Here is a 53772-nt window from a genome sequence, read left to right as displayed (position 1 = left end):
GGCAGGTCCTGGTCACCCCCCCAGCCGTGCTCCAGGCAGCGGCCGAGCATGTTGCGCGCCATGGCGTGGCCTTGTTCGGCGGCGATGCCGAACCAGGTGCGCGCCAATGCTGGGTCGCGCTCTATGCCCTGGCCGTCGAGGAGGATCTGCCCCAGCAGCGCCTGGGCTTCCGGCGCCCCCTGGCGGGCGGCGGCGAGCAGGCTGCGGGCGACGTCACGGGGTTCGCCGGCCAGGCGCTCGCGCAGGGCCTGGGCGTCCAGGGTCTCCTGGCGGCGCAGGACGAAGGCCATGCTCAGAGCTCCGCCCAGCGGCGCAGCAGGTTGTGGTAGTTACCGGTCAGCTGCACCAGTGCGGGGTGGTCCGGTACGTCGCGGGTCAGGCTCTGGATGGCCTGGTCCATCTCGTAGAGCAGGGTGCGCTGGCCGTCGTCGCGGACCATGCTCTGGGTCCAGAAGAACGAGGCGATGCGCGCGCCACGGTTCACCGGCTCGACCTTGTGCAGGCTGTGGGATGGGTAGATGACCAGGTCGCCGGCGGCGAACTTCACCCGTTGGGTGCCGTAGGTGTCCTGGATCACCAGTTCGCCGCCGTCGTAGCTGTCCGGCTCGCTGAAGAACAGCGTCGCTGAGACGTCGGTGCGCACCTGCTCCGGGCTGCCCTGGATGCGGCGGATGGCATTGTCGATGTGGTAGTCGAAGGTGCCGCCACCCGAGTAGCGGTTGAACAGCGGCGGGTAGACCTTCAGCGGCAGCACGGCGGAGACGAACAGCGGGTGGCTCCACAGGCGCTGCAGCATGGCCGCGCTGATCTCCTTGGCCAGGGGGTGGCCTTCCACCAGTTGCTCGTTGTGCTTGGCCCTCGCCGACTGATGCCCGGCGGTGATGCGGCCGTCCATCCAATCAGCCTGTTCCAGCGCCTCGCGGATACGGGCGGCCTCGTCGGGGGTGAATACGCCGGGTATGCGCAGGAGCATGGTCATCGGCCTCCGGATGGGAAAATGGCGCGGATAGTAGTGATTTTCATTTGATACTTACAAGCGGATTCGCGAGGGTTGCCGACGACCCGTCATGACAAGTGTAAATATTGTAAAAAAGACGCAAATGAGAATTCCTGGCAATTGCTACTGTAAATATTTTGAAATAGATTCCGCGACCTCTGAAATCCCTGGGGAGGGAAAACGATGTCGCGTCAGCTGCTCGAGTCCACTGTTTCTGCCCAGCGCCTGCTGGCTTCCGCCATCGGCGTCGCCCTGTCGGCCGCCTCCATGGCGCCGGTCGTCCATGCCGCACAGCCGGAAAAGAAGGACGGCGAGAAGGATGGCGTGATTTCCCTCGATGCCACCTCGGTGGTGGGCGAGCAGATCGAGAGCGAGGACTACCAGGTCCAGCGTTCCGCCTCGCAGAAATACACCGCGCCGCTGGTGGACACCCCGCGCTCGGTCACCGTGATTCCGCAGCAGGTGATCAAGGACACCGGCGCGCTGTCCCTGCAGGATGCCCTGCGCACCGTTCCCGGCATCACCATGGGCGCGGGCGAGGGTGGCAATCCCCAGGGCGACCGCCCCTTCATCCGGGGCTTCGATGCCCAGTCCGATACCTATCTGGACGGCGTGCGTGACACCGGCGCACAGACCCGCGAGATCTTCGCCATCGAGTCAGTGGAAGTGAGCAAGGGCCCGAACTCTTCCTTCGGTGGCCGCGGCTCGGCCGGCGGCAGCCTCAATCTGGTGACCAAGAAGGCGCACCTGGGCGACTCCATCGACGGCGGCTTCACCTGGGGCTCCGACCAGACCCAGCGCTACACCGCCGACATCAACCAGCAGTTCCTCGACACTGCGGCGTTCCGCCTCAACCTGATGAGCCACGAAAGCAACGTCGCCGGCCGTGACAAGGTCAACTACGACCGTTGGGGCGTCGCGCCCTCGCTGGCCTTCGGCCTGGGCACCGACACCCGGCTGAACCTCGATTTCTACCACATGGAAAGCAACGACCTGCCGGACTCGGGCATTCCCTATGGCTACTCGGTGGGTACCACCCACACTGCGGCCAGCCCCGACAAGCCGGTCGACGGCGGCGACAGCAGCAACTTCTATGGCCTGACCAACCGTGACTTCCGCAAGACCCGGGCGGACATCGCCACCATCGCCATCGAGCACGACCTGACCGACTCGCTGACCATCAAGAACACCCTGCGCCATGGCAACAGCATGCAGGACTACATCCTGACTCAGCCGGACGACAGCAAAGGCAACGTGCGCAATGGCAACGTATGGCGCCGCGCCAACACCCGTGTGGGCAACACCGCCACCACCACCAACCAGACCGACCTGTTCGGTGACTTCCAACTGGCGGGCTTCAAGAACAGCTTCTCCACGGGCATCGAACTGTCCCGCGAGGAGTCCGATCGTTCCACCTACACAGTGGCCAACTCGGTAGGCACCGGTAACCTCAACTGCCCGACCACTGGCGCGAGCACCGGTTACAACTGCACCTCCCTGGGCAACCCCAATCCGGATGACCCCTGGGCCGGAAGCGTGGCGCGCGACTATTCGGGAACTGTCACAACGGGTGACACCCGCGCGATCTACGCGTTCGACAGCATCGAGCTGGACCCGCAGTGGATCCTCAACCTGGGCCTGCGCTACGACAGCTTCGAGACCGATGCCAAGACCAAGGCGGCCTCGGGTGCCACCACCTTCAAGGCGTCCGACACGTCCGAGTTCGTCAACTACCAGGTGGGCCTGGTGTGGAAGCCGGCCAGCAACGGCAGCATCTACGCCTCCTACGCCACCTCCGCGACCCCGCCGGGCGCCATGCTCGGCGAGGGCACCGAGGGCAACGGCCTGCCGACGTCCGTGGGCACTCCGACCAGCATCGTCAGCGACCTGGAGCCGGAAGAGACCGTCAACTACGAGCTGGGCACCAAGTGGGACTTGCTGGATGAGCGCCTGTCGCTGACCGCTGCGATCTTCCGTACGGAGAAAGAGAACACCCGCATCCTGGTGAGCAACTACACCTACGAGAACGCCGGCAAGACCCGTGTCGACGGTTTCGAGCTGAGCGCCAGCGGCAAGATCACCGACAAGTGGCAGGTGTTCGCCGGCTACAGCTACCTGGACAGCGAGCTGGTCGACCCGGGCGCGGTGGGCAACCGTACCGGTGTGGTCACCAGCATCACCAACGCGGCCAAGGGCAACGAGATGCCCAACACGCCGAAGAACAGCTTCAGCCTGTGGACCACTTACCAGGTCCTGCCGCAGCTGACCGTCGGTGGTGGCGCCTTCTACGTGGACGATGTGTTCGGCGACAACAACAACTCTGTTTACGTCCCGTCCTACTGGCGCTACGACGCGATGGTCGCCTACAAGCTGACGAAGAACGTCGACCTGCAGCTGAACGTGCAGAACCTCACCGACGAGACCTACTACGACAAGGCCTACTCCACCCACTTCGCCAACCAGGCGGCGGGTCGCACGGCACTGCTGAGCACCAACTTCCACTTCTGACCGGTGCGGCCCTGGCCGCTCCTTCAGCCAACGAAGCCCCGGCCGCACCCGCTGCCGGGGCTTCGTCGTTCAGCGGCCTCTATATAGAAGAGGGCAAGCGATGCGTCGGCCATAGCCGCTGGTTCCATGCTTATAGCCTCATGGCATAACGCGATACGTTCCTGCGATATGGCCTCCGCCGGTTTGCCGGTATCATGTGCACCCCCTGCGTCTGGATTGCGAACCTCGCCATGACCCTGCAGTACCCAACCATCGCCGACTGCATCGGCAACACTCCGCTGGTGCGCCTGCAGCGCCTGGGCGGAGACACCAGCAATACCCTCCTGGTCAAGCTCGAAGGCAACAACCCCGCGGGTTCCGTGAAGGACCGCCCGGCCCTGTCGATGATCACCCGCGCCGAACTGCGCGGCGCCATCCAGCCCGGCGACACCCTGATCGAGGCGACCTCGGGCAACACCGGCATCGCGCTGGCCATGGCAGCGGCGATCAAGGGCTACAAGATGGTCCTGATCATGCCGGACAACATGAGTGCCGAGCGCAAGGCCGCCATGACCGCCTACGGCGCCGAGCTGATCATCGTCACCAAGGAAGAGGGCATGGAAGGCGCCCGCGACCTGGCCGAGCGCATGCAGGCCGAAGGCCGCGGCAAGGTGCTGGACCAGTTTGCCAACGGCGACAACCCCGAGGCCCATTACGTGGGCACCGGCCCCGAGATCTGGCGCCAGACCCAGGGCAGCATCACCCACTTCATCAGTTCCATGGGCACCACCGGCACCATCATGGGCACCTCGCGCTACCTCAAGGAGCAGAACCCCGAGATCCAGATCGTCGGCCTGCAACCCCAGGAAGGCTCGGCCATTCCCGGCATCCGCCGCTGGCCCGAGGAATACCTGCCGAAGATCTACCAGGCCGATCGCGTCGACCGCGTCGTCGACATGGCCCAGGTCGAAGCGGAGCAGACCATGCGCCGCCTGGCCCGCGAGGAAGGCATCTTCTGCGGCGTCTCCTCCGGCGGTTCGGTGGCGGCCATGCTGCGCCTCTCCCGCGAAGTGGAGAACGCGGTGATGGTGGCGATCATCTGCGATCGCGGCGACCGCTACCTGTCCACCGGCGTGTACGACCCGATCCCGTGAAACTCGTCATTCCCCGTCCCGATGGCTGCGCAGGCCGTTACTCGCTGCGCGCCTATCGCATTCACCTGCACCCCGTGAGCGGCAATGGCCGGGGCATCGCCCTGGGCGCCGCTCCGGCCGTTTCCCGTTATGCGCCGTCGGTTTTGCTGCAGCGCCCCTGGTTCCTGCCCAAGAGTGTGAAAGATGGCCAAGCGTAGTGGTGGCCTGCGGTTCCAGCCCAGTGGCGGCTCGCGCCCGGCGCAGCAGGTGCCCACCGGCAAGAAGCAGCGCCTGGCCATCGAGCGCCTGGCCAACGATGGCCGCGGCATCGCCTTTGTCGACGGACGCACCTGGTTCGTTTCCGGCGCGCTGCCGGGCGAAGAGGTGGAGAGCCGTGTGCTCGGTGCCCGCGCCCAGATAGTCGAAGCCCGAGCGGAGAAGGTGCTGGTCGCCAGCCCGCTGCGCCGCGTCGAGCCTTGTGCCCACGCCGGCCAGTGCGGCGGTTGCACCCTGCAGCACCTGCCCCATGCCGAGCAGCTTGCCCTGAAACAGCGCACGCTGGCCGAACAGCTGGCGCGCTTCGCCGGGCTCGAGCCCGAAGCCTGGGCCGCGCCGCTGGTGGGGCCCGAGTTGGGCTACCGCCGCCGCGCGCGCATTGCCGTGCGCTGGGACGCTAAGGCCGCGCGCCTGGATGTGGGCTTCCGCGCCGCCGCCAGCCAGTTGATCGTCGGCATCGACGATTGCGCCGTGCTGGTACAGCCCTTGCAGTCCATCGTCCGTGCGTTACCGCAACTGCTGCGCAGCCTGGAAAGGCCGCAAGCCCTCGGTCATGTCGAGCTCTTTCACGGCAATGCCTCGTCGCTGCTGCTGCGCCATACCCAGTCACTGGGTGAGGCGGACCTGCAGCGCCTGCGTCATTTCTGCGCCGAACACCAGGCCCAGCTGTGGCTCCACGGTGCGGGCGAACCGCAGCCGGACGATGCCGCCGCGCGCCTGGGTTACCGTTTGGAACAATGGGGCCTGGAGCTGGAATACCGACCAGGGGATTTCGTCCAGGTCAACGCCGTGGTCAACGAAGCGATGGTCGCCCAGGCGCTAGACTGGTTGGCACCACAGGCTTCCGAGCGGGTGCTGGACCTGTTCTGCGGGCTCGGCAATTTCGCCCTGCCACTGGCGCGCCAGGCGCGCGAAGTGGTGGCGGTGGAAGGTGTGGACGTCATGGTCCAACGCGCCCGCGGCAATGCTGTAACCAATGGTTTGGAGAATGCGCACTTTTTCCAGGCCGACTTGTCGAAGCCGCTGGCCGAGGCCCGTTGGGCTGCCCAGGGCTTCGATGCGGTACTGCTGGACCCGCCGCGCGATGGCGCGTTTGAGATCGCCCGTCACCTTGGCGAGCTCGGCGCGAAACGCGTGGTGTATGTGTCCTGCAACCCGGCGACGCTGGCACGTGACAGTGCCGAGCTGGTCCGACAGGGTTATCGGCTCAGGAGAGCCGGCATCCTCGACATGTTTCCGCAGACGGCCCATGTCGAGGCCATGGCGTTATTCGAGGCGGGCTAGGATGCTCGCGTAATCCGACTGGCCCAGAGAGGCTGGCGAACATTCGGCGTGACGGGCGTACGTCGTAGGGAAGGTAAGGCAAGATGGTACAGGTCAGAGCGCAACAGCCGGTCAATACCGACGGCAGTATCAACCTCGAGGCGTGGCTGGACCATGTCCTCAGTCTCGATCCGGTGCTGGACCGCGAGGTGCTGAAAAAGGCCTGCGAATTCGCCCGGGACTCCGAGCAGCAGGCCAATGCCGCACAGAACCTCTGGGCCGAAGGCACCTCGAGTTTCCAGACCGGCCTGGAGATCGCCGAGATCCTCGCTGATCTCAAGCTGGACCAGGAATCCCTGGTGGCTGCGGTCATCTACCGTGGCGTGCGCGAGGGCAAGATCCCGCTCCCCGAGGTCAACCAGCGCTTCGGCCCGGTGGTGGCCAAGCTGATCGAGGGCGTGCTGCGCATGGCCGCCATCAGCGCCAGCCTCAGCCCGCGCCAGTCCCTGGTGCTGGGCACCCAGGCCCAGGTGGAGAACCTGCGCAAAATGCTGGTGGCCATGGTCGACGACGTGCGCGTCGCCCTGATCAAGCTGGCCGAGCGGACCTGCGCCATCCGCGAGGTGAAGAACGCCGACGACGAGAAGCGCCACCGCGTCGCCCGCGAAGTCTTCGACATCTACGCGCCCCTGGCCCATCGGCTGGGCATCGGCCATATCAAGTGGGAGCTGGAAGACCTGTCCTTCCGCTACCTGGAGCCGGACCAGTACAAGCAGATCGCCAAGCTGCTGCATGAGCGCCGCCTGGATCGCGAGCAGTACATCGCCGATGTGATGAACCAGCTGCGCGAGGAGCTGGCCGCGACCGGCATCCGCTCCGATATCAGCGGGCGTGCCAAACACATCTATTCCATCTGGCGGAAGATGCAGCGCAAGGGCCTGCAGTTCAGCCAGATCTATGACGTGCGTGCCGTGCGCGTGCTGGTGCCGGAGGTGCGTGATTGCTACACCGCGCTCGGCATCGTGCACACCCTGTGGCGCCACATTCCCAAGGAATTCGACGACTACATCGCCAACCCCAAGGAGAACGGCTACCGCTCCCTGCATACGGCGGTGATCGGCCCGGACGGCAAGGTGCTGGAGGTGCAGATCCGGACCCACGCCATGCACGAGGAAGCCGAGCTCGGGGTCTGCGCCCACTGGCGCTACAAGGGCACCGACGTCAAATCCAGCTCCAACCATTACGAAGAGAAGATTTCCTGGCTGCGCCAGGTGCTGGAATGGCACGAGGAACTGGGTGATATCGGCGGCCTGGCCGAGCAGCTGCGGGTGGACATCGAGCCCGACCGGGTCTACGTCTTCACCCCCGACGGCCATGCCATCGACCTGCCCAAGGGCGCGACACCGCTGGACTTCGCCTACCGCGTGCACACCGAGATCGGCCACAACTGCCGGGGCGCGAAGATCAACGGCCGCATCGTGCCGCTGAACTACAGCCTGCAGACCGGCGAGCAGGTGGAGATCATCACCGGCAAGCAGGGTTCGCCCAGCCGCGACTGGCTCAACCCCAACCTCGGCTACATCACCACCTCCCGTGCACGGGCGAAGATCGTCCACTGGTTCAAGCTGCAGGCCCGCGACCAGAACGTCGCTGCGGGCAAGGCCATGCTCGAACGCGAGCTGGCCCGCCTGGCCCTGCCGCCGGTGGACTTCGAGAAGCTCGCCGAGAAGTGCAACCTGCGCACCGCCGAAGACATGCATGCGGCGCTGGGTGCCGGCGACCTGCGCCTGGCCCATGTGGTCAATTGCGCGCAGCAGTTGGTGGAGCCGGAGCGCGGCGCCAGCGAGCAGCTGGAGCTGATTCCCCGCCGCGCGACCGGCCAGTACAAGCCGGGCAAGCGTGGCGACATCCAGATCCAGGGCGTGGGCAACCTGATGACCCAGATGGCGGGCTGCTGCCAGCCGCTGCCGGGCGACCCCATCGTCGGCTACATCACCCTCGGGCGTGGCGTCAGCATCCACCGCCAGGATTGCGCCTCGGCCTTGCAACTGGCCGGCCGCGAGCCGGAGCGGATGATCCAGGTCAGCTGGGGGCCGGTGCCGGTGCAGACCTACCCGGTGGACATCGTCATTCGTGCCTATGACCGTTCCGGCCTGCTGCGCGATGTCTCCCAGGTGCTGCTCAACGAGCGCATCAACGTGCTGGCGGTGAACACCCGCTCGAACAAGGAAGACAACACTGCATCCATGCTGCTGACCATCGAGATTCCCGGGCTGGATGCGCTGGGGCGCCTGCTGGCCAGGATCTCGCAGCTGCCCAATATCATCGAAGCCCGCCGTAACCGCGCTGCCTGAACTACTGCGCTCGGTCTGGCGTTGTTGGGCCGGCCCTTCGCTCGTGACGTTCAGGTCGTGCCGGGCATAAATCACTGGACCTGCCATGTATCAACTCGACGACCTGCTGCACCTGATGGCCCGGCTGCGTGACCCGCAGTACGGTTGCCCCTGGGACCTGAAGCAGGACTACGCGACCATCGTTCCGCACACCATCGAGGAAGCCTACGAGGTGGCCGATGCCATCGAGCGCAGCGACTTCGAGCAGTTGCCAGGCGAGCTGGGTGACCTGCTGTTCCAGGTCGTCTACTACAGCCAGCTGGCGCGGGAGGAGGGGCGTTTCGAGTTCGCCACCGTGGTCGATGCGATCACCCGCAAGCTGGTGCGCCGCCATCCCCATGTGTTCCCCGATGGCGACCTGTACGGCGCGCCGGACATGGCGCGCCTGGAAGAGGCCGCCATCAAGCAGCGCTGGGAGGAGATCAAGGCCGAGGAGCGCGCCGAGAAGGCCGCCGCGCCGGAGCAACTGTCCCTGCTGGATGACGTGCCCGCCGTGCTACCCGCCCTGAGCCGTGCGGCCAAGCTGCAGAAGCGTGCGGCCCAGGTCGGCTTCGACTGGCCCGAGGCGCTGCCGGTGGTGGACAAGGTGCGCGAGGAGCTGGACGAGGTGCTGGAGGCGATGGCCGACAACGACCCCGCCGCCATCGCCGATGAGATCGGCGACCTGCTGTTCGTGGTGGTGAACCTGGCGCGCCATCTCAAGGTGGACCCGGAAACCGCCTTGCGTGGAGCCAACGGTAAATTCGAGCGGCGCTTCCGATTCATCGAACAGGCATTGCGTGAAGCGGGTCGTCCCATTGAAGATTGCACCCTGGACGAACTGGATGCCCTGTGGGGCGAAGCCAAGAAACAGGAAAAAGCCGCCCTTGGCTGCTAAGCAGAGAGACTGAATTACCCATGAGCCTTTCCCTCCGTGACCAACTGCTGAAAGCCGGGCTGGTCAATGAAAAGCAGGTCAAGCAGGCCGGCAAGCAACAGCAGAAGCAACAGCGCCTGGAGAAGAAAAACCAGGTCGAGAAGGATGACAGCCAGCGCCAGGCCGCTCTTCAGGCACAGGCCGAGAAGGTCGCCCGTGACCAGGAACTGAACCGTCAGCAGCAGGAAAAGGCCGAGCAGAAGGCCCGCTCGGCGCAGATCAAGCAGCTCATCGACAGCTCGCGCCTGCCCAAGCTGACCACCGAGGACTACTACAACTTCGTCGACGACAAGAAGGTCAAGCGCATCGCCGTCAACGACATGGTCCGCGACAAGCTGAGCCGTGGTTCCCTGGCCATCGTCCAGCACGGTGGTGGCTACGAGATCATCCCCCGCGATGCTGCGCTGCGTATCCAGGAGCGCGACCCGCGCCGCATCCTGCTGCTCAACACCCCCACCGAAGAAGCCGATGCGGACGATCCCTACGCCGCCTACAAGGTGCCGGACGACCTGATGTGGTGAGTGCGGTGCAGGCATGAAGAGAGCCGGGCGATGCCCGGCTTTTTCATGGGCGCCTGGCGGTGGCGGTAGGGCGGGTGAAGCCCGCGTAACCAGGTGCCCGCTGCTTGTCGGGTTGCACCCGACCTACAAGGCGTTGGTGGCGGTCCAGCCTGTAGCCCGGGCTTCAGCCCGGGGCGTGGAGGCGTCAGCAGATCTGGTTGCCCAGCAGCACCCGGCCGAAGCTGGCGCCTTCGGTCAGCGGGGTGATGGCGGTGATGTGGTCCAGGCGCAGGCGCTCGGGGCCGGCCTCGCCCTGGACGAGGAAGAATTCCTCCTTCGCCGGCGTGGTCTCGGTATTCACCGCGCGGGCTTCCAGGCTGGCGCCGTCGTCCAGCTCGATCAGCAACTGGTAGCGGTGCAGGCAGGCGATCTCGATGAAGTCATAGAGTTCGCAGGAAAGGGGCAGGTAGTGGCTCATCTCGGTCTCCTCGGGGCGGGAGTCTCGACTCAGGATGCCGATCATCCTATACCCGTGGAGGCGCGCCGCCAGCCCACCTTTGTAAGGGCATGAAAAAGCCGGGCATGGGCCCGGCTTCTCGGCAACGCTGGCGCCTTACTGGGCGCCTTCGACCTTGCGGCCGTCGACCGTGCCGTCCTTGAGCATGATCTGGTATTCCTTGCCGTCCTTCTCCACCTGGTTCAGGCGCACCAGCAGGTAGCCCCAGTCCTTGGCGAACCAGAGGGTGGTCTTGCGGTTGCTCTGGGTGGGATCGCGCACGCGCTCGACCTTGATGGCATCGACCGTGCCGGCCTTGGTCTCGACCTTTTCCTCGCCGAGGACGCGGAAGTCATAGGTCTCGACCTCGTCGCCGTCGATCACCTGGTAGCTCATGCTTTTCTTGCCGGCGGCGACGTCATGCTGCAGCACCAGCTGGTAGGTGGACTTGTCCACCAGGCCACGGTTCAGGGGCACGCGCACCTGGTTGCCGCGATCGCTGCCGATCACCTGCTTCTGGCTCCAGTCGAAGTCCAGCTCGATCTGCTTGCTCTTGCCCAGGCCGCTGCGGTTGAAGCGGTAGGTCTGGGGCAGGAAGGCGTTGTTTTCCAGGCGGAATACGCTCGTTTCGGTCAGGCTGGCCACCAGCATGGAGGCCTCGAAATCCAGCTGCCAGCGGCCATCGTCCAGTTTCTTCAGGCTGCGGCCGGCGGTGCCGCTGATGGGCATCGTCTTCCAGTCGGCGGTGTAGCTGGCCTCGAAGGGTTTCAGCTCGGCCGCGGTGACCGGCAGGGTGAACAGGGCGAGGAGCAACAACAGGGCACGACGCATCGGCAAAATCTCCTAGTTACGCAGTTGCTGCCCGCAGGGGGGCAGCGCTTGGCCATCCAGTAGCGCGCCTTGCTCGCCCAGGCTCAGGCGACCTTCGGCGAACCAGCGCATGGCCAGCGGGTAGATACGGTGTTCCTGCACATGCACCCGTCTGGCCAGGCTTTCCGGTGTGTCATCAGACTCTACCGGGATTACCGCCTGTACGACCAGAGGGCCCCCATCGAGTTCCTCGGTGACGAAGTGCACGCTGCAGCCATGCTCGGCATCACCGGCTTCCAGCGCGCGCTGGTGGGTGTGCAGGCCCTTGTGCAGGGGCAGCAGGGACGGGTGGATATTGAGCAGGCGGCCCTGGTAGTGACGCACGAAACCAGGGGTGAGGATGCGCATGAAACCGGCCAGCAGCACCAGGCGCGGGGCATGGGCGTCGATGGCTGCAACCAGCGCCGCATCGAAGGCCTCGCGGCCTTCGTACTGCGTGTGGTCGAGCACCTGGGTGGCGATCCCCGCCTGGCGGGCGCGCTCCAGCCCGTAGGCATCGGCGCGGTTGGAAATCACCGCGCGGATGCGTGCCGGGCTGTCGGCTGTGGAGCTGCTGTCGATCAGGGCCTGGAGGTTGCTGCCGGAACCGGAGATCAGCACCACCACATCACAGCGGTCGGACATCAGTGGCTTTTCAGGTTGTTCAGGACGACGCGTTCGCTGCCTTCGACGCCAGCGGCGATCTGGCCGATGACCCAGGGTTGCTCGCCAGCGGCGCGCAGGGTTTCCAGGGCCACGTCGACCTGCTCGGGGGCGATGCAGATGACCATGCCGACGCCGCAGTTGAGTACGCGGTGCATCTCGTGCTCATCGACGTTGCCTTTTTCCTGCAGCCAGTCGAACACGGCCGGACGCTGCCAGCTGGCGACGTCGATCACCGCCTGGGCGCCTTCGGGCAGCACGCGCGGGATGTTCTCGGTGAGGCCACCGCCGGTGATGTGGGCCATGGCCTTCACCGCGCCGGTGTCCTTGATCAGCTTGAGCAGCGGCTTGACGTAAATGCGGGTCGGCGCCATCAGCAGGTCGGCCAGGGGCTTGCCATCGAGCTGCACGCTCTCGATGTCGGCGCCGCTGACTTCGATGATCTTGCGGATCAGCGAGTAGCCGTTGGAGTGCGGGCCGGAGGAGGGCAGGGCGATCAGGGTGTCACCGGTGGCGACCTTGGAGCCGTCGATGATTTCGGCCTTTTCCACGACGCCGACGCAGAAGCCGGCCAGGTCGTAGTCTTCGCCTTCGTACATGCCGGGCATCTCGGCGGTCTCGCCGCCCACCAAGGAGCAGCCGGCCAGTTCGCAACCGGCACCGATGCCGGTGACCACGGTGGCGGCCACGTCGACGTTGAGCTTGCCGGTGGCGTAGTAGTCGAGGAAGAACAGCGGCTCGGCGCCGCAGACCACCAGGTCGTTCACGCACATGGCGACCAGGTCCTGGCCGATGCTGTCGTGCTTGTTCAGGTTCAGTGCCAGGCGCAGCTTGGTGCCGACGCCGTCGGTGCCGGAGACCAGCACGGGCTGCTTGTAGCCAGCCGGGATTTCGCAGAGGGCGCCGAAGCCACCCAGGCCGCCCATCACTTCAGGGCGCGCGGTGCGCTTGGCCACGCCTTTGATGCGTTCGACCAGGGCTTCGCCTGCGTCGATGTCCACACCGGCGTCCTTGTAGCTCAGGGAGGGTTGCTTGCTCATAAATCCAGGCCTATAGGGGAAATTCGAGGATCAACCGGCAAGTCTGGCTGCCGGTTTGCGAAGGCGCGCGATTTTATCAGGCTTGGCCAACAGCAGCCATCGGCAGCGGTCGGCGTTGGCGAAAAGCGTTCAAATAAGTGCTCACCCGGCCCCGGCCCGTTGCCCGTGAGGTTGGGCCTGTTTAAGGTATAGCCCTTCGCTCGCGGCCAGCCGCCGCCCAACAGAATGTCGAGAGTCTTCAATGCGCCTGATCGCCCGCCTGCTCATGGTCTGCCTGCCGTTGTCCAGCCTGCCGGCCCTCGCCGAAACGGTCAGCGGCCTCTACCAGGTGCGCGAGCCCGTGGCTTCCCAGCAGCCGGCGGACCGTGACCAGGCCCTGAACCGCGCTCTGGAGGCCCTGGTGATCCGCCTGGCCGGCGATGCCAAGGCGCTGGATAACCCGGCCCTGGCCGAGGCGCGCAAGAACCCGCAGCAACTGATCAGCCAGTTCGGCTACGAGGGCCAGTCCCTGCTGGTGGATTTCGACCCCGTGACCACCGAACGCACCCTGCGTCAGGCCGGTGTACCGCTGTGGGGCGCCAACCGCCCAGTGATCCTCGGCTGGTGGCTGAACCAGAGCAGCGAGGGGGCCAGCCTGGTGGGCGATGCCCAGGAAGCGGCCAAGCCGCTGCGTGATGCCGCCCAGCACCGCGGCCTGCCCCTGCGCCTGCCGCTGGCCGACCTCAGCGAGCAGCTGGTGGCCACCCCGGAAGCGCTCGTGGCGACCGACCCCGAGGCGCTGCGCCCGGCCTCCGAACGTTATTCCGCCGATGCCTTGCTCGCCGTGCTGGCCAGCGAAGCCGATGGCAAGTGGAAGGCGCAATGGCACCTGTGGCTGGGTGACAACCGCGACCAGGGCACCCTGGAAGCTGCCGACCAGGGCGCGCTGGCCGATGCCGTGCTGCTCGCCGTAAGCCAGCGCCTGGCACCGCGTTTCGTGGTGGCGGCGGGTGTCGGCCAGAGCCAGATCCTGGAAGTGAAGGGCGCTGACCTTGCGCGCTACGCCGAACTGTCCCGCGCGCTGGAGCCGTTCGGCGCCCGCCTGGTGCAGGTCGAAGGCGATCTGTTGCGCTACCAGGTCAACGCCAGCAGCGAACAACTGCGTGCCCAGCTGGCACTGAACGGTTTGCAGGAGTCGCCCGGCGAGGCCGCTCCGGTGGATGCCGGTCAGGCTCCGGCCACCCCGGGCGCCGCCCCTGCGCCGCAGGTGCAGCCGCGTGACCCGGTATTGCGATTCCACTGGTGAGGGCCCGGACGGCCACTCCCGCAACTCAAGGCTGAGGATTTCCCATGACCGATTCGCGTCGCTGGCTCTGGCTGGGGGGCGTCCTGCTTCTTGGCTGGCTGCTGTATCAGCTGCACCCCATTCTTTCCCCGTTCCTGGTGGGAATGCTGCTGGCCTACCTGGGCGATCCGCTGGTGGACCGGCTGGAACGCCTGGGCCTGTCGCGCACCTGGGGCGTGGTGGCGGTGTTCACCCTGTTCAGCCTGATCCTCCTGGCGTTGCTGCTGGTCCTCGTGCCCATGCTGGGTCGCCAGTTAGTGCGCCTCTATGAACTGGCGCCGCAGATGCTCGACTGGCTGCAGAACAGCGCGCTGCCCTGGGTCCAGGCCAAGCTGGGGCTGCCCCAGGGCTTCTGGCGTTTCGACAAGCTCAAGGAAGTGATCAGCGGCCACCTCGGCCAGACCACCGATGTGGTCGGCGTGCTGCTGGCCAGCGCCACCGCCTCCGGGCTGGCGCTGGTGGGCTGGATCGGCAACCTGCTGCTGATCCCGGTGGTCGGTTTCTACCTGCTGCGTGACTGGGACCTGATGATGGCCAAGCTGCGCGGCCTGTTGCCACGTAACCGCGAGGGGCTGGTGCTGAAGCTGACGGGCGAATGCCATGAAGTGCTGGGTGCCTTCATTCGCGGCCAGCTGCTGGTGATGTTGGCGCTGGGCGTCATCTACTCCGTCGGGCTCATGGCCATCGGGCTGGACCTCGGCCTGCTGATCGGCCTGCTCGCCGGGCTGGCCAGCATCGTTCCCTACATGGGCTTCGTGGTCGGTTTCGGCTCTGCCGTGGCGGCCGCGCTGTTCCAGTTCGGCGGCTTCGAGCTGTACCCGCTGATCGGCGTCGCGGTGGTGTTCGGCATCGGCCAACTGCTCGAAGGCATGCTGCTGACGCCGCTGCTGGTGGGCGATCGCATCGGCCTACATCCGGTGGCGGTGATCTTCGCCATACTCGCTGGTGGCCAGTTGTTTGGCTTCACCGGCGTGCTACTGGCGCTGCCTGTTGCAGCGGTGATCATGGTTTTGCTGCGTCATGCTCATGATTTATATAAACTTTCCCAACTTTACGGAGAGACCGGCAGCGGTTCCGACGAACCCAGCGATTCGGCATGAAACCCATTCAGCTTCCCCTCGGCATTCGCCTGCGTGACGACGCGACCTTTGCCAACTACTACCCCGGCGCCAACGCCGCGGCGCTCGGCTATGTCGAGCGTCTCTGCGAGGCCGATGCCGGCTGGACCGAAAGCCTGATCTACCTGTGGGGCGGGGAGGGTGTTGGGCGCAGCCACTTGCAGCAGGCAGCGTGCCTGCGCTTCGAGCAGCGTGGCGAGCAGGCGGTCTATCTGCCCCTGGCGGAGCTGGCGCAATACGGGACAGCAATCCTCGACAACCTGGAGCAGTGCGAGCTGGTCTGCCTCGATGACCTCGACGCGGTCGTCGGTCGCGCGGATTGGGAAGAGGCGCTGTTCCACCTGTTCAACCGCCTGCGCGATTCCGGTCGCAAGCTGCTGCTGGCGGCCAACACCGCGCCGCGCGGGTTGCCGGTGAAGCTGCCGGATTTGAAATCACGCCTGACCCTGGCGCTGATCTTCCAGCTGCAGTCGCTGTCCGACGAGGACAAGCTGCGCGCCCTGCAACTGCGCGCCTCGCGCCGTGGCCTGCACCTGACCGACGAGGTCGGGCGTTTCATCCTCACCCGCGGGTCACGCAGCATGAGCGCCCTGTTCGAATTGCTCGAACGTCTCGATCAGGCCTCCCTGCAGGCCCAGCGCAAGCTCACCATTCCCTTCCTCAAGGAAACCCTGGGCTGGTGAGCCCGGCGCGGCCCAAGGCCGCGCCGTTTCGCATCCCCCTTCAGCTTTCCCCGGCCAGCTTGCGGTTGTACTGGAAGCGCCAGCGCGTGTAGAGCAGTGCGGCGCAGAACAGCAGCAGGCTGAGCCCGCCCATCAGCCAGCCAAACAGTGCGCGGTTTGGGTCGGTGGCCGCCAGCACGCCCTGGATGAAGTACAGGTTGATCACGAAGCAGGCCCAGGCATGGGCGCGGGCGTTGCCGAGGACCATGCCCGGCGCCAGCAGCGCCAGCGGCAGCAGCTCGATGCTCAGCACCACCCAGGGGCGGGCGCCGTTGAGCTCGGCGTAGACCAGGGTCCAGACCACCAGCAGCAGGGCCAGGCCGAAGAAGGCGAACAGGCTCAGGGCGCGGCTGATGGCCAGGCGCGGGGCGAGCCAGCTCAGCTCGGGAAGGATCTTGGGTTGCTTAGCCACGGGGTTTCTCCAGGCGGATCGCAGTCGTCGCCAGGCGTTGGCCCAGGGCGCGGCAAAGGGTGATTTCCTGTTCGTCGAGGGCACGTTTGCCGTCGGCACCGGCGTAGTGGCTGGGGCCGTAGGGCGTGCCGCCACCGCTGGTGGAAAGCAGGGCCGGCTCACTGTAGGGCAGGCCAGTGACCAGCATGCCGTGGTGCAGCAGCGGCAGCAGCATGGACAGCAGGGTGCTTTCCTGGCCGCCGTGCAGGCTGGCGGTGGAGGTGAAGACGCCGGCGGGCTTGCCCACCAGGTCACCGCTGAGCCAGAGGCTGCTGGTGCCGTCGAGGAAGTACTTGAGGGCGGCGGCCATGTTGCCGAAGCGGGTCGGGCTGCCGAGGGCCAGGCCGGCGCAATTCTTCATGTCGTCGAGGCTGGCGTAGAGCGGGCCGTCGGCGGGAATGTCGCTGGCGACCGCCTCGCATTCGGTGGAGACGGCGGGCACGGTGCGCAGGCGCGCCTCCATGCCACCCAGTTCCACGCCCCGGGCGATCTGCCGGGCCATCTGCTCGGTGGCGCCATGGCGGCTGTAGTAGAGGACCAGGATGTAGGGCGCGCTCAAGGCAGGATCTCCAGGATCTTCTCCGGCGGGCGGCCGATCACGGCTTTGTCGCCCACCACCAGGATCGGGCGCTCGATCAGCTTGGGGTGAGCGCTCATGGCGGCGACCAGTGCGGCGTCATCGAGGCCGGCGTCGTCCAGGCCGAGGCTCTTGTATTCGTCCTCGCCAGTGCGCAGCAGTTGGCGCGCGCCAATGCCGAGGCGGCTGAGCAGGGTTTCGATTTCGGCGACGCTGGGTGGGGTTTCCAGGTAGCGCACGACATGCGGTACGAGGCCGCGTGCTTCGAGCAGTTCCAGGGCGCCGCGTGATTTCGAGCAGCGGGGATTGTGATACAGCGTCATTTCGGTCATGGCGGGGGTCGCAAGGCCTTGTGGGAGGCGGCTATTCTAACCGCGTCCGGGCGCAGGTCTGAACCTTGCGTGTCGAGTCGGCCAGCGGACAGGGCACCCAGCAACTAAGGAGATGGAATGCGCCAACGCATCAAAGACGTGGAAGAGTTCTGGCGCTTCCTGTTGCATCGCTTTCTCAGTGATCACGGCATGAACAGCGCAGCCGCGCTGACCTACACCAGCCTGTTCGCGGTGGTGCCCATCATGACCGTGACCTTCACCATGCTCTCGGCCATTCCGGCCTTCCAGGGCATGGGCGAGCAGATCCAGCGTTTCATCTTCCATAACTTCGTGCCGTCGAGCGGCGAGGCGGTGCAGGAGTACCTGCAAGGCTTCACCCTGCAGGCCCGGCACCTGACCTGGGTGGGCGTGGCGCTGCTGGCGGTGACCGCCTTCACCATGCTGGTGACCATCGAGAAGGCGTTCAACACCATCTGGCGGGTGCGCCAGCCGCGCCGGGGCGTTTCCAGCTTCCTGCTGTACTGGGCGATCCTCAGCCTGGGGCCGCTGCTGCTGGGCACGGGCTTCGCGGTGAGCACCTACATCACCTCGCTGTCGCTGCTTTCCAGCCTCAACGAGATTGCCGGTACCCGCATCCTGCTGGGCTTCACGCCGCTGCTGTTCAACGTGGCGGCCTTCACCTTGCTGTATGCGGCGGTGCCCAATGCCCGGGTGCCGATCCGCCATGCGCTGATCGGTGGCGCCTTCACGGCCCTGCTGTTCGAGTCCGCCAAGGCGCTGTTCGGGCTCTACGTGAGCTTCTTCCCGGGCTACCAACTGATCTACGGCGCCTTCGCCACCGTGCCGTTGTTCCTGCTGTGGGTCTATGTGTCCTGGGTGATCGTGCTCTTCGGTGCGGAACTGGTGTGCAACCTGTCCGGTTCGCGTCACTGGCGGCGCCGGCAGATGCCGCGCCTGCTGTCCCTGATGGGCATCCTGCGGGTGATGCATGACCGCCAGATCCGCGGCCTGCCGGCACGGCACCTGGATGTGCAGCGTGCCGGTTGGCTGCTGCCGGAGGACGAGTGGCTGGAGTTCATGGAACTGCTCGAAGGTCAGCACCTGGCCTGCCGGGTGGGTGGGGGCTCCTGGGTGCTTTCCCGTGACCTGAACAACTACAGCCTGCATCAGTTGCTCAGCCACTGTCCCTGGCCGTTGCCGCGCCCGGCGCAACTGCCGGAGCACCTCGACGAAGCCTGGTACCCGCCGCTGAAGGCTGCCCTGGAGGCCTTGCAGCAGGAGCAGCAGGCGCTGTTCGACGGCAGCCTGGCGGGCTGGTTGCGGCCTGCATCGGAGTGACAAAAAAGGGCAGTTTGCGGCATATTGCCAGCTGCCATTTCCGCCTCCACCTGGCGCCAGAGCCAGAAAGCGCGGGGAGGTGGAAAATGGCACGTTTCTGGCAATCTCAGGGAGAGTTTGCTGTCACTCTGCCATTAGGCAGGGATAAGCCAAGGAAAGAAGTGTTCTATGAGTAAGGCCAAGGGCAAAGTTGTCCATCTCCATGAGCGTGATCCGCAGGAGGCGCTTGAGCGCCTGAACCGGATCACAGGCCTGCAGTTCTCGCAATGGCCCGAATCCCTGGTTCCCCCCGCGCCCGTACCCGAAGCCCGTCGGGAAGAGGACCAGGAGCCGCCAACCCCCAGCAATGGCGCTGCTCGCGCCTGAGTGAAAATGAAAAACCCCGCGACAGGCGCGGGGTTTTCGTTTTCAGCCCTTGTGGCCGATCAGGCGAGCGCCTGGCGGCTGTCCGCTCCGGCCTGCTCGACGGCCTGGACGAAGAGTTCTTCCACCAGCAGGCCTTGCACGGTGACCGCCGATTTGAGGCGCACCTGCATGTCTTCGATCTTGTGCTTCACGGGCATGCGGGCGATGCCCGAGAGCAGGATCTTGCCGTGGGCGTTGACCTTGCCGTGGTCCACCGCGACTTCGCGACGGATTTCGCCATCGCGGTAGCTGACCAGCAGCGATACCGGCAGGGTGGCTAGGCCAGGCAACTGCAGCCAGGCGGCGATATTGAATTCGGCGACCCGGCCCTCGTAGGGGGTCACGATCGGGCGTGCCGCCTCGACGATGCGGGACGGCACGGGGCCGATCAGCTTGTCTTGATTCTGGGACATTAGGGGGGTTTCCAGGCTGATAGCGGAACGTTCGTACGGTTAGTGCGGGGAATTATAGGGAGGGTGCCCGGATGAAACTGTGCGCTTCGCCGATGAGCGGCGTGACCCGTCTCGCACTTTCGCCGATCAGGCCATTTTCAGCGGATAGCGCGCGACCATGGCGGTGCTGAGGTTGGGCTCGGGCAGCGGCAGGATGGCCTGGTTGTGCACGCTGGCGAGCTGCAGCCATAGGTGTTCGCCCCCCACGAACTGATCCTTGGGCAGCCACAGGCCGTGATGCCAGCCATTGCCGGGGGCCGGGGTGCTTTGCAGCACGCCGGGGTGGGTCTGCGAGTTGGGGGCCCGGCGCAGCCAGACCGGCCGTGGCAGGCCCTTGAGGTAGCGCAGGCCGAGATGCAGGCCTTCCTGGTTGGTGTGCCGCCAGCGCACCAGTGCCAGGGTCGGCGTGCCACTGTTGAGCAGCAGGGTCAGTTGGCCTACCGGCAGTTGCGCGCCCTGGTCGGCGTGGCACAGCAGCCGGGCGCCACCGGCACTGGAGTCGAGCATCTGCGCATCCAGGCTGGCCGGGCGTTGCGCCAGCAACTGGGCGTGGATGGCGGGCAGGCCCACCACCATGCTGCAGGAGCCTTCGTATTCGGTACGCGGATGACGTCGCTGCTGGCGGCCCAGCCAGTTCTGCCGCACACGCTCGAGCAGTTCGTGCTCGGCGCTGCTTTGCAGGGGCGCGGGTTCATGCAGGGCGATCAGCAGGGGGCCCAGTTCCAGGCGACGCAGGTAGGGGCCGGCGATGATGCTGTCGAGGCGGTCCTGGGGCACATAGGGTTGCGCCTCGGTGAGGTCGATCGTCGCACCGTCGCTATCGTCTTCCTGATCCCAGGGCAGCAGGTGCGCCAGGCCGGCCAGGGGCGCAAGGGCGCCGAACAGCAGCGTGCATTCGCCTTCGGTGAGGTGGAAGGGGTTGCTCAGGGCCAGCAGCAGCACCTGCTGGTAGAGGCCGCGCAGGGTGCTGGCGGGCACCGGGCGGAAGGCCGCGGCGACCGGCTCGTCCAGGCACTCCTGGTGCTCGCCGATCCAGTACAGCAGGTGGCTGTCGCGCCACAGCGAGCCGGGCGGCTCCTGGTAGTGCTGGTAGTGGCGCATCAGCGTCTGCGCGATGAAATGCTGGGCCATGTACAGGCACCATGCCAGGTGCGGTCGGGAAGGCTGGCGACCCTGGAGTATCTGCAGCAGCAGCCGCTTGAAGCCGGCGGCCAGTTCGCTGCACAGGCGCAGGAACAGCATCGGCGGCAGGGCGCCCTGTTCATAGGCCGTGGCGTAGTGGCGGTATTCCTCGCTGAAGCTTTGCAGCGCCCGTTGCCTTTCGAGTAAGGTCACCGCACTCCGGTTCAGTCGGAACAATCGCCCGAGCACCTCCTGCAGCGCGCCATCCTGGGGCTGCAGGCGCGCTTCGGCGAGGAACTGGTTCAGGCCCGCCAGGATAGGGGTGTCCTCTTCGAGGATGTCCGGCACTTCCAGGCACAGGGCATCCAGCGTCATATCAACCCTGCGTACACGAGGATCGATTGCATGGGATCACGACTCCAGGCTGTTTTCGGGGCGCTCATTCTCATGGGTGCCGGGCTGTTGCTGGGAGGTTGTTCGGATGACGTCGGCCTCGATCAGCATGGACAGAAGGTAGCGACTGACGGCCTCGAAAACCAGTGGTTGGTGATTAATTACTGGGCGGAGTGGTGCGGGCCCTGTCGTACCGAGATTCCCGAGCTCAACGCCCTGGCCGGGCAGCTCAAGGGCGGCGGCGTGCGCGTGCTGGGCGTCAACTTCGACGGCCTGCAGGGGGCCGAGCTGGAAAAAGCTGCCCAGCAGATGGGCATCGACTTCACCGTGCTCGCCCAGGACCCGGCCGAGCGCTACAAATTGCCACGCAGCGAAGCGCTGCCGGTGACCTATATCATCGACCCCCAGGGCCAGGTGCGTGAGCGCCTGATGGGCGAACAGACCGCTGCCGGGCTTTCCGGGCACCTGACCAGACTGAAGGAAGGAAAGTAAGCATGGCGCGCATCTGCCTGCACGGTTATGTCAGCGGCAAGGTCCAGGGCGTGTGTTTCCGCCAGTCGACCCAGGAGGAGGCGGACCGCCTCGATCTGGACGGTTGGGTGCGTAACCTTGCGGATGGTCGCGTCGAGGTGCTGTTCGAAGGCGAGGAGGGCGCGGTTCGCGAGCTCGCCGACTGGCTCGAGCAAGGCCCGAGCGTGGCGAAGGTCGACACGGTGGAGCTGACGGAGCAGCCCTTGCAGGGCATCGCCGGGTTTATCGTGCGGCGCTAGGTCAGGGGCGCACGTACCAGATGTCCTGCCAGAGCCCGACCACCTTGGCCGGGTACCAGTTCTCGCCGAGGCTGCCGTTGTAGCGGGCCAGAGCCCGGTTGATATCGCCCCGTTCCTTCTTCAGGTAGTAGCTGAGAATGGTGCAGCCGTAGCGCAGGTTGGTGGCGTTGTCGGTGAGGTTGTCCTGAGGGCGGCCCAGTTCGGCTTTCCAGAAGGGCATCACCTGCATCATTCCCTGCGCGCCTACGGATGAGATGGCGAAGCGATCGAAGCGGCTTTCAGCATGGATCAGCGCCAGCACCAGGTCAGGCCTGAGCCCGGCCTTGCTGGCTTCGTGGTGCACCAGCCTGAGCAGGTCGAGGCGCTGCGCCGGGTCGGGCACATAGCGTTTCAGGCGGGTGGACATGTCGAGCAGCCAGACTTCGGCGTCGAAGCGGTCGCCGAAGCTATCGGCCTCGGCCACCGTGTGCTGCAGCAGTTCCCGCAGCTCGGGTTCCGGCGCCTGGCGCAGATTGCCGGAGGCGGGCAGGGCCAGCGCCAGCAGGCCGCTCAGGAGCAGGGTTCGCCAGGGCGCGGGCACGGAGTGGCTCAGTCGCTTTCGCCAGGATCGGCTGCCAGGCGGCCGGCGTCCTTCATCAGCGCCTTGAGGAATTCCTGCTGCAGCTCGGGATCATTGCGGGTCAGTTCGATCAGGCTTTGTTCGAGCTCGCTGGCTTCCTCTTCCAGGCCCAGCTCGGACAGGCGTTTGACCCGGTGCACCCATTGCGGCACCTCGTCGTCTTCCAGGTCTTCGAAGATTAGCGCATGGGCTTCCTGCAGCTTGCTGCGCAGGCTGCGGCTGACCATCAGCGTGGCTTCGGCGCGGGTGGTGTCCAGCGGGTCTTCGACGCTGAGCAGGAGCTTGCCGATGCGGCTGGTGTCCTGTTCGGCGAAGGGGCCGTCGAGCAGGTTCAGGCGCAGCACGCCGTGGCGGTCGGTGAGCAGTTCATTGCTCTGCTTACCGGCGGTCACCAGTACCGGGCGCTCGGCCCAGGGCAGGCTGGAGTATTCGACGCGCTTGTCGCGCTGCTGCTCGTCGAGGCTGGCCAGGTTCTGCTCGGAGCGGCCATTGGACTCGACGTTCATGAAGGGGTTGAGCCCGGCAAAGCCGTAGCTGATCCAGTCCTTGGTAGCGGTATCGGGCAGGCTGCCGAGAAGCACCACGTTGAGTACGTTGGCGCCGACGCCGGCCACTACCGCTACTGCGCCCAGCGGCACTTCATAGAGTTCGCGCCAGGGTTGGTAGGGCGTGTAGCGGTCGTAGCGGCGGGTGACCTCGAACTCGGTCACCTCGAAGGTCTTCTGCTCGTTCACGCGCACGCGGCGCTGTGGCAGTTCCAGCACGCGGGGCTCGCCGACGTCGATCTGCAGCTCATGGTTGAGCAGCTTGCGCTCGACGCGCTCCTCGTGTTCCGCCCGCTGGGGCAGGTGGTTGGCGCAGCCGCTGAGGAAGAGGGCGCCGCCAAGGGCGGCGCTGGTGAGGCGGATGGAACTACGCTTGAACATTTCTTCTCGATCAGCGACGGACGCGGGCTGTGATATAGGACAGAACCTCGTCGACGGCGACAGCCTGGCTGTCGGTCTCGCGGCGGTTCTTGTATTCCAGGTTGCCTTCGGCCAGGCCGCGCTCGCTCACCACGATGCGGTGGGGGATGCCGATCAGTTCCATGTCGGCGAACTTCACGCCGGGGCTGGTCTTCTTGTCACGGTCGTCCAGCAGCACCTCGATACCGGCGGCAGTGAGCTCGGCGTAGAGCTTGTCGGTGGCTTCCTTGACGGCGGGCGTTTCGTACTTGAGCGGTACCAGGGCGACCTGGAAGGGCGCCAGGGCGTCCGGCCAGAGGATGCCGCGCTCGTCGTAGCTCTGCTCGATGGCGGCGGCGACCACGCGGGATACGCCGATGCCGTAGCAGCCCATGATCAGGGTGACGGGTTTGCCGTTCTCGCCCAGTACGCTGAGGTTCATCGCTTCGCTGTACTTGGTGCCGAGCTGGAAGATATGACCCACTTCTATGCCGCGCTTGATCACCAGGGTGCCTTTGCCGTCGGGGCTCGGGTCGCCGGCGACGACGTTGCGCAGGTCGGCGATTTCCGGCAGGGCCAGGTCGCGTTCCCAGTTGACGCCGAAGTAGTGCTTGTCATCGATGTTGGCGCCGATGGCGAAGTCGCTCATCAAGGCCACGGAACGGTCGATGATGCAGGGCATGGGCAGGTTCAGCGGGCCCAGGGAGCCGGCGCCGGCACCGATGGCGGCACGCAGTTCCTCTTCGCTGGCGAAAACCAGGGGGCTGGCGACCAGGGCCTGGTTGGCAGCCTTGATCTCGTTCAGCTCGTGGTCGCCACGGACGATCAGGGCGACCAGGGTGCCTTCTTCGGCGCCGTGCACGACCAGGGTCTTGATGGTCTTCTCGATGGCCAGGCCGAAGTTCTCGACCAGGGCGGCGATGGTCTTGGTGTCGGGGGTGTCCACCAGGCGCAGTTCCTCGGTGGCGGCGCCACGGGAGGTTTCGCGCGGTACGGCTTCGGCCTTCTCGATGTTGGCCGCGTAGTCGGAGCTGTCGCTGAAGACGATGTCGTCCTCGCCCGAGTCGGCGAGCACGTGGAATTCATGGGAGCCGCTGCCACCGATGGAGCCGTTGTCGGCCTGCACGGGGCGGAAGTTCAGGCCCAGGCGGGTGAACACCTTGCAGTAGGCGCCGTACATGACGTCGTAGGTGTCCTGCAGGGATTCCTGGGAGGCGTGGAAGGAGTAGGCGTCCTTCATGATGAATTCGCGGCCGCGCATCAGGCCGAAGCGCGGACGGATCTCGTCGCGGAACTTGGTCTGCACCTGATACATGTTGATGGGCAGCTGGCGGTAGCTGTTCAGCTCGTTGCGCGCGAGGTCGGTGATGACCTCCTCGTGGGTCGGGCCGACGCAGAATTCGCGACCATGGCGGTCCTTCAGGCGCAGCAACTCGGGGCCGTACTGTTCCCAGCGGCCGGATTCCTGCCAGAGTTCGGCGGGCTGGATGGCCGGCATCAGCACTTCGAGGGCGCCTGCGGCGTTCATCTCCTCGCGCACCACGGCTTCGGCCTTGCGCAGCGCGCGCAGCCCCATCGGCAACCAGGTGTAGAGACCGGAAGCCAGCTTGCGGATCATGCCCGCGCGCAGCAGCAGCTGATGACTGATCACCACCGCGTCGGTGGGGGTTTCCTTCAGGGTGGAGAGCAGGTACTGACTGGTACGCATGTTTGGCCGTTTCGTCGGTTGCGATGGGTTTTATAGGCTCGGCATTGTACGGCGCTCGTTGGGGCGCGTACAGGTTGCGGCCCGGTAATCGGCAAGGGGAGAGGTGATGGGCGGTTTGAGTGCAAAACAGGTGGAGGCGCTGATCCGCCAGGGCGTACCCATGGCCGAGGACATCGACCTGCGCGTCGAGCGCCTCGACGAAGCGGGTGCACTGGCGCGGGTCCCCTTCCAGCCCAAATTGGTGCGGCCGGGCGGCACCCTGTCCGGCCCGACCATCATGGCGCTGGCTGATGCGGCGATGTATGCAGTCGTGCTCGGCCGGTTGGGGCGGGTGGAGATGGCGGTGACCAGTAACCTCAACATCAACTTCCTGGCGCGACCACAGGCTGTGGATCTGCTCGCCGATGCGCGGATACTCAGGTTGAGCAGAAGGCAGGCGGTGTGCGAAGTGTCGTTGTATTCACAAGGCGGGGAAGATGAGCTGGTGGCACATGTAACGGGGACTTATGCATTGCCAATCTGACTGAGGCGACAACTTTTATTTGGTAATAACAATCAACTCCGTATGTATAGGCATCTATATAAAGAAAGAGCCCGGCATAAGCCGGGCTCTTTTGTATCGAAGTAACAGCTGGGCCTGTGTTACAGGATGTCCAGCGGGTACTCGGTGATGACGCGAACTTCGTCCACAGCGCTGCTGCCGCTAGAGTAGAAGCCGCCCATGTCGTTGTTGGCTCGCCAGGTGGAGTGACGGATGCGGACAGAAAGATCCTTGGCCGGGCCGTCCTGGACTACGTACTTGGCTTCCAAGTTGCGTTCCCACTCTTTGCCGTCTTCACCGAACGCACCAGCGTAGGCGCCATTCGGATCGGCTTTGGTGCCGTCTGCATCGGAACCGGTGATGTAGCGAGCCATGAAGCTCAGGCCCGGAACGCCAAGGGTGGCCATGTTCAGGTCATAGCGCAGTTGCCAGGACTTCTCGCCCGGGGCGTTGAAGTCGGAGTACTGCACGGAGTTGGCCAGGAAGATGGAGTCGCCAGAGTTGCCGCCATCCATGCCGATGTAATCGAACGGCTCGTCGCCATTAACGCGCTGGTGAGCAAGGGTCAGCTTGTGAGCGCCGATCGAGTAAGAGGCTGCGAGGGAGAATGCAGTGTTCTCGATCTCGCCAGCTTTCGACTGGCCTTCGTCGAGGGTGCGGTAGATGTTGAAGTCGAAGCCCAGAGCCTGGTCATCAGACAGGGGGATGCTGTAGTTGGCGTTGGCGTAGTACTGGCGATAGATATCTTCCAGCTCTGCACCGTAAAGGCTAACGGACAGCTGATCAGAGATTGCGTAAGTGCCACCTACGTAATCCGCGCTCTTAGCGTCGATTGCGCCACCATAAGCCAGGGTGATGTCGCCGTCTTTGTTGGTAGACAGGCTGCCGTCACGAATCGAGGTGAAGTGGCCGGCGTCGAGGGTCAGGCCTTCGAGCTCGCTGCTGAGGATCTGGAAGCCTTCAGCGGAGCCGGGGAACAGGCGAGCCGTGCCAGTAGCAAAAACTGGAGCAGTCGGAATCAGGTTGCCGTATTTCAGTTCGGTGTTGGATACGCGAACTTTTACAGCACCGCCAGCGTAGGAGTAATCGTCTTGAGCCTTGCCGTCGCTGCCGATCGGCATCAGGCCGGTACCGGAGGTGCCACCCCCGCTGTTGAGCTTGATGCCCAGCGCGCCGTGAGCATCGACGCCGAAGCCGACGGTACCTTGGGTATAACCCGACTGGTAGTTGGCGAGGATGCCGTGGGCCCACTCGTTACGGTAGTTCTGATTGGTAGCACTGCCGCCGTTGTTTACGCCATTGTTGCGGAAGTCGCGGTAGAAGGCGTAGTTCTTGTTCAGAACGGACAGCTTGCTGTCTTCAACGAAGCCCTTGGATTCGTCCTGGGCGCTGGCGAATGCCAGTTGGGTGGTACCGGCGGTCACGGCCAGGGCCAGTGCGCTCCACTTCATCACTTGCATTGTGATTGCTCCTTTGGTTTTTGAAGATTCTCGCCGCTTTCTTATATGTTGAAGGCGGTTCTTTCTTTTTGTGTCGGCGCTAACTTATAGCACGACGTCTATGTTGGCGATAGTTCAACTCTATTCCTTACGAATTCTTCACGGCCATGTCGCAAATTCAGTGTGAGCATGTCGCATATTCGTAGTTTTCGCCTTGCAATCCCTTCGTTTCGTATTTTTATGCGGTCTGGGCGGGCACTTAGCACAACTAAGCCTGCACTTCCGTCCTACATTCACTGCACGCTGCTGATGGCTGTTTGACAGCCTGTTGCCGGCACTTCGAAGGCGGGGTACGGGCACTTGCGGGTGCCTGCTACGACCTTGTTCCCTCTAAAGCAACAAGCGTGCTCAAAGTGGGTCCTCTGCCTGGAAATTTTGCCGCAGTGTGGCGGATGGCTCGTTCGGGGCGGGCCGGTGTTGCCCGGCGGCTCTGCCGTGCAGCCTGTCAGCCTGGGGGATGGCGGGTGTTCTCATGCTTTCCGGGGGTTGCGGTGTGGCGTTGGCTTCGCTAGGGCCATGCCCCGTGATGGGGCGAGTGTGGCGTGGGGTAACGGTCTTTGACTCTGTGTGCGATTTTGGTGCGTTGCGGTAACCGCTGCGCACTTTCAGGACGCAGGGCGCCAGCATGCGTGCGCCTCCTTATATAGAAGGGCTTACGGTTCCGCCGGAATCTTTCCTTGGGTATCCTGCGCGCCGTTTCCTGTCTCGCGCTGTTTTGTCTGTCGCCGGGGCGGGATTAAGCTTGGGTTACACCCGGAAGAACAGGAGAGGTCGTTATGTTCGCCCTGGATCAGAGACTGCAGCAGGATTGCCTGCAGGTCGGAGATTTCCCACTGTGCCGTCTGCTACTGATGAATGACGTGCACTACCCCTGGTTCATTCTCGTGCCCCGTCGTGAGGACGTCAGCGAGCTGTTCCAGCTCGATGCTGATGACCAACTGCGCCTGTGGAGCGAAACCACTCGCTTGGCGGAGGTGCTCAAGGACAACTTCGGCGCCGACAAGATGAACGTCGCCACCCTGGGCAACGTGGTCAGCCAACTGCATATGCATGTGATCGCGCGTCGTCGTGAAGATGCTGCCTGGCCCGCTCCGGTGTGGGGGCGGCATCCAGCGCAGCCCTATACGGCGGAGCAAGTCGACGAGGTGATGGCCAAGCTGCGCCTGGTGCTTACCGATGATTTCCGTTTCGCTGAGGTTCAGCCATGAGCCTTGAGGAGCGCATCAACGAACTGGAAACCCGCCTGGCGTTCCAGGACGACACCATCCAGGCGCTCAACGATGTGCTGGTCATGCAGCAGCGGGTCGTGGAGCGTTTGCAGCTGCAACTGGCTGCCTTGGCCAAGCGCCAGGAGGAACTGATCGGGCAGTTTGGTGGCGGTGGTGATGACGACGTGCCGCCCCCCCACTATTGAATCGAGTGAATGAAAAAGCCCGCCATCTGGCGGGCTTTTCTTTGGTGGCTGGCTTAGCGGCGGCCAGGCAGTGCGGCGATAACGTCTTCGGCTTGCAGGCCCTTGTCGCGTTGCATGACGGAGAACTCGACGCGCTGCCCTTCGATCAGGACGCGGTGGCCTTCGCCGCGGATGGCGCGGAAGTGCACGAAGATGTCATCGCCCGAGTCGCGGGAGATGAAGCCGAAGCCCTTGGAGGTGTTGAACCACTTGACCGTGCCGGTCTCGCGGTTGGACATGTCCTGGGGCAGGGGGACGGCCTGGGTGACCTTGCGCAGGTTGATCGCCAGGTGAAGCAGCACGGCGGCGATGGCGGTCAGCAGGCTGAGGAGGATGGCCGGCTGGTTGCCGATGGTGGACAGCGGCGCGAGCAGGTTCAGGGTCTGCAGGACCACGGCCAGGACCAGCAGGGCGGAGACGACGCCTTGCAATTGGTTGCGCAGGCCCTTGGCCCAGGCCGGTACGACGGGCGCGAGCAGCAGGTTGAGCAGGCCGAGCAGTGCCAGATAAAGGGCATCGGGTTGTTGCAGGTAGGGCAGGGCGTCGGTGCGCAGGCTAGGGACGAAGGACAACAGGAGCGCAGCAGCGCCCGTCAGCAGATGGACGATCTTCAACATATTCAATGGACTCACCTTGATAACGCTCGCGTCGGAAGGACCATCCGGGCAGCGGTTCCGGTTTACGGAAGGCTGATCTGGGGGTCGTTTCCGGGCCTCGGCAACTTGAGGCCGGGAGCACCGGGCCGTATTTAACAGCAAAGAGGAGGGCTACTCAAATCAAGCGGTTAGCGCCGCTTCCGGGGCCTGGGGGTGGACCTGATTGCGGCCGTTGCGCTTGGCCTGGTAGAGGGCGTCGTCCGCCCGGGTGAGCAGGCTTTCCAGGTTGTCGCCGGGCTCTGCCAGGGCCAGGCCGAAGCTGGCGGTGATGGTGTCGAGGACCTGGTCGGTACGGCGCACCTTGACCCGTAGCGACTGGAACTTCAGGCGCAGGTTTTCGGCGAATTGGTGAGCGGTGGCCAGGTCGTAGCAGTCCCGCAGTACTACGCAGAACTCTTCGCCGCCATAGCGGGCCGCCATGGCACGGGGGGGAGCAGTTCGCGGAGCAACTGGCCGACGTGCTGCAGCACCCGGTCACCCAGGGGGTGGCCGAAGTGATCGTTGAACTGCTTGAAGTGGTCGATATCCAGCATCACCAGGGCCAGCCCGTCGTGGCTGTTGGCCAGTGCCTGTTCCAGCAGGCGGGTGAAGGCGTGGCGGTTGAACACCTGGGTGAGGCTGTCCAGGGTGGCGGCCATCTGGGCTTTTTCCAGTTGGTTGCGCAGGTTCTGGATCTCCGATTGGGCGGCGCGCAGTCGATAGAGGAACTGTTCCTGCTGCTCTTGCATCAATTGGGTGCTCTGTTGCAGCTCGCCAAGGACACCGGGCAGGTCGTCGATGATCGGGTCGTGCAGGGCGGCGAGGCCGAGGGTCAGGCTGTGCTGGTAGGCGGTGCTGCCGACAACGCTGCGGGTAACGCCGGATTCGATGTCATCCACCAGTTCGATGACCTGCTGTTGCCCGGCGCGGGCGGCGTCCAGCTCGCCACGGATGATGTAGTCGCGGTACAGCTTGATCGCGGATTCCGGGGGAAAACTGTCGAAGTCCTTGACGATCTTGTCGAGGCGCCGGTTGAGGTCGGGCTCCAGGCCTTTGCTATAGGTGTACCAGAGGGCGTAGTGCACCGGATTCGGCGGAATGTCGTGGCGCACCATGAGGGGTACCGCCTGCTTGAGCAACTCGGCTGCTTCGCGGGTTTCTTCGGGGAACAGCTCGATGAGCAGGGGTGTTTTCGGCGGCTGACTCATTCGCGTCACTGTGTCGGGAGCGGATTGCCAGAGCATAGTTCAGGCAGGCTTTTGCGCATAGCTAAAGGCCCGGAGAACCGGGCCTTTGCTGGAGATTTTCCGTGATCAGATGGCGAGCAGGCTGCGCAGCATCCAGGCGGTCTTTTCATGGACCTGCATGCGCTGGGTCAGCAGGTCGGCGGTCGGCTCGTCGCTGACCTTGTCCAGCAGCGGGAAGATGCCGCGGGCGGTGCGTACAACGGCTTCCTGGCCCTGCACCAGTTGGCGGATCATGTCTTCGGAAGCGGGTACGCCTTCTTCTTCCTTGATCGACGACAGGCGCGCATAAGAGGCGTAGGTGCCTGGTGCCGGGAAGCCCAGGGCGCGAATGCGCTCGGCGATGGAGTCCACGGCCAGTGCCAGTTCGGTGTACTGCCCTTCGAACATCAGGTGCAGGGTGTTGAACATCGGCCCGGTGACGTTCCAGTGGAAGTTGTGGGTCTTGAGGTAGAGGGTGTAGGTGTCCGCCAGCAAGCGGGACAGGCCCTCGGCGATAGCTGCGCGATCCTGTTCGGCGATTCCGATATTGATTTCCATGCCTTTACTCCTCTCAGTGGCCAGGGCCTGGCTAGGGCCCGTGATGCGGCAGAGCCTAGCATAGAGCGCCCCATGGTCTGCCTTGGCTTATATCAATCGTTGCGATGCGTAGAGGCTATCGGCCGTCGATAACGTCAGCGACGACCGAGCAGTTTCGCCAGGATTCGCGGGTAGCTGGCCGGCAGCAGCCGCTGGATGCGGTCGAGCAGGCGGGCGTCGGCGCCGATCAGGATGCGCGGGTGCTGCCGACGAATGCCGTCGAGTATCACCCGGGCGGCTTCGTCGGGTGTGGTGCGGGCCACCTTGTCGAACTGCGCTGCTGCACGGGCGGCGTCCTGGCGGCCGTCGGGCCCCTGGTAGAAGCGTGCGGCCTTGGCGATATTGGTGCGGATGCCGCCGGGGTGCACGCAGGCGGCTTTCACTCCCGTGTGCGCCAGCTCCTGGCGCAGGGCCTCGGTGAAGCCGCGGACGGCGAACTTGCTGGCGTTGTAGGCGCCCTGGGTGGGCAGGCTGATGATGCCGAAAATGCTGGAGACGTTGACGATCTGCCCTTCGTTGTTCTTCAGCAGGTGCGGCAGGAAGGCCTTGGTGCCGTGTACCACGCCCCAGAAGTTGATGTTCATGATCCATTCGAAGTCGTCGTAGCGCAGCTCCGCGATCGTTTGCGAAAGGGCGACGCCGGCATTGTTGATCACCAGTTGCACGCTGCCGTGGGCGGCCAGCACCTCGTCGGCGAAGGCGTAGACAGCCGCGCGTTCGGCGACATCCAGCGGGTGGGTGGTGATCTTCAGCCCGTCGCGTTGCAGTTCACTGGCCACCTGGCTGAGGTTTTCCCGGTCGAGGTCGGCCAGCGCCAGGTGGCAGCCTTCGGCGGCCAGTTGGTGAGCCAGTGCGCGGCCGATGCCTGATCCTGCTCCCGTCACCACTGCGACTTTCCCTGCTAGCGCCTGCATCTGGACTCCTTGTTGGTTCTGCCCCGTCACGGGTGGCCGGGCTGCGTGGGCAGCTTAGTCAGGGGGCGAGGGGGCGACAACCGAATCAAAGGTGGGCGAGGGCGGGGTCTTCCTGCAGGCAGAGGTTGAACATATTGACCCAGTAGGCGCTGAACTGGCTGCCGCCGAGGCCGTTGATCTCCAGGATGGCGCGCAGCAGTGGGCGTTTGCTCAGTGTCTGGTGGGCACGCTCATGGGTGCGGGCGTCGAAGGTGTCGACGATGTCGAGGATCAGTGCGCCGGGGCTGATCTCCGTTTCATGCAGGCCCTTGGGGTAGCCGCTGCCGTCGGCGTGCTCCTGGTGCTGCAGGATGATCTCGGCGGCGTCTTCCCATTGCGGCATGCGCTTGAGCAGTTCCGCCCCCATGCGCGGGTGGGATTGCATGCGCCGGCGCTCGTCATGGTTGAGTGGCTCCTGCTTGTGCAGCAGCTCCAGCGGTAGCAGCGCCATGCCCAGGTCGTGCAGGCACACGGCTGCGGCCAACTGGCGGGGCGATACGGGGCGCCCGGCGCGCTCGTTCATCGCCAGGGCGAGTTCCAGCTGGCGCTGGCCACGGCCCAGCCAGAAGCGCGAGCGGTTCTCCGCCGCCAGCATCAGCTCGGCGAAGAACCGCAGGTCGGGTTCGTCTTCCAGGCCGTGGCGGGCCAGGGGGCCAGTGTTCTTCGCTTCGGGTTCGGGGGGCAGCAGGCGCGTGCTCGGGTCCAGGCGATGCAGCAGCGCGCTGCGCAGTTCCGCCTGGCGCTGTTCGGGGGCATTGGCCAGTGCCTTGAGGGCTTTGCTCAGTGAGCGGATGTCCGCCGGTTCGCGGGTGTCGCCCTTCAGCGCCTGTTCGATCTGCAGGCGCAGGCGGTCCTGCAGCAGCAGGAGGATGTCGCCCAGCAGGCTGTCGAACACCAGGGTGCCTTCGCGCAATTGGGCGAGCACATCCTCCAGGGCCTGGGGCAGGGTGTTCAGTCGGTCCAGCCCGACGTAGCCGAGGTTGCCCTTGAGCGTGTGCACCAGGCGGAACAGCTCGCGCAGGCGCTCGTCGTCATCGGGATGGCGCTCGAGTTCGATCAGCAGGTGCTCGCAGCGGGAGAACTGCTCACGTGTCTCCTGGCGGAAGTCGTCCAGCAGGTCCGTGGTGATGTCGACGGGGCGAGGCGTGGCCATGGATGGTCCTCCACCGGCTTGGGCCCTTCAGTATAGAAAGGCTTCCGGCGGGCGGCTGCGCGGTGTCGATTAACCATATATAATCCGCCCCTTTGCCACCGGTCCCTGGCCAGCGGCAGTGTGGTCCCGATGCCCGGCGGCGATTCGCAGCCCGTTCGCGGTCATCGACGGCACGCACACTGGCGGCCCGACGAATTCAAGACTCAAGAGAAGCGAAACACGACCATGATGCGCAGCCACTATTGCGGCCAACTGAACGAGAGCCTGGACGGCCAGGAAATCACCCTTTGCGGCTGGGTCCACCGTCGCCGTGACCATGGCGGGGTCATCTTCCTCGATATCCGTGATCGTGAAGGCCTGGCCCAGGTGGTGTTCGACCCGGATCGCGCCGAGACCTTCGCCAAGGCTGACCGCGTGCGCAGCGAGTACGTCGTCAAGGTGACCGGCAAGGTGCGTCCGCGCCCGGCCGGTGCGGTCAACGCCAACATGGCGTCCGGCGGTATCGAAGTGCTGGGCTATGAGCTCGAAGTCCTCAACCAGGCCGAGACCCCGCCTTTCCCGCTGGACGAATACTCCGACGTGGGCGAAGAGACCCGTCTGCGCTACCGCTTCATCGACCTGCGTCGCCCGGAAATGGCCGCCAAGCTGAAGCTGCGCGCGCGCATCACCAGCAGCATTCGCCGCTATCTGGACGAGAACGGCTTCCTCGACGTCGAGACGCCGATCCTCGGTCGCCCGACTCCGGAAGGCGCGCGTGACTACCTGGTGCCGAGCCGCACCTACCCGGGCAACTTCTTCGCCCTGCCGCAATCGCCCCAGCTGTTCAAGCAACTGCTGATGGTTGCCGGCTTCGATCGCTACTACCAGATCGCCAAATGCTTCCGCGACGAAGACCTGCGTGCCGACCGTCAGCCGGAATTCACCCAGATCGACATCGAAACCAGCTTCCTCGACGAGAGCGATATCATCGCCATCACCGAGAAGATGGTTCGCCAGCTGTTCAAGGAAGTCCTCGACGTCGAGTTCGACGAGTTCCCGCACATGCCCTTCGAAGAAGCCATGCGCCGCTACGGCTCGGACAAGCCCGACCTGCGCATCCCGCTGGAACTGGTGGACGTTGCCGACCAGTTGAAAGACGTTGAATTCAAGGTCTTCTCCGGCCCGGCCAACGATCCGAAAGGCCGCGTTGCCGCACTGCGCGTTCCGGGCGGGGCGAGCATGCCGCGCAAGCAGATCGACGACTACACCAAGTTCGTCGGCATCTACGGTGCCAAGGGCCTGGCCTACATCAAGGTCAACGAGCGCGCCAACGGTATCGACGGCCTGCAGTCGCCGATCGTCAAGAACATCGCCGAGCCGAACCTCAACGTGATCCTCGATCGCGTCGGTGCGGTCGATGGCGACATCGTGTTCTTCGGTGCCGACAAGGCCAAGGTCGTCTGCGACGCCCTGGGTGCCCTGCGCATCAAGGTCGGCCATGACCTCAACCTGCTCACCAAGGAATGGGCGCCGATGTGGGTCGTCGACTTCCCGATGTTCGAAGAGAACGACGACGGCAGCCTCACCTCCCTGCACCACCCGTTCACTGCGCCCAAGTGCAGCCCGGAAGAGCTGGAGGCCAACCCGGCCGGCAAGCTGTCCCGTGCCTATGACATGGTGCTCAACGGCACCGAACTGGGCGGCGGCTCCATCCGTATCCACGACAAGGCCATGCAGCAGGCCGTGTTCCGCGTGCTGGGCATCGACGATGCCGAGCAGGAAGAGAAGTTCGGCTTCCTCCTCGATGCGCTGAAGTACGGTGCTCCGCCGCACGGTGGCCTGGCCTTCGGCCTGGATCGCCTGGTCATGCTGATGACCGGTGCTGCGTCGATCCGCGAAGTGATCGCCTTCCCGAAAACCCAGAGCGCCGGCGACGTCATGACCCAGGCTCCGGGCAGCGTGGATGGCAAGGCACTGCGCGAACTGCACATCCGCCTGCGCGAACAGCCCAAGGCCGAGTAAACCGTTCCATCCCGACGGTGGCGCCCGGTGCGCCGCCGCCACCTAGCAAGCACGGAGTCAGATATGGCTGGTCATTCCAAATGGGCCAACATCAAGCACCGCAAGGAGCGCCAGGACGCCAAGCGCGGCAAGATCTTCACCAAGCTCATCCGTGAGCTGACCGTTGCCGCCAAGCATGGCGGTGGCAACCCGGCGGACAACCCGCGTCTGCGCCTGGCCGTGGACAAGGCGCTCACCGCCAACATGACCCGCGACACCATCGATCGCGCGATCGCCCGTGGCGCCGGCTCCAACGAAGCCGACAACATGGTCGAGCTGAGCTACGAGGGTTATGCGCCGAGCGGCGTGGCGATCATCGTCGAAGCCATGACCGACAACCGCAACCGCACCGCCGCTGAAGTGCGTCACGCCTTCAGCAAGTGTGGCGGCAACCTCGGAACCGACGGTTCGGTGGCCTACATGTTCGACCGCAAGGGCCAGATCAGCTACGCCCCTGGCGTGAATGAAGACGCCCTGATGGAAGCCGCGCTGGAAGCGGGTGCCGATGACGTGGTTGCCGCTGAAGACGGCTCGGTCGAGGTGTACACCTCCTTCGCCGACTTCCTCAGCGTCAACGAAGCGCTCACCGCCGCCGGTTTCAAGGGCGACGAGGCAGAAGTGGCGATGATCCCCTCGATCAGCGCGCCGATCACCGATGTGGAAACCGCACAGAAGGTGTTGAAGCTCATCGACATGCTCGAAGACCTCGACGACGTGCAGAACGTCTACAGCAACGTGGACATCCCCGACGATGTGATGGCCCAGTTGGGCTGACACGAAAAAGCCGGAGCCGACGCTTCGGCTTTTTTACTTGGGCACCTGATATAGAGCGCCAATGACCCTGATCCTCGGTATCGACCCTGGTTCGCGCATCACCGGTTACGGCGTGGTTCGCGATACCGGGCGCGGCTGTGAATACATCGCTTCCGGCTGCATCCGCACCGGCAGCGGCGAACTGCAGGAGCGCCTGCTGATCGTCTTCCGTGGCGTGCGGGAGGTCATCCAGACCTACGGGCCGGTGACCATGGGCATCGAAAAGGTGTTCATGGCGCGCAACGCCGACTCCGCCCTCAAGCTGGGCCAGGCTCGTGGTGCCGCCATAGTCGCGGCCAGCGAGGAAGGGCTGGAGGTGGCCGAGTACAGCGCCAGCCAGGTCAAGCAGGCCATCGCCGGCACCGGCGGCGCTGACAAGCAACAGGTGCAGATGATGGTCATGCACCTGCTCAAGCTGGTGCAGAAGCCACAGATCGACGCCTCCGACGCCCTGGCCATCGCCCTGTGCCATGCGCACCACCGGCAGAGCCTGATTCCCCATGGCCTGGCAACCGCCAAGCGCCGTGGCGGGCGGCTCCGTTTGTAACCCCATATAAGGACGCACTTCGTGATTGGACGTTTGCGTGGCACCCTGGCGGAAAAACAGCCGCCGCACCTGATTCTCGATGTCAACGGCGTCGGCTACGAGCTGGAAGTGCCCATGACCACCCTCTACCGCCTGCCCTCGACCGGCGAGCCCGTGACCCTGCACACCCATCTGGTGGTGCGTGAGGATGCGCACCTGCTCTACGGCTTCTTCGAGAAGCGCGAGCGTGAGCTGTTCCGTGAGCTGATCCGTCTCAACGGCGTTGGCCCGAAGCTGGCCCTGGCGCTGATGTCCGGGCTGGAAGTGGATGAGCTGGTGCGTTGCGTGCAGGCCCAGGACACCTCGACCCTGGTGAAGATCCCCGGGGTCGGCAAGAAGACCGCCGAGCGCCTGCTGGTGGAGCTGAAGGACCGTTTCAAGGCCTGGGAAACCATGCCGAGCATTTCCACCCTGGTGGTGGAGCCGCTCAAGGCTGCCGCCTCTAGCGCCGAAAACGATGCGCTCAGCGCCCTGATCTCCCTGGGCTTCAAGCCCCAGGAAGCCAGCCGTGCCGTTGCAGCCATCAAGGAAGAAGGGCTTTCCAGCGAAGAACTGATCCGCCGTGCCCTGAAAGGAATGGTGTAACACCGCATGATCGAAGCAGACCGCCTGATAACCGCCAGCAGCCGCGACCGCGACGAGCAGCTGGACCGGGCCATCCGCCCGCTGAGCCTCGCCGACTATGTCGGCCAGCCGACCGTGCGTGAGCAGATGGAACTGTTCATCCAGGCGGCCCGCGGGCGCAGCGAGGCGCTCGATCACACGCTGATCTTCGGCCCGCCGGGCCTGGGCAAGACCACCCTGGCCAACATCATCGCCCAGGAAATGGGCGTCTCGATCAAGAGCACGTCCGGCCCCGTGCTGGAGCGCCCGGGTGACCTGGCGGCGCTGCTGACCAACCTCGAGTCCGGCGATGTGCTCTTCGTCGACGAAATCCACCGCCTGTCGCCCATCGTCGAAGAAGTACTGTACCCGGCGATGGAGGACTTCCAGCTCGACATCATGATCGGCGAGGGCCCGGCGGCTCGCTCGATCAAGCTCGACCTGCCGCCCTTCACCCTGGTCGGCGCCACCACGCGCGCCGGCATGCTGACCAACCCGCTGCGCGACCGCTTCGGCATCGTCCAGCGCCTGGAGTTCTACAGCACTGCGGACCTGACCAGCATCGTCACCCGCTCTGCCGGCATCCTCGGCTTGCACATCGAGCCGGAGGGCGCCTTCGAGATCGCCCGCCGCGCCCGTGGTACACCGCGCATCGCCAACCGCCTGCTTCGCCGCGTGCGTGACTTCGCTGAAGTCCGTGGCCAGGGGCAGATCACCCGGGTCATTGCCGACCAGGCGCTCAACCTGCTGGATGTCGACGAACGTGGCTTCGACCACCAGGACCGGCGTCTGCTGTTGGCGATGATCGACAAGTTCGACGGTGGCCCGGTAGGCGTCGACAACCTGGCGGCGGCGATCAGTGAGGAACGTCACACCATCGAGGATGTTCTCGAGCCCTATCTGATCCAGCAGGGCTACATCATGCGCACGCCGCGTGGGCGTGTGGTCACCCGCCATGCCTACCTGCATTTCGGGTTGAACCTGCCCAGGCGCATGGTCGAGCCGCCCGCTGATGATTTCTCCGGGGCGGGGGACGAATAAGGGAAATCGCTGTCGAAGCGAGCGGCGGGGGCCGGGGATGAAAAAAACAGTTACCCGGCCTGATTGGCAACCTTTGGAGTAAGCACTAGAGTATGCGCGCGCAAAATGGGGCCCAGCCTTTCGTGCATCGGAGCCGCGTCTATTACGAAGACACCGATGCCGGTGGCATCGTCTATTACGTCAACTACCTCAAGTTCATGGAACGGGCTCGAACCGAATGCCTGCGGAGCCTGGGCTTTGCCCAGTCCGAGCTGGTCGGGGAGAACCTGTTGTTCGTCGTGCATTCGGCCGAGGCGCGTTATCACGCCCCCGCCAGGCTCGACGACGAGCTGACCATCAGCGCCGAAGTGATCGAATTGAACCGTGCCAGCCTGCGCTTTCGTCAACAGGTGAGGCGGGCTACGGATGATGCGCTGCTCTGTGAAGGGCAGTTCCTGGTGGCCTGTGTGCGCGCCGACAGTTTGAAACCCCGGGCGATCCCCGAAGCGCTGCGTTCAGCCTTCGCCGCCGTACCGGGCCAATCCCCTGCAGGAGACTAAGCGTGGAAGCCAACGTCGTCGACCATACCTCCATGTGGAGCCTGATCAGCAACGCCAGCATCGTGGTGCAACTGGTCATGCTCACTCTGGTGGCCGCCTCGGTCACCTCGTGGATCATGATTTTCCAGCGCAGCAACCTGCTGCGCGCGGCCAAGAAATCCCTCGTGTCCTTCGAGGAGCGTTTCTGGTCGGGCATCGACCTGTCCAAGCTGTATCGCCAGGCCGGCAGCAACCCGGACCCGGATTCCGGCGTCGAGCAGATCTTCCGTGCCGGCTTCAAGGAGTTCTCCCGCCTGCGCCAGCAGCCCGGCGTCGACCCGGACGCGGTGATGGAAGGCGTGGCCCGCGCCATGCGTGTGGCCATCTCCCGTGAGGAAGAGAAGCTCGAGCAGAGCCTGCCGTTCCTCGCCACCGTCGGCTCCACCAGCCCCTACATCGGCCTGTTCGGCACCGTCTGGGGGATCATGAATTCCTTCCGCGGCCTGGCTCAGGTGCAGCAGGCGACCCTGGCCACCGTGGCCCCCGGCATTGCCGAGGCGCTGATCGCTACAGCCATCGGCCTGTTCGCGGCGATCCCGGCGGTCATCGCGTACAACCGCTTCGCCGCGCGTGGTGAGACCCTGATCAGTCGCTACTACACCTTCGCCGACGAGTTCCAGGCCATCCTGCACCGCAAAGTGCACACCAGCGACGAATAAGACGCAGGTTCAATAGAGGACAGGTTTCACGCCATGGCCAGAATTCGCCACAAACGCAAGCCGGTCGCCGAGATGAACGTGGTGCCCTACATCGACGTGATGTTGGTGCTGCTGGTCATCTTCATGGTGACCGCGCCCATGCTCAACCAGGGCGTCAAGGTCGACTTGCCGAAGGTCTCCAGCGAGGCGCTGCCCCAGGACAACGACTCCCGGGTGCTGACCATCTCCATCAAGGCCGACAAAAGCTACTACTGGAACATGGGCGAGGAAGTGGACCCGGATCAGGGCAAGGCCAGCGAGACGTCCAGTACGCTGCCGCAGCTGGTCCAGGCGGTCACGGCGATCATGAGTCAGAACACCAGCCAGGGTAAGAAGGTCCAGGTCTTCGTGCGTGGCGACAAGGCCGTCGACTACGGCTCCGTGATGGCCGTCATGGGCGGCCTGCAGCAGGCCGGCGTGGGTAATGTCGGGCTGATCACCGAGGCGCCCTGATGCAGCAGCAGAGCGAACGCTCCCCATCGGAAAGCTATTTCTGGCCCGCGGTCTGGGCCATAGGCCTGCACGTGCTGATCTTCGGCACGCTGTTCGTCAGTTTCGCCTTCACCCCTGAACTGCCGCCGGCGCGCCCCATCGTGCAGGCTACGCTGTATCAGCTGAAATCGCAGAGCCAGGCGACCACCCAGACCAACCAGAAGATCGCCGGCGAAGCCAAGAAAGCCGCTGCTCCGCAGTACGAAACCGAGCAGATGGAGCAGAAGAAGGCCGAGCAGCAGAAGCTGGAGCAGCAGAAGGTCGCTGCCGCCAAGGCTGCGGAACAAAAGAAAGCCGACGAAGCTCGAAAAGCGGAAGAGGCGGCTGAAGCCAAGAAGGCCGACGACGCCAAGAAAGCTGAGGAGGCCAAGAAGCAGCAGGCCGACATCGCCAAGAAAAAGTCCGAAGAGGAAGCCAAGAAAAAGGCTGCCGACGAGGCCAAGAAGAAAGCCGCTGAAGAAGCGAAGAAGAAAGCTGCAGCCGAGGCCGCCAAGAAGAAGGCTGCCGAGGATGCGAAGAAGAAGGCCGCCGCCGAAGCCGCGAAGAAAAAGGCAGCGGAGGAGGCCAAGCGCAAGTCGACCGAGGACAAGAAGGCCGCGGCACTCGCCGACCTGCTGTCCGACACCGTCGAGCGTGAGCAGACCCTGGCTGACGAGGTGGGCGACCAGGTTGCCGGCAGCCTCGATGACTTGATCATCAAGCTGATCAGCGAGAACTGGCAGAAGCCGTTGTCGACCCGCCCGGGCATGAGCGTCGAGTTGCTGATTCAGATGTTGCCCGACGGCACCATCACCAACGCCAGCGTCACCCGTTCAAGTGGCGATGGGCCCTTCGACAGCTCCGCGGTGGCCGCGGTACGCAGCGTCGGGCGCATCCCTGAAATGCAACAATTGGATCGCGCTACCTTTGACAGGATGTACAGGCAGCGTCGCGTCGTCTTCAAACCGGAGGATTTAGGTCTGTGAACACTCTGATACGTATCGTCCTGCTCGGCCTGACCATGCTGGTCGGTACCGTGCAGGCCGCTGATCCGCTCGTGATTACCGGCGGGCGGGACAGCGCAACACCCATCGCCGTCGTGCCTTTCGGCTGGCAAGGCGGTAACGTCCTGCCCGAGGACATGTCCGAGATCATCGGCAATGACCTGCGCAACTCCGGCTTCTTCGAGCCCATCCCTCGGCAGAACATGATCAGCCTGCCGACCCAGGCCAGCGAAGTGATCTACCGCGACTGGAAGGCCCTCGGCGCCCAGTACGTGCTGGTGGGCAGCATCGCCCCCGCCGGCGGTCGTCTGCAGGTGCAGTTCGCCCTGTTCAACGTCGCCACCGAGCAACAGGTGTTCGCCGGCAGCGTCAGCGGCTCCACCGATCAGTTGCGCGACATGGCGCACTACGTGGCCGACCAGTCCTTCGAGAAGCTCACCGGCGTGAAGGGGGCGTTCTCCACACGCATGCTCTACGTGACCGCAGAGCGCTTCTCGGTGAACAACACCCGCTACACCCTGCAACGCTCGGACTATGACGGCCAGCGCGCCGTGACCCTGCTGCAGTCGCGTGAGCCGATCCTCTCGCCGCGCTACGCGCCGGATGGCCGCCGCATCGCCTATGTCTCCTTCGAGCAGAAGCGTCCACGCATCTTCATCCAGCACGTCGACACCGGTCGTCGCGAGCAGATCACCAACTTCGAAGGCCTGAACGGCGCGCCGGCCTGGTCGCCGGAAGGCAATCGCCTGGCGTTCGTGCTGTCCAAGGACGGCAACCCGGAGATCTACGTGATGGACCTGGGCAGCCGCCAGCTGCGCCGCGTCACCAATCACATGGCGATCGACACCGAACCCTTCTGGGGCGCCGATGGCCAGACCATCTACTTCACCTCGGATCGCGCCGGCAAGCCGCAGATCTACAAGACCAACATCAACGGCGGCGAGCCGCAGCGCGTTACCTTCGTGGGCAACTACAACGCCAACCCGAAGCTCTCGGCTGATGAAAAGACCCTGGTGATGATCCACCGCCAGGACGGCTTCACCAACTTCAAGGTGGCGGCCATGGACCTGGTGCGTGGCGGTGCTCCGCGCATCCTTTCCGGCACCACTCTGGATGACTCGCCCACTGTTGCGCCAAACGGCACCATGCTAATCTACGCCACCCGCCAGCAGGGCCGGGGAGTCCTGATGCTCGTGTCCACAAACGGGCACGTGCGACTCCCGATTCCAACCGTTCAAGGCGATATCCGCGAACCGTCCTGGTCGCCGTACCTGAACTGACGCGGTATCCACTATTGTTTTGCTAAACACACTGGGGCTCATTAGGAGTTACATGATGGAAATGATTAAATTCGGTAAGTTCGCTGCTCTGGCTCTGGCCATGGCTGTTGCAGTTGGTTGCTCCTCCAAGGGCGGCGACGATTCCGGCCAGGGCGCTGTAGACCCGAACGCTGGCTACAACAGCGGCAACAGCGGTGTTGACGGCAGCCTGAGCGAAGAAGCTGCTCTGCGCGCCATCACCACCTTCTACTTCGAGTACGACAGCTCCGACCTGAAGCCGGAAGCCATGCGCGCTCTGGACGTACACGCCAAGGACCTGAAAGGCAACGGCGCTCGCGTCGTTCTGGAAGGCCACACCGACGAGCGCGGCACCCGCGAGTACAACATGGCTCTGGGCGAGCGTCGTGCCAAGGCCGTTCAGCGCTACCTGGTTCTGCAGGGCGTTTCCCCGGCTCAGCTGGAACTGGTTTCCTACGGCGAAGAGCGTCCGGTTGCCACTGGCAACGACGAGCAGTCCTGGGCTCAGAACCGTCGCGTCGAACTGCGTAAGTAATTCGATATGCGTAAGTGCCGTCGTGCTTTGACTGTATTGGCCCTCAGCAGCCTGCCCCTGGCCGCCTTTGCTGAGGTTCCCGTGGTGGACGGAAACGATGCCGGTTACGGCAACAGTTACCCGCCCGCTGGTTATGGCACGACTGGCGCCTATGCCGGATCCGGGGCTTCGGCCCCGGTGTCCGCGCAAGGCGAGCTGTTCATGCAGCTGCAACAGATGCAGGAAGAGACTGCCCGCCTGCGCGGGATGGTCGAAGAACAGCAGAACGAGATCCAGCAGCTCAAGCGTGAATCGCTGGAGCGTTACCAGGATCTGGATAGCCGCTTGAATGCGGGCGCAGCGGGCGCACCAGCCGCACAACAGAATCCCCCTGCCGATGGCGCGATCAACGCCGCCGGCACCCCCTCGGCTCCGGCACAACAGCCGGCGGCCAGCACCGAACCGGGCGATCCGGCGAAGGAAAAGCTGTACTACGACGCCGCCTTCGACCTGATCAAAGCCAAGGATTTCGACAAGGCCAGCCAGGCCTTCGGCGCTTTCCTGCGCAAGTACCCCAACAGCCAGTACGCCGGCAACGCGCAGTACTGGCTGGGTGAGGTGAACCTCGCCAAGGGCGACCTGCAGGGCGCCGGCCAGGCCTTCGCCAAGGTCAGCCAGGTTTATCCGCAGCACGCCAAGGTGCCGGATTCCCTCTACAAGCTCGCCGACGTCGAGCAGCGCCTGGGCAACACCGACAAGGCCAAGGGCATCCTCAAGCAGGTCGTCGCCCAGTACCCGGGCAGCTCCGCCGCCCAGCTGGCGCAGCGGGACCTTCAGCGCCTGCCCTGATCCACGCCCCGAGCATCGATTAACCCGCGCCTGTCGCGGGTTTTTTCGTTTAGAATCGCCGCCCTCATATTTTCTTCCAGCAACGGAGGCGGATGGCCTGTTTAGCCGTCACGCCCGTGGCCCTTATGCAACAGACCCTGCGACTGACCGAGATCTTCTACTCGCTGCAGGGGGAGACGCGTACCGCCGGCTTGCCGACGGTATTCGTGCGCCTGACCGGCTGTCCCCTGCGCTGCCAGTACTGCGACACCGCCTACGCCTTCAATGGCGGCCAGATCCACACCCTGGACGACATCCTCGCCCAGGTAGCCGCCTACAAGCCCCGCTACGTCTGTGTGACGGGCGGTGAGCCGCTGGCGCAACCCAACTGCATCCCGCTCCTGCAACGGCTCTGTGATGCCGGCTACGAGGTTTCCCTGGAGACCAGCGGAGCCCTGGATATCGCCCCCGTGGACACCCGCGTCAGCCGTGTCGTCGACCTGAAGACGCCGGGCTCCGCCGAAGTCGGGCGCAACCGCTACGAGAACATGGCCCTGCTGACCAGCAACGACCAGGTGAAGTTCGTCATCTGTTCCCGCGAGGACTACGACTGGGCCGTGTCCAAGTTGATCGAGTACCGCCTGGAGCAGCGTGCCGGTGAGGTGCTGTTCTCGCCCAGCCACCAGCAGGTGAGCGCGCGGAACCTGGCGGACTGGATAGTGGCCGACAACCTGCCGGTGCGCCTGCAGCTGCAATTGCACAAGATCCTCTGGAACGACGAGCCGGGACATTGATATGAGCGACAAGAAAGCGGTAATCCTCCTCTCCGGCGGCCTGGACTCCGCCACCGTGGTAGCCATGGCCCGTGCTGAAGGCTACGCCTGCTACACCATGAGCTTCGACTACGGCCAGCGTCACCGTGCCGAGCTGCAGGCGGCCGAACGCGTGGCCCGCCAGTTGGGTGTGGTCGAACACAAGGTGATTGGCCTCAATCTCGATGGCATCGGTGGCTCGGCCCTGACCGACAGCAGCATCGATGTGCCGGAAGCCCCTACCGAAGGCATCCCGGTCACCTATGTGCCGGCACGCAACACCGTGTTCCTGTCCCTCGCCCTGGGGTGGGCCGAAGTACTCGGCGCGCGGGATATCTTCATCGGCGTCAATGCCGTGGACTATTCCGGCTACCCGGATTGCCGCCCCGAGTTCGTCGAGGCCTTCCAGCGCATGGCCAACCTGGCGACCAAGGCCGGGGTGGAAGGGGATGGTTTCCGCATCCAGGCGCCGCTGCAGAACCTCAGCAAGGCGGATATCGTCCAGGCGGGCATGAAGCTTGGCGTCGACTACGCTTTGACGGTGTCCTGCTACCAGGCCGATGACGAAGGCCGCGCCTGCCGCAAATGCGACAGCTGCCGCCTGCGTGCAGCCGGCTTCGAAGCGGCTGGGGTGCAGGATCCTACGAGATATTTCTGAAATATTTTCGGTGGGGTGTTGAATTCCTGAATAAAATCAGTATTATGCGCTCCGCGTCGGGTCGTTAGCTCAGTCGGTAGAGCAGTTGGCTTTTAACCAATTGGTCGTAGGTTCGAATCCTACACGACCCACCATACAAGGCTCCGCGAGGAGCAACGGAAGCGGGAAGATCGAAAGGTCTTCCCGCTTTTCGTTTGTCCGCCGAAAAGTATGGTCCCCCCCTCATCGGGGGACGGATGGCCTCTCCCGCAGCCATGCCCATTGGCGTTAATCTGCGTTATCATCCGCGCCCCGAACCGCATGGCCCCTGGCTTGGCGGGGCGGTGACCCAACAGGCTTTCGCGCAGTGCGCTCGCAGGTCCCGCAGACATGTCTCATCTCTCCGAACGTTTTCTCGTCCAGGCCCACCTCGCCGCCAAGCAGCCCCGGCAGCTTTCGGCTGATGAAGAGGCGCAGCTGCGTGCAGACATCGCCGCCGAGCTGAAGGCGCAGGATGCAGTGCTCGTCGCCCACTACTACTGCGACCCGGTGATCCAGGCCCTGGCCGAGGAAACCGGTGGTTGCGTGTCCGACTCGCTGGAGATGGCCCGCTTCGGCAACCAGCATTCGGCGAAGACGGTGCTGGTGGCGGGCGTGCGCTTCATGGGCGAGACGGCGAAGATCCTCAACCCGGAAAAGCGCGTGCTGATGCCGACCCTGGAAGCGACCTGCTCCCTGGACCTGGGTTGCCCGGTGGACGAGTTCTCGGCGTTCTGCGACCAGCATCCGGAGCGCACCGTGGTCGTCTACGCCAATACCTCCGCGGCGGTGAAGGCCCGGGCCGACTGGGTGGTGACCTCCAGCTGTGCGCTGGAGATCGTCGAGAGCCTGATGGACAACGGCGAGAAGATCATCTGGGCGCCGGACCAGCACCTGGGCCGTTACATCCAGCGCGAGACCGGTGCCGATATGCTGCTCTGGGACGGTGCCTGCATCGTCCACGAGGAGTTCAAGGCCAAGCAGCTCGAAGACATGAAGGCGCTGTACCCGGAGGCGGCCATCCTGGTCCACCCGGAATCGCCCGAGGCGGTCATTGAACTGGCCGATGCGGTGGGTTCCACCAGCCAACTGATCAAGGCTGCGCAAACCCTGCCGAACAAAATGTTCATCGTCGCCACCGACCGCGGCATCTTCTACAAGATGCAGCAGCTGTGCCCGGACAAGCAGTTCATCGAAGCGCCTACCGCCGGCAATGGCGCTGCCTGCCGCAGTTGCGCGCACTGCCCCTGGATGGCCATGAACACCCTGGAGCGCACCCTGCAGTGCCTGCGCGAAGGCAGCAACGAAATCTTCGTCGATGCCGCGCTGGTGCCCCGGGCGATCAAGCCGCTCAAGCGCATGCTCGACTTCACCCAGGCCGCACGGTTGAAGCTCGCCGGCAACGCCTGATCGGCACGCACAAAAAAGCCCGGACCTGTCCGGGCTTTTTCGTGTGCGCTTGCTGTCAGCGCATCATCTGCTTGATGGTCTTCTGCTGCTCGATCATCTCCTGCTGGCGTGCATCGATGCGCGAGGCGAGCGGGAAGTTGTTGGTGGCGCGGCGTTTGGCGAAATCCAGCTGTTCGATGGCCTGGTCGTAGTCGCCGACCAGGGCGAAGAACTCTGCGCGCGCCTGGTGCAGGCCGATGGTGTTGCCGGCCAGCCCGCGTACTTCGGCCACCTGGTACCAGACGTCCGGGTCGTTGGGCCGGGACTTCACCAGGCCGTCGAGGATTTTCTCCGCTTCCTGGGGTTTGTTGAGCTTGAGCATCAGGTCGCTGCGCGCCTGCTTCAGCGGGTAGTTGTTGGGGTACAGGCCCAGCAGTCGGTCGACCCGTTTCTGCGCGTCCGGCAGACGGTTGGCGGTGATGTCCAGGTCCACCTGGGCGAGGTTGTAGACGATCTCGTTGGGCGACTTGGCCAGCAATTGCGCCAGGCCTTCACGCGCCTCGTTGAGCTGGCCGTTCTTGATCTGCGCAATGGCCAGGCCGTAGCGCGCGGCATCCAGCTTGGGATCGGCGTCGAGCATGGCGCGGAAGCGCTTGGCGGAAATCCCCGGGGTTTCTTCGAACATCAGCTGCACGCGGGCGCGCATCAACTGGTAGCGCAGGCTGTTCTCCACGCCGCCCGGTGGCGCCTGTTCGGCACGGTTGCGGGTGTCGGCGATACGCGACTCGGTCACCGGGTGGGTGAGGAGGAATTCCGGCGGTTTGGAGTCGTAGCGGTACTGGCGCATCAGGCGCTCGAACATGTTGGGCATGGCGCGGGGGTCGTAACCGGCCTTTTCCAGGTTGAGCAGACCGATGCGGTCGGCTTCCTGTTCGTTCTGCCGGGAGAAGCGGCGCTGCTCCTGGATCGCGGCGGCCTGGGTCGACATGATCGCTGCCATGCCCGCGTCACCGGCGCCTGCGGCGGCCGCGACGATACCGGCCAGCATGGCCGCCATCACCGGGATCTGCATGCGTTGCTGGGCTTCGATGCCGCGTGCGAAGTGGCGTTGCGACAGGTGAGCCAGTTCGTGGGCGAGAACCGAGGCGTACTCGGCTTCGTTCGGTGCATAGAGGAACAGGCCGCCGTTGACGCCGACGATGCCGCCCGGCGCGGCGAAGGCGTTGAGCTGCGGGCTCTTGAGCAGCACGAATTCCAGGCGACGGTCCTGCAACTGGCTGGTTTCGGCCAGGCGGTAGACGCTGGTTTCGACATAGTCCTTGAGCTGCGGGTCCGGGAGCTGTTCCACCTGGCCGCGCAGCAGGCTGAGCCAGGCGCGGCCCAGCTGGTGTTCCTGTTCCGGGGAGACGATGGCCGAACTGGAGTCGCCGAGGGACGGCAGGTCATCGGCCATCACGGGCGATGCGAGGAGGCAGGCAAGCGTCAGCAGAGTGGGGCGCAGCGGATTCATGCACAGGGCTCTTGTCGGCAAAGCGCTAACTGTAGCCTCCCGCCCGGTCGGCTGGCCAGGGTTGCGCGGGCTTCTGTATCCTAGGCGCCCTCCTGGAGAACACCCATGACAGACGCCACCGGCGCTCCCGATACCTTCGACGCCGAACTCGACGCCAGCGGGCTCAACTGCCCCTTGCCGCTGCTCAAGGCCAAGCTGGAACTCAACCGTCTGGCCAGTGGCGCAGTGCTCAAGGTCACCGCCACCGATGCCGGTTCGCAACGCGACTTCCGCGCCTTCGCCCGCCTCGCCGGCCACGTGCTGCTGCACGAGGAAGAGCAGGGCGGGACCTATCGCTACTGGCTGCGCAAGGCCTGAATTTCTCCGCTTACCAAGGAACTCCGATGTTCAAGGTGCTTCGCGATTGGGTGCAGCGCTACTTCTCCGATGAAGAAGCGGTGGTACTGGCGGTCTTCCTGGTCCTGGGCTTCACCCTCGTCCTCACCCTCGGCAACATGTTGGCGCCGGTCCTGGCGGGTCTGGTGCTGGCCTTCCTGATGCAGGGGGTGGTGAATTTCCTCGAGCGCCTGCGCATGCCCGAGACGCTGGCCGTGTGGCTGGTGTTCGCGCTGTTCATCGGTGCCCTGGCGCTGTTCCTGGTGGTGCTCATGCCGCTGCTCTGGCAGCAGCTCAGCACCCTGTTCAACGAGCTGCCGCGCATGCTCGGCGAGTGGCAGTCGCTGCTCCTGCTGCTGCCCGAGCGCTACCCGCACCTGGTCACCGACGAGCAGGTGCTCAATGCCATCGAGGTGACCCGCAGCGAGATCGGCAAGTTCGGCCAGTGGGCGTTGACCTTCTCGCTCTCCAGCCTGCCGCTGGTGGTCAACCTGATGATCTACCTGGTGCTTGTGCCGATCCTGGTGTTCTTCTTCCTCAAGGACCGCGAGCTGATCCAGCGCTGGATGAGCGGCTACCTGCCGCGCGAGCGGGCGCTGATGACCCAGGTCTGGCGGGAAATGCACCAGCAGATCGCCAACTACATCCGCGGCAAGGTGATCGAGATCGTCATCTGTGGCGGCGTGACCTACGTCGCCTTCGTCTCTCTCGGGCTCAACTATGCGGCGTTGCTGGCCCTGTTGGTCGGCCTCTCGGTGGTGGTGCCCTACATAGGCGCGGTGGTGGTGACCGTGCCGGTGGCCCTGATCGCGCTGTTCCAGTGGGGCTGGGGCGACCAGTTCATCTACCTGATGGTGGTTTACGGGGTGATCCAGGCGCTGGATGGCAACATCCTGGTGCCGCTGCTGTTCTCCGAGGCGGTGAACATGCACCCGGTGGCGATCATTTGCGCAGTGCTGCTGTTTGGCGGGCTCTGGGGCTTTTGGGGGATCTTCTTCGCTATCCCCCTGGCGACCCTGTTCAAGGCGGTGCTGGATGCCTGGCCACGCAGCGGGCCCCTGCGGGAAGGGCCATCACCGCTGATGTGAGCCTCGCTGATGTAAGTGCACATGAAAAAGGCCGCGATCGCGGCCTTCTTTCATTGCGTCTGCATGGCGCCTGGGCTCAGCCCTTGTTCAGCGCCTGCGCGGCGGCGAGCACGGCATCCACATGGCCGGGAACCTTCACGCCACGCCACTCCTGGCGCAGCACGCCGTCCTTGTCGATGAGGAAGGTGCTGCGGTCGACGCCCATGTATTCCTTGCCGTAGAGCTTCTTCAGCTTGATCACGTCGAACAGCTGGCAGACCGCCTCGTCCTTGTCGGAGATCAGCTCGAAGGGGAACTCCTGCTTGCACTTGAAGTTCTCGTGGGACTTCAGGCCATCGCGGGAGACACCGAAGATCACCGTGTTGGCTGCTGCGAAGGCGCCGTGCTGGTCACGGAAACCCTGGCCTTCGGTGGTGCAGCCCGGGGTGCTGTCCTTCGGGTAGAAATAGATCACTACCTGCTTGCCCCTGAGGGCGGAGAGGGTCACCTGCTGGCCGCTGGTGGCGGGGGCGGTGAAATCGGCGACCGGCTGGTCGATGGTTACGGCCATGTCTTGCTCCTTACGGGTGCTGCGGGCGCCAGGGCTCGATCAGCGCGTCGAGGTTCAGCGCGTCGGCGAAGTCGAGGAACTGGTCGCGCAGCCAACTGATCTGGGTGCCGGCGGGCAGCGTCACGGTGATGGTGGCGTTGAGCATGGTGCTCATGGTCTGCGGCGCCTGGTAGGTGTCGCAGGTGAGGCTCTCCAGTTCGACACGGTGATCGATGAAGAACTGGCACAGCTCGTTGAGGATATCCGGGCGGTACGCGGCGCTGACGTAGGCGACGTAGGGCAGCGACTGCGGGCGGGGCTCCAGCGCGGCGCTGCGGGTCACCTGGGTGGTGAACTCGTGGCGCTTGGCCAGGGCCGGCAGGCCGGCTTCGAGGCGGGCCAGGGCATCCCAACTGCCGGATACCTGCAGTACCAGGGCGCAGTACTCACCGTGGCGGGTCAGGCGGCTGCTGACCACTGCGCAGCGGTTTTCCTGGCTGGCTCGGCACAGCACGTTGGTCAGCTCCATCGGGTTGACGCCAAGGGCACTGATCACAAGGAATTGTTCGCGGGGCGGGGTGGTGGACATGCAGCATTCCTAAAGCGAGAGGAGGGCGGGCAAAGCCGCGCCGATCAAAGCGGGAAGGTTAGCGAAAAGCGCCGCCGAGGGGAATGCTTGAGGCACCCTCGTCAGCTTGTGCTGGGCAATGGGCACCAGTACCATTACGGCTCTCTTTTTCCGGCAGGAGCGGTTGCATGATTGCGGGCAGTATGGTGGCACTGGTCACGCCCATGGATGCACAAGGTCAACTGGACTGGGCGAGTCTGACCAAGCTGGTGGATTTCCACCTGCAGGAAGGCACCAACGCCATAGTCGCAGTCGGCACCACGGGTGAATCCGCGACGCTGGACGTGAACGAACACATCGAAGTCATCCGCCGCGTGGTGGATCAGGTCAATGGCCGCATCCCGGTCATCGCCGGCACCGGTGGCAACTCCACCCGTGAGTCGGTCGACCTCACCGCCGCCGCCAAGGGCGTTGGCGCCGATGCCTGCCTGCTGGTGACCCCGTACTACAACAAGCCGACCCAGGAAGGCCTGTACCAGCATTTCCGCCACATCGCCGAATCCGTCGCGATCCCGCAGATCCTCTACAACGTCCCCGGCCGCACCGTCTGCGACATGCTGCCCGAGACCGTCGAGCGCCTGGCGAAGATCTCCAACATCATCGGTATCAAGGAAGCCACCGGCGACCTCAAGCGTGGCCAGGAAGTACTGGATCGCGTGAGCAAGGACTTCCTCGTCTATTCCGGTGACGACGCCACCGCCGTCGAGCTGATGCTCATGGGCGGCAAGGGCAACATCTCCGTGACCGCCAACGTCGCCCCCCGCGAGATGGCCGAACTCTGCGCCGCCGCCATGCGTGGCGATGCTGAAACCGCCCGTGCCATCAACGACAAGCTGATGCCGCTGCACAAGGCGCTGTTCATCGAATCGAACCCGATTCCGGTGAAATGGGCCCTGCACGAGATGGGCCTGATGCCCGATGGCATCCGTCTGCCGCTGACCTGGCTCAGCCCGCGTTGCCACGAACCGCTGCGTCAGGCGCTCCGCCAGTCCGGTGTATTGGTTTAATCCGAGGAATTACTACGCATGAAGCGACTGGCCGGACTTTCCGCTCTCGCCCTGATGATCTCCAGCACCAGCGGCTGCGGCTGGCTTTGGGGCGAAGATGGCTATTTCCGCGACCGCGGCAACGACTACCTGGAAGCGCGCCAGACCGCGCCCATGCAGCTGCCCCCGGATGCCCAATCCAAACGTCTTGACCCGTTGCTGCCGGTGCCGGTGAACGTCGCCGACAGCCGCAACGATGCCGACTACGAAGTCCCGCGCCCGCAGCCCCTGCAGGTCAAGGGCGAGGTCAGCGACTACAGCCTGCAGAAGAGCGGCGACTCCCGCTGGGTGGTTGCCCAGCGCGTCCCGGCAGAAGTCTGGCCGGTCGCGCGCCAGTTCTTCGAAGACGGCGGCTTCAAGGTCGTCGACGAGCGCCCGCAGACCGGTGAGTTCAGCACCGGCTGGCAGCGCCTGGATCAGCTCTCCGCTCCCCTGGCACGCCGCCTCGGCAGCCGCGTGAGCGGTGTCGAGCCCGACAGCGAAGTGCGTGCCCGCGTACGCATCGAGCCGGGTGTGCAGCGCAACACCAGCGAGATCTTCGTCATCACCACCACCCGTCCGGCAGGCAGCACCGCCGACACCGGCTGGCCGAGCCGTTCCGACAGCCCGAGCCTCGAGGCCGCGCTGATGGACGAAATGCTCGCCACCATGGCGCGCAGCGCCGAGCAGGGTGGTTCCGTGTCCCTGCTGGCCGCCCGCGACTTCGATGCGCCGAGCCGCGTGACCCTGTCCGAAGACGGCAGCGGTAACCCGATCCTCAACCTGGGCGCCGACTTCGACCGTTCCTGGTCGAGCGTGGGCCGTGCCCTGGAAGTGGCCGACGTACGCGTCGACGACATCAACCGCAGCCTGGGCGTGTACTACATCAACCTCGCCGAAGGCGCGGAGAAGGACCAGGAACCCGGCTTCTTCAGCCGCCTGTGGGGCAGCGCGCCCAGCAAGGAAGAGATCGAAGCCCGCGCCGACCGTTACCAGGTCCGCCTGACCCGCGTCGGCGACAGCGTGCAGGTCACCGTGGAGAAAGACATCAACACCGTGGCACCCGCCGATGTGGCGCGCCGTGTGCTGGGCCTGATCCAGGAAAACCTCGGCTGAGGCCGGACCGACCGGGTGGCGGGCAACCTTCACCCGGGCTCCAGTCGACGCGCCCCAGGGCGCGGCGGCAAGACAATAGGCGAAACCCCGCAGGTTTCGCCTGTTTCGTTTAACAGAGGCGGAAAATCCCCATGACCACTCCCAGCACCCTGAGCCTGAAGAAGATCTACTCCGGTAAAGTCCGCGACCTCTATGAGATCGATGCCAAGCGCATGCTCATGGTCGCCACCGACCGGCTCTCGGCCTTCGACGTCATCCTCGAGCAGCCGATCCCGGACAAGGGCAAGATCCTCACCGCCATCTCCAACTTCTGGTTCGACAAGCTCGCCGACGTGGTGCCCAACCACTTCACAGGCGACAAGGTCGAGGACGTGGTCCCCGCTGCCGAGCTGCCGCTGGTGGAAGGTCGCGCCGTGGTCGCCAAGCGCCTCAAGCCCGTTGCCGTCGAAGCCATCGTGCGCGGCTACATCGTCGGTTCCGGCTGGAAGGAGTACCAGAAGAGCGGCACCGTCTGCGGCATCCAGTTGCCCGCCGGCCTCAAGGAAGCCTCCAAGCTGCCCCAGCCGATCTTCACCCCCTCGACCAAGGCCGCCGTAGGCGACCATGACGAGAACATCTCCTTCGAGCAGTGCGAAGCCATCATCGGCAAGGAGCTGGCCGCCAAGGTCCGTGACACCGCCATCGCGCTCTACAGCACCGCCGTCGAATACGCGGCCACCCGTGGCATCATCATCGCCGACACCAAGTTCGAGTTCGGTATCGACGAAGACGGCACCCTGACCCTGATGGACGAAGTGCTGACCCC

Annotated in this window: 59 protein-coding genes, 1 tRNA gene and 2 pseudogenes (2 of these 62 cut by a window edge); 38 read left to right on the top strand and 24 right to left on the bottom strand. The window is 64.7% G+C overall.

What is annotated here, in order from left to right:
* A protein-coding gene (locus tag PSm6_RS03350; protein WP_021221464.1) for a tetratricopeptide repeat protein crosses the window boundary here: on the bottom strand, positions 1-290 show its beginning. It extends 532 nt beyond the left edge of the window; the window shows 290 of its 822 coding nt (coding positions 1-290); it begins with the start codon at positions 288-290; its stop codon lies beyond the left edge, outside the window.
* 2 nt (positions 291-292) lie between these two features.
* Positions 293-973 carry a Fe2+-dependent dioxygenase gene (locus PSm6_RS03345; RefSeq protein ID WP_031288473.1) on the bottom strand — a complete coding sequence of 227 codons (681 nt, stop codon included), beginning with the start codon at positions 971-973 and terminating at the stop codon, positions 293-295.
* A 207-nt stretch (positions 974-1180) separates the two neighbouring features.
* Here PSm6_RS03345 and PSm6_RS03340 point away from each other — a divergent pair, with 207 nt between their 5' ends.
* The 7 genes from PSm6_RS03340 (at position 1181) to PSm6_RS03310 (ending at position 9986) form a co-directional block, all read left to right on the top strand.
* Complete coding sequence (locus PSm6_RS03340) at positions 1181-3505, top strand: TonB-dependent receptor (protein WP_021221462.1); 2325 nt, start codon at positions 1181-1183, stop codon at positions 3503-3505.
* A 230-nt stretch (positions 3506-3735) separates the two neighbouring features.
* Positions 3736-4638 carry a cysteine synthase CysM gene (cysM, locus tag PSm6_RS03335; RefSeq protein ID WP_021221461.1) on the top strand — a complete coding sequence of 301 codons (903 nt, stop codon included), beginning with the start codon at positions 3736-3738 and terminating at the stop codon, positions 4636-4638.
* A complete protein-coding gene (locus PSm6_RS03330; protein ID WP_148304259.1) occupies positions 4635-4835 on the top strand; it encodes a hypothetical protein in 201 nt (66 codons plus the stop codon). The genes cysM and PSm6_RS03330 overlap by 4 nt, the downstream gene beginning before the upstream one ends.
* Positions 4822-6177: a 23S rRNA (uracil(1939)-C(5))-methyltransferase RlmD gene (rlmD, locus tag PSm6_RS03325; protein ID WP_265169528.1), complete on the top strand. Its 1356-nt coding sequence runs from the start codon at positions 4822-4824 to the stop codon at positions 6175-6177. Before PSm6_RS03330 ends, rlmD begins: the two co-directional genes overlap by 14 nt.
* 83 nt (positions 6178-6260) lie before the next feature.
* Positions 6261-8510 (top strand): GTP diphosphokinase, encoded by a 2250-nt coding sequence (gene relA, locus PSm6_RS03320; protein ID WP_021221459.1) that lies wholly within the window; start codon positions 6261-6263, stop codon positions 8508-8510.
* 85 nt (positions 8511-8595) lie between these two features.
* The gene (gene mazG / locus PSm6_RS03315) at positions 8596-9426 is read left to right on the top strand and encodes a nucleoside triphosphate pyrophosphohydrolase (protein ID WP_021221458.1); all 831 of its coding nucleotides are present in this window, start codon (positions 8596-8598) and stop codon (positions 9424-9426) included.
* A gap of 20 nt (positions 9427-9446) precedes the next feature.
* Entirely contained in the window at positions 9447-9986 is a 540-nt protein-coding gene (locus tag PSm6_RS03310; RefSeq protein WP_021221457.1) for a DUF2058 domain-containing protein, read from the top strand.
* Between the two features lie 184 nt (positions 9987-10170).
* Here the strand turns inward: PSm6_RS03310 and PSm6_RS03305 are convergent, their stop codons facing one another.
* The 4 genes from PSm6_RS03305 to purM all read right to left on the bottom strand — a co-directional run bounded on the left by PSm6_RS03305 (position 10171) and on the right by purM (position 13013).
* Complete coding sequence (locus PSm6_RS03305) at positions 10171-10443, bottom strand: Rho-binding antiterminator (protein WP_021221456.1); 273 nt, start codon at positions 10441-10443, stop codon at positions 10171-10173.
* A 135-nt stretch (positions 10444-10578) separates the two neighbouring features.
* Positions 10579-11292 carry a DUF3108 domain-containing protein gene (locus PSm6_RS03300; protein WP_021221455.1) on the bottom strand — a complete coding sequence of 238 codons (714 nt, stop codon included), beginning with the start codon at positions 11290-11292 and terminating at the stop codon, positions 10579-10581.
* A gap of 12 nt (positions 11293-11304) precedes the next feature.
* Positions 11305-11955 (bottom strand): phosphoribosylglycinamide formyltransferase, encoded by a 651-nt coding sequence (gene purN, locus PSm6_RS03295; protein WP_043243119.1) that lies wholly within the window; start codon positions 11953-11955, stop codon positions 11305-11307.
* Positions 11955-13013 (bottom strand): phosphoribosylformylglycinamidine cyclo-ligase, encoded by a 1059-nt coding sequence (purM, locus tag PSm6_RS03290; RefSeq protein WP_021221453.1) that lies wholly within the window; start codon positions 13011-13013, stop codon positions 11955-11957. The genes purN and purM overlap by 1 nt, the downstream gene beginning before the upstream one ends.
* 241 nt (positions 13014-13254) lie before the next feature.
* Here purM and PSm6_RS03285 point away from each other — a divergent pair, with 241 nt between their 5' ends.
* From PSm6_RS03285 to hda, 3 genes are read left to right on the top strand one after another with little or no spacing between them, the layout of a single operon-like run.
* Positions 13255-14298: a DUF2066 domain-containing protein gene (locus tag PSm6_RS03285; protein ID WP_265169526.1), complete on the top strand. Its 1044-nt coding sequence runs from the start codon at positions 13255-13257 to the stop codon at positions 14296-14298.
* Between the two features lie 44 nt (positions 14299-14342).
* Positions 14343-15437, top strand: coding sequence for an AI-2E family transporter (locus PSm6_RS03280; RefSeq protein ID WP_021221451.1), 1095 nt, complete (start codon positions 14343-14345; stop codon positions 15435-15437).
* Positions 15434-16138 carry a DnaA regulatory inactivator Hda gene (gene hda / locus PSm6_RS03275; protein ID WP_021221450.1) on the top strand — a complete coding sequence of 235 codons (705 nt, stop codon included), beginning with the start codon at positions 15434-15436 and terminating at the stop codon, positions 16136-16138. The genes PSm6_RS03280 and hda overlap by 4 nt, the downstream gene beginning before the upstream one ends.
* 40 nt (positions 16139-16178) lie before the next feature.
* Here the strand turns inward: hda and PSm6_RS03270 are convergent, their stop codons facing one another.
* Genes PSm6_RS03270 through arsC form a run of 3 tightly spaced genes read right to left on the bottom strand, consistent with a single transcriptional unit; the run spans position 16179 to position 17537 of the window.
* Positions 16179-16589 (bottom strand): DUF2069 domain-containing protein, encoded by a 411-nt coding sequence (locus tag PSm6_RS03270; protein WP_021221449.1) that lies wholly within the window; start codon positions 16587-16589, stop codon positions 16179-16181.
* The gene (gene wrbA / locus PSm6_RS03265; protein WP_265169523.1) at positions 16582-17187 is read right to left on the bottom strand and encodes an NAD(P)H:quinone oxidoreductase; all 606 of its coding nucleotides are present in this window, start codon (positions 17185-17187) and stop codon (positions 16582-16584) included. The genes PSm6_RS03270 and wrbA overlap by 8 nt, the downstream gene beginning before the upstream one ends.
* On the bottom strand, positions 17184-17537 hold the full coding sequence (arsC, locus tag PSm6_RS03260) for an arsenate reductase (glutaredoxin) (RefSeq protein WP_021221447.1): 354 nt from the start codon (positions 17535-17537) through the stop codon (positions 17184-17186). The genes wrbA and arsC overlap by 4 nt, the downstream gene beginning before the upstream one ends.
* Positions 17538-17654: 117 nt before the next feature.
* On the opposite strand from arsC, the gene PSm6_RS03255 reads away from it, so the two are divergent.
* Both PSm6_RS03255 and PSm6_RS30330 read left to right on the top strand, forming a co-directional pair.
* On the top strand, positions 17655-18875 hold the full coding sequence (locus PSm6_RS03255; protein WP_021221446.1) for a YihY family inner membrane protein: 1221 nt from the start codon (positions 17655-17657) through the stop codon (positions 18873-18875).
* Positions 18876-19043: 168 nt separating this feature from the next.
* Positions 19044-19241, top strand: a complete 198-nt coding sequence (locus tag PSm6_RS30330; RefSeq protein WP_021221445.1) for a hypothetical protein — start codon at positions 19044-19046, stop codon at positions 19239-19241.
* Between the two features lie 59 nt (positions 19242-19300).
* Here the strand turns inward: PSm6_RS30330 and PSm6_RS03245 are convergent, their stop codons facing one another.
* Positions 19301-19693: a hypothetical protein gene (locus tag PSm6_RS03245; RefSeq protein ID WP_021221444.1), complete on the bottom strand. Its 393-nt coding sequence runs from the start codon at positions 19691-19693 to the stop codon at positions 19301-19303.
* Positions 19694-19819: 126 nt separating this feature from the next.
* Positions 19820-21229 (bottom strand): PilZ domain-containing protein, encoded by a 1410-nt coding sequence (locus PSm6_RS03240; protein ID WP_021221443.1) that lies wholly within the window; start codon positions 21227-21229, stop codon positions 19820-19822.
* Positions 21230-21259: 30 nt separating this feature from the next.
* Between PSm6_RS03240 and PSm6_RS03235 the strand changes: the two genes are divergently transcribed.
* A complete protein-coding gene (locus PSm6_RS03235; RefSeq protein ID WP_037022106.1) occupies positions 21260-21739 on the top strand; it encodes a TlpA disulfide reductase family protein in 480 nt (159 codons plus the stop codon).
* A gap of 2 nt (positions 21740-21741) precedes the next feature.
* Positions 21742-22017, top strand: coding sequence for an acylphosphatase (locus PSm6_RS03230; RefSeq protein WP_021221441.1), 276 nt, complete (start codon positions 21742-21744; stop codon positions 22015-22017).
* Between the two features lies 1 nt (position 22018).
* Here the strand turns inward: PSm6_RS03230 and PSm6_RS03225 are convergent, their stop codons facing one another.
* From PSm6_RS03225 to PSm6_RS03215, 3 genes are read right to left on the bottom strand one after another with little or no spacing between them, the layout of a single operon-like run.
* Positions 22019-22597 carry a lytic transglycosylase domain-containing protein gene (locus PSm6_RS03225; protein WP_021221440.1) on the bottom strand — a complete coding sequence of 193 codons (579 nt, stop codon included), beginning with the start codon at positions 22595-22597 and terminating at the stop codon, positions 22019-22021.
* An 8-nt stretch (positions 22598-22605) separates the two neighbouring features.
* A complete protein-coding gene (locus PSm6_RS03220; protein WP_265169521.1) occupies positions 22606-23562 on the bottom strand; it encodes a hypothetical protein in 957 nt (318 codons plus the stop codon).
* A 10-nt stretch (positions 23563-23572) separates the two neighbouring features.
* Entirely contained in the window at positions 23573-25288 is a 1716-nt protein-coding gene (locus tag PSm6_RS03215; RefSeq protein WP_265169520.1) for a proline--tRNA ligase, read from the bottom strand.
* 115 nt (positions 25289-25403) lie between these two features.
* Here PSm6_RS03215 and PSm6_RS03210 point away from each other — a divergent pair, with 115 nt between their 5' ends.
* Positions 25404-25811: a PaaI family thioesterase gene (locus tag PSm6_RS03210; protein WP_265170497.1), complete on the top strand. Its 408-nt coding sequence runs from the start codon at positions 25404-25406 to the stop codon at positions 25809-25811.
* 119 nt (positions 25812-25930) lie between these two features.
* Here the strand turns inward: PSm6_RS03210 and PSm6_RS03205 are convergent, their stop codons facing one another.
* Positions 25931-27289 (bottom strand): OprD family porin, encoded by a 1359-nt coding sequence (locus PSm6_RS03205; RefSeq protein WP_043243107.1) that lies wholly within the window; start codon positions 27287-27289, stop codon positions 25931-25933.
* 815 nt (positions 27290-28104) lie between these two features.
* Here PSm6_RS03205 and PSm6_RS03200 point away from each other — a divergent pair.
* Together PSm6_RS03200 and PSm6_RS03195 are read left to right on the top strand one after the other, a co-directional pair.
* Complete coding sequence (locus PSm6_RS03200) at positions 28105-28536, top strand: HIT family protein (protein ID WP_265169519.1); 432 nt, start codon at positions 28105-28107, stop codon at positions 28534-28536.
* Positions 28533-28742 (top strand): SlyX family protein, encoded by a 210-nt coding sequence (locus PSm6_RS03195; RefSeq protein WP_021221434.1) that lies wholly within the window; start codon positions 28533-28535, stop codon positions 28740-28742. The genes PSm6_RS03200 and PSm6_RS03195 overlap by 4 nt, the downstream gene beginning before the upstream one ends.
* Positions 28743-28795: 53 nt before the next feature.
* On the opposite strand, the gene PSm6_RS03190 is transcribed toward PSm6_RS03195, so the two are convergent.
* From PSm6_RS03190 to PSm6_RS03170, 6 genes and pseudogenes are all read right to left on the bottom strand, one after another.
* Positions 28796-29020 carry a cold shock domain-containing protein gene (locus PSm6_RS03190; RefSeq protein ID WP_164488216.1) on the bottom strand — a complete coding sequence of 75 codons (225 nt, stop codon included), beginning with the start codon at positions 29018-29020 and terminating at the stop codon, positions 28796-28798.
* Between the two features lie 54 nt (positions 29021-29074).
* Positions 29075-29398, bottom strand: a pseudogene (locus PSm6_RS30270) (cold shock domain-containing protein membrane protein); the annotation flags it as partial.
* A 159-nt stretch (positions 29399-29557) separates the two neighbouring features.
* Positions 29558-30624, bottom strand: a pseudogene (locus PSm6_RS03185) (GGDEF domain-containing protein).
* A 105-nt stretch (positions 30625-30729) separates the two neighbouring features.
* Complete coding sequence (locus tag PSm6_RS03180) at positions 30730-31200, bottom strand: Dps family protein (protein ID WP_265169518.1); 471 nt, start codon at positions 31198-31200, stop codon at positions 30730-30732.
* A gap of 134 nt (positions 31201-31334) precedes the next feature.
* Complete coding sequence (locus PSm6_RS03175; protein ID WP_043243102.1) at positions 31335-32153, bottom strand: SDR family oxidoreductase; 819 nt, start codon at positions 32151-32153, stop codon at positions 31335-31337.
* 85 nt (positions 32154-32238) lie between these two features.
* Entirely contained in the window at positions 32239-33345 is a 1107-nt protein-coding gene (locus PSm6_RS03170; protein WP_265169517.1) for an HD domain-containing phosphohydrolase, read from the bottom strand.
* 225 nt (positions 33346-33570) lie between these two features.
* On the opposite strand from PSm6_RS03170, the gene aspS reads away from it, so the two are divergent.
* The 16 genes from aspS to nadA all read left to right on the top strand — a co-directional run bounded on the left by aspS (position 33571) and on the right by nadA (position 46717).
* Entirely contained in the window at positions 33571-35346 is a 1776-nt protein-coding gene (gene aspS, locus PSm6_RS03165; protein ID WP_021221428.1) for an aspartate--tRNA ligase, read from the top strand.
* A 63-nt stretch (positions 35347-35409) separates the two neighbouring features.
* The gene (locus tag PSm6_RS03160; protein ID WP_021221427.1) at positions 35410-36159 is read left to right on the top strand and encodes a YebC/PmpR family DNA-binding transcriptional regulator; all 750 of its coding nucleotides are present in this window, start codon (positions 35410-35412) and stop codon (positions 36157-36159) included.
* A gap of 61 nt (positions 36160-36220) precedes the next feature.
* Complete coding sequence (gene ruvC / locus PSm6_RS03155; RefSeq protein ID WP_021221426.1) at positions 36221-36745, top strand: crossover junction endodeoxyribonuclease RuvC; 525 nt, start codon at positions 36221-36223, stop codon at positions 36743-36745.
* A 21-nt stretch (positions 36746-36766) separates the two neighbouring features.
* Positions 36767-37369 carry a Holliday junction branch migration protein RuvA gene (gene ruvA, locus PSm6_RS03150; protein WP_031288464.1) on the top strand — a complete coding sequence of 201 codons (603 nt, stop codon included), beginning with the start codon at positions 36767-36769 and terminating at the stop codon, positions 37367-37369.
* 6 nt (positions 37370-37375) lie between these two features.
* On the top strand, positions 37376-38428 hold the full coding sequence (ruvB, locus tag PSm6_RS03145) for a Holliday junction branch migration DNA helicase RuvB (RefSeq protein ID WP_021221424.1): 1053 nt from the start codon (positions 37376-37378) through the stop codon (positions 38426-38428).
* A gap of 92 nt (positions 38429-38520) precedes the next feature.
* The gene (ybgC, locus tag PSm6_RS03140; RefSeq protein ID WP_021221423.1) at positions 38521-38967 is read left to right on the top strand and encodes a tol-pal system-associated acyl-CoA thioesterase; all 447 of its coding nucleotides are present in this window, start codon (positions 38521-38523) and stop codon (positions 38965-38967) included.
* Between the two features lie 2 nt (positions 38968-38969).
* Positions 38970-39665 carry a protein TolQ gene (gene tolQ / locus PSm6_RS03135; RefSeq protein ID WP_021221422.1) on the top strand — a complete coding sequence of 232 codons (696 nt, stop codon included), beginning with the start codon at positions 38970-38972 and terminating at the stop codon, positions 39663-39665.
* Between the two features lie 33 nt (positions 39666-39698).
* Positions 39699-40157 carry a protein TolR gene (gene tolR / locus PSm6_RS03130; protein WP_021221421.1) on the top strand — a complete coding sequence of 153 codons (459 nt, stop codon included), beginning with the start codon at positions 39699-39701 and terminating at the stop codon, positions 40155-40157.
* Positions 40157-41161 carry a cell envelope integrity protein TolA gene (tolA, locus tag PSm6_RS03125; RefSeq protein ID WP_265169516.1) on the top strand — a complete coding sequence of 335 codons (1005 nt, stop codon included), beginning with the start codon at positions 40157-40159 and terminating at the stop codon, positions 41159-41161. Before tolR ends, tolA begins: the two co-directional genes overlap by 1 nt.
* Positions 41158-42459 (top strand): Tol-Pal system beta propeller repeat protein TolB, encoded by a 1302-nt coding sequence (gene tolB, locus PSm6_RS03120; protein WP_265169515.1) that lies wholly within the window; start codon positions 41158-41160, stop codon positions 42457-42459. The genes tolA and tolB overlap by 4 nt, the downstream gene beginning before the upstream one ends.
* A 55-nt stretch (positions 42460-42514) precedes the next feature.
* Positions 42515-43012, top strand: a complete 498-nt coding sequence (gene pal, locus PSm6_RS03115; RefSeq protein WP_111263836.1) for a peptidoglycan-associated lipoprotein Pal — start codon at positions 42515-42517, stop codon at positions 43010-43012.
* A gap of 6 nt (positions 43013-43018) precedes the next feature.
* Positions 43019-43840 carry a tol-pal system protein YbgF gene (ybgF, locus tag PSm6_RS03110; protein ID WP_043243099.1) on the top strand — a complete coding sequence of 274 codons (822 nt, stop codon included), beginning with the start codon at positions 43019-43021 and terminating at the stop codon, positions 43838-43840.
* A gap of 125 nt (positions 43841-43965) precedes the next feature.
* On the top strand, positions 43966-44613 hold the full coding sequence (queE, locus tag PSm6_RS03105; RefSeq protein WP_043243098.1) for a 7-carboxy-7-deazaguanine synthase QueE: 648 nt from the start codon (positions 43966-43968) through the stop codon (positions 44611-44613).
* A 1-nt stretch (position 44614) separates the two neighbouring features.
* Positions 44615-45289 (top strand): 7-cyano-7-deazaguanine synthase QueC, encoded by a 675-nt coding sequence (gene queC / locus PSm6_RS03100; protein WP_021221415.1) that lies wholly within the window; start codon positions 44615-44617, stop codon positions 45287-45289.
* 58 nt (positions 45290-45347) lie between these two features.
* A tRNA-Lys gene (locus PSm6_RS03095) sits at positions 45348-45423 on the top strand.
* A gap of 235 nt (positions 45424-45658) precedes the next feature.
* Entirely contained in the window at positions 45659-46717 is a 1059-nt protein-coding gene (gene nadA, locus PSm6_RS03090; protein ID WP_043243095.1) for a quinolinate synthase NadA, read from the top strand.
* 55 nt (positions 46718-46772) lie between these two features.
* Here nadA and PSm6_RS03085 read toward each other — a convergent pair whose 3' ends face one another.
* A complete protein-coding gene (locus PSm6_RS03085) occupies positions 46773-48206 on the bottom strand; it encodes a M48 family metalloprotease (RefSeq protein ID WP_021221413.1) in 1434 nt (477 codons plus the stop codon).
* A 105-nt stretch (positions 48207-48311) separates the two neighbouring features.
* Between PSm6_RS03085 and PSm6_RS03080 the strand changes: the two genes are divergently transcribed.
* Both PSm6_RS03080 and PSm6_RS03075 read left to right on the top strand, forming a co-directional pair.
* Positions 48312-48563, top strand: a complete 252-nt coding sequence (locus PSm6_RS03080) for a sulfurtransferase TusA family protein (RefSeq protein WP_021221412.1) — start codon at positions 48312-48314, stop codon at positions 48561-48563.
* Between the two features lie 26 nt (positions 48564-48589).
* Positions 48590-49669 carry an AI-2E family transporter gene (locus PSm6_RS03075; protein WP_021221411.1) on the top strand — a complete coding sequence of 360 codons (1080 nt, stop codon included), beginning with the start codon at positions 48590-48592 and terminating at the stop codon, positions 49667-49669.
* A gap of 76 nt (positions 49670-49745) precedes the next feature.
* Here the strand turns inward: PSm6_RS03075 and PSm6_RS03070 are convergent, their stop codons facing one another.
* Together PSm6_RS03070 and PSm6_RS03065 are read right to left on the bottom strand one after the other, a co-directional pair.
* Positions 49746-50219, bottom strand: coding sequence for a peroxiredoxin (locus PSm6_RS03070; protein WP_021221410.1), 474 nt, complete (start codon positions 50217-50219; stop codon positions 49746-49748).
* Between the two features lie 10 nt (positions 50220-50229).
* The gene (locus PSm6_RS03065) at positions 50230-50787 is read right to left on the bottom strand and encodes a glycine cleavage system transcriptional repressor (protein ID WP_021221409.1); all 558 of its coding nucleotides are present in this window, start codon (positions 50785-50787) and stop codon (positions 50230-50232) included.
* A 167-nt stretch (positions 50788-50954) separates the two neighbouring features.
* On the opposite strand from PSm6_RS03065, the gene dapA reads away from it, so the two are divergent.
* The 3 genes from dapA to PSm6_RS03050 all read left to right on the top strand — a co-directional run.
* Entirely contained in the window at positions 50955-51833 is an 879-nt protein-coding gene (gene dapA / locus PSm6_RS03060; RefSeq protein WP_021221407.1) for a 4-hydroxy-tetrahydrodipicolinate synthase, read from the top strand.
* 18 nt (positions 51834-51851) lie between these two features.
* Positions 51852-52967 (top strand): NlpB/DapX family lipoprotein, encoded by a 1116-nt coding sequence (gene bamC, locus PSm6_RS03055; RefSeq protein ID WP_265169513.1) that lies wholly within the window; start codon positions 51852-51854, stop codon positions 52965-52967.
* 131 nt (positions 52968-53098) lie between these two features.
* Positions 53099-53772: the 5' portion of a phosphoribosylaminoimidazolesuccinocarboxamide synthase gene (locus tag PSm6_RS03050; RefSeq protein ID WP_021221405.1), read on the top strand. It continues 196 nt past the right edge of the window; only the first 674 of its 870 coding nucleotides appear in the window; it begins with the start codon at positions 53099-53101; the stop codon falls past the right edge of the window.

The sequence above is a fragment of the Pseudomonas solani genome (assembly GCF_026072635.1).
In the GTDB taxonomy this organism is placed as follows: domain Bacteria; phylum Pseudomonadota; class Gammaproteobacteria; order Pseudomonadales; family Pseudomonadaceae; genus Metapseudomonas; species Metapseudomonas solani.
The sequence above is the reverse complement of the archived record's forward strand: the minus strand, read 5'-3'. Positions and strand labels throughout refer to the sequence as shown.

What these genes read in the sequence shown, in the direction of transcription:
- PSm6_RS03345 (WP_031288473.1), bottom strand. Translation starts at nt 973, where the DNA reads ATGCTCCTGCGCATACCCGGCGTATTCACCCCCGACGAGGCCGCCCGT.
- PSm6_RS03340 (WP_021221462.1), top strand. Translation starts at nt 1,181, where the DNA reads ATGTCGCGTCAGCTGCTCGAGTCCACTGTTTCTGCCCAGCGCCTGCTG.
- cysM (WP_021221461.1), top strand. Translation starts at nt 3,736, where the DNA reads ATGACCCTGCAGTACCCAACCATCGCCGACTGCATCGGCAACACTCCG.
- rlmD (WP_265169528.1), top strand. Translation starts at nt 4,822, where the DNA reads ATGGCCAAGCGTAGTGGTGGCCTGCGGTTCCAGCCCAGTGGCGGCTCG.
- relA (WP_021221459.1), top strand. Translation starts at nt 6,261, where the DNA reads ATGGTACAGGTCAGAGCGCAACAGCCGGTCAATACCGACGGCAGTATC.
- mazG (WP_021221458.1), top strand. Translation starts at nt 8,596, where the DNA reads ATGTATCAACTCGACGACCTGCTGCACCTGATGGCCCGGCTGCGTGAC.
- PSm6_RS03310 (WP_021221457.1), top strand. Translation starts at nt 9,447, where the DNA reads ATGAGCCTTTCCCTCCGTGACCAACTGCTGAAAGCCGGGCTGGTCAAT.
- PSm6_RS03305 (WP_021221456.1), bottom strand. Translation starts at nt 10,443, where the DNA reads ATGAGCCACTACCTGCCCCTTTCCTGCGAACTCTATGACTTCATCGAG.
- PSm6_RS03300 (WP_021221455.1), bottom strand. Translation starts at nt 11,292, where the DNA reads ATGCGTCGTGCCCTGTTGTTGCTCCTCGCCCTGTTCACCCTGCCGGTC.
- purN (WP_043243119.1), bottom strand. Translation starts at nt 11,955, where the DNA reads ATGTCCGACCGCTGTGATGTGGTGGTGCTGATCTCCGGTTCCGGCAGC.
- purM (WP_021221453.1), bottom strand. Translation starts at nt 13,013, where the DNA reads ATGAGCAAGCAACCCTCCCTGAGCTACAAGGACGCCGGTGTGGACATC.
- PSm6_RS03285 (WP_265169526.1), top strand. Translation starts at nt 13,255, where the DNA reads ATGCGCCTGATCGCCCGCCTGCTCATGGTCTGCCTGCCGTTGTCCAGC.
- PSm6_RS03280 (WP_021221451.1), top strand. Translation starts at nt 14,343, where the DNA reads ATGACCGATTCGCGTCGCTGGCTCTGGCTGGGGGGCGTCCTGCTTCTT.
- hda (WP_021221450.1), top strand. Translation starts at nt 15,434, where the DNA reads ATGAAACCCATTCAGCTTCCCCTCGGCATTCGCCTGCGTGACGACGCG.
- arsC (WP_021221447.1), bottom strand. Translation starts at nt 17,537, where the DNA reads ATGACCGAAATGACGCTGTATCACAATCCCCGCTGCTCGAAATCACGC.
- PSm6_RS03255 (WP_021221446.1), top strand. Translation starts at nt 17,655, where the DNA reads ATGCGCCAACGCATCAAAGACGTGGAAGAGTTCTGGCGCTTCCTGTTG.
- PSm6_RS30330 (WP_021221445.1), top strand. Translation starts at nt 19,044, where the DNA reads ATGAGTAAGGCCAAGGGCAAAGTTGTCCATCTCCATGAGCGTGATCCG.
- PSm6_RS03245 (WP_021221444.1), bottom strand. Translation starts at nt 19,693, where the DNA reads ATGTCCCAGAATCAAGACAAGCTGATCGGCCCCGTGCCGTCCCGCATC.
- PSm6_RS03240 (WP_021221443.1), bottom strand. Translation starts at nt 21,229, where the DNA reads ATGACGCTGGATGCCCTGTGCCTGGAAGTGCCGGACATCCTCGAAGAG.
- PSm6_RS03235 (WP_037022106.1), top strand. Translation starts at nt 21,260, where the DNA reads ATGGGATCACGACTCCAGGCTGTTTTCGGGGCGCTCATTCTCATGGGT.
- PSm6_RS03230 (WP_021221441.1), top strand. Translation starts at nt 21,742, where the DNA reads ATGGCGCGCATCTGCCTGCACGGTTATGTCAGCGGCAAGGTCCAGGGC.
- PSm6_RS03220 (WP_265169521.1), bottom strand. Translation starts at nt 23,562, where the DNA reads ATGTTCAAGCGTAGTTCCATCCGCCTCACCAGCGCCGCCCTTGGCGGC.
- PSm6_RS03215 (WP_265169520.1), bottom strand. Translation starts at nt 25,288, where the DNA reads ATGCGTACCAGTCAGTACCTGCTCTCCACCCTGAAGGAAACCCCCACC.
- PSm6_RS03205 (WP_043243107.1), bottom strand. Translation starts at nt 27,289, where the DNA reads ATGCAAGTGATGAAGTGGAGCGCACTGGCCCTGGCCGTGACCGCCGGT.
- PSm6_RS03200 (WP_265169519.1), top strand. Translation starts at nt 28,105, where the DNA reads ATGTTCGCCCTGGATCAGAGACTGCAGCAGGATTGCCTGCAGGTCGGA.
- PSm6_RS03195 (WP_021221434.1), top strand. Translation starts at nt 28,533, where the DNA reads ATGAGCCTTGAGGAGCGCATCAACGAACTGGAAACCCGCCTGGCGTTC.
- PSm6_RS03190 (WP_164488216.1), bottom strand. Translation starts at nt 29,020, where the DNA reads ATGTCCAACCGCGAGACCGGCACGGTCAAGTGGTTCAACACCTCCAAG.
- PSm6_RS03180 (WP_265169518.1), bottom strand. Translation starts at nt 31,200, where the DNA reads ATGGAAATCAATATCGGAATCGCCGAACAGGATCGCGCAGCTATCGCC.
- PSm6_RS03175 (WP_043243102.1), bottom strand. Translation starts at nt 32,153, where the DNA reads ATGCAGGCGCTAGCAGGGAAAGTCGCAGTGGTGACGGGAGCAGGATCA.
- PSm6_RS03170 (WP_265169517.1), bottom strand. Translation starts at nt 33,345, where the DNA reads ATGGCCACGCCTCGCCCCGTCGACATCACCACGGACCTGCTGGACGAC.
- aspS (WP_021221428.1), top strand. Translation starts at nt 33,571, where the DNA reads ATGATGCGCAGCCACTATTGCGGCCAACTGAACGAGAGCCTGGACGGC.
- PSm6_RS03160 (WP_021221427.1), top strand. Translation starts at nt 35,410, where the DNA reads ATGGCTGGTCATTCCAAATGGGCCAACATCAAGCACCGCAAGGAGCGC.
- ruvC (WP_021221426.1), top strand. Translation starts at nt 36,221, where the DNA reads ATGACCCTGATCCTCGGTATCGACCCTGGTTCGCGCATCACCGGTTAC.
- ruvB (WP_021221424.1), top strand. Translation starts at nt 37,376, where the DNA reads ATGATCGAAGCAGACCGCCTGATAACCGCCAGCAGCCGCGACCGCGAC.
- ybgC (WP_021221423.1), top strand. Translation starts at nt 38,521, where the DNA reads ATGCGCGCGCAAAATGGGGCCCAGCCTTTCGTGCATCGGAGCCGCGTC.
- tolR (WP_021221421.1), top strand. Translation starts at nt 39,699, where the DNA reads ATGGCCAGAATTCGCCACAAACGCAAGCCGGTCGCCGAGATGAACGTG.
- tolA (WP_265169516.1), top strand. Translation starts at nt 40,157, where the DNA reads ATGCAGCAGCAGAGCGAACGCTCCCCATCGGAAAGCTATTTCTGGCCC.
- pal (WP_111263836.1), top strand. Translation starts at nt 42,515, where the DNA reads ATGGAAATGATTAAATTCGGTAAGTTCGCTGCTCTGGCTCTGGCCATG.
- ybgF (WP_043243099.1), top strand. Translation starts at nt 43,019, where the DNA reads ATGCGTAAGTGCCGTCGTGCTTTGACTGTATTGGCCCTCAGCAGCCTG.
- queE (WP_043243098.1), top strand. Translation starts at nt 43,966, where the DNA reads ATGCAACAGACCCTGCGACTGACCGAGATCTTCTACTCGCTGCAGGGG.
- queC (WP_021221415.1), top strand. Translation starts at nt 44,615, where the DNA reads ATGAGCGACAAGAAAGCGGTAATCCTCCTCTCCGGCGGCCTGGACTCC.
- nadA (WP_043243095.1), top strand. Translation starts at nt 45,659, where the DNA reads ATGTCTCATCTCTCCGAACGTTTTCTCGTCCAGGCCCACCTCGCCGCC.
- PSm6_RS03085 (WP_021221413.1), bottom strand. Translation starts at nt 48,206, where the DNA reads ATGAATCCGCTGCGCCCCACTCTGCTGACGCTTGCCTGCCTCCTCGCA.
- PSm6_RS03080 (WP_021221412.1), top strand. Translation starts at nt 48,312, where the DNA reads ATGACAGACGCCACCGGCGCTCCCGATACCTTCGACGCCGAACTCGAC.
- PSm6_RS03075 (WP_021221411.1), top strand. Translation starts at nt 48,590, where the DNA reads ATGTTCAAGGTGCTTCGCGATTGGGTGCAGCGCTACTTCTCCGATGAA.
- PSm6_RS03070 (WP_021221410.1), bottom strand. Translation starts at nt 50,219, where the DNA reads ATGGCCGTAACCATCGACCAGCCGGTCGCCGATTTCACCGCCCCCGCC.
- PSm6_RS03065 (WP_021221409.1), bottom strand. Translation starts at nt 50,787, where the DNA reads ATGTCCACCACCCCGCCCCGCGAACAATTCCTTGTGATCAGTGCCCTT.
- dapA (WP_021221407.1), top strand. Translation starts at nt 50,955, where the DNA reads ATGATTGCGGGCAGTATGGTGGCACTGGTCACGCCCATGGATGCACAA.
- bamC (WP_265169513.1), top strand. Translation starts at nt 51,852, where the DNA reads ATGAAGCGACTGGCCGGACTTTCCGCTCTCGCCCTGATGATCTCCAGC.